Origin of the sequence: Limnohabitans sp. MMS-10A-192, assembly GCF_003063335.1 — a bacterium.
Lineage (GTDB): Bacteria > Pseudomonadota > Gammaproteobacteria > Burkholderiales > Burkholderiaceae_C > Limnohabitans_A.
This window is the reverse complement of sequence record NZ_NERX01000005.1, coordinates 1-57,671: the sequence shown is the minus strand read 5'-3', so window position 1 is coordinate 57,671 and position 57,671 is coordinate 1. Positions and strand designations below refer to the sequence as shown.

52 protein-coding genes are annotated in these 57,671 nt (G+C 58.6%); 9 read left to right on the top strand and 43 right to left on the bottom strand.

Annotation, left to right across the window (positions count from 1 at the left end):
* Window positions 1-12: 12 nt before the first annotated feature.
* On the top strand, window positions 13-1,008 hold the full coding sequence (locus B9Z43_RS11615) for a tripartite tricarboxylate transporter substrate binding protein (protein ID WP_108325742.1): 996 nt from the start codon (window positions 13-15) through the stop codon (window positions 1,006-1,008).
* Between the two features lie 39 nt (window positions 1,009-1,047).
* Here B9Z43_RS11615 and B9Z43_RS11610 read toward each other — a convergent pair whose 3' ends face one another.
* The 5 genes from B9Z43_RS11610 to B9Z43_RS11590 are packed head-to-tail and all read right to left on the bottom strand — an operon-like array spanning window position 1,048 to window position 5,102.
* On the bottom strand, window positions 1,048-1,635 hold the full coding sequence (locus B9Z43_RS11610) for an SCO family protein (protein ID WP_108325740.1): 588 nt from the start codon (window positions 1,633-1,635) through the stop codon (window positions 1,048-1,050).
* A gap of 6 nt (window positions 1,636-1,641) precedes the next feature.
* Window positions 1,642-2,532 (bottom strand): heme o synthase, encoded by an 891-nt coding sequence (cyoE, locus tag B9Z43_RS11605; protein ID WP_108325737.1) that lies wholly within the window; start codon window positions 2,530-2,532, stop codon window positions 1,642-1,644.
* Window positions 2,529-3,692 (bottom strand): heme A synthase, encoded by a 1,164-nt coding sequence (locus B9Z43_RS11600; protein ID WP_108326098.1) that lies wholly within the window; start codon window positions 3,690-3,692, stop codon window positions 2,529-2,531. The genes cyoE and B9Z43_RS11600 overlap by 4 nt, the downstream gene beginning before the upstream one ends.
* Window positions 3,693-3,697: 5 nt before the next feature.
* Window positions 3,698-4,411, bottom strand: a complete 714-nt coding sequence (locus tag B9Z43_RS11595; protein WP_108325735.1) for a hypothetical protein — start codon at window positions 4,409-4,411, stop codon at window positions 3,698-3,700.
* Entirely contained in the window at window positions 4,362-5,102 is a 741-nt protein-coding gene (locus B9Z43_RS11590) for an SURF1 family protein (protein WP_108326095.1), read from the bottom strand. Before B9Z43_RS11590 ends, B9Z43_RS11595 begins: the two co-directional genes overlap by 50 nt.
* Before the next feature lie 15 nt (window positions 5,103-5,117).
* On the opposite strand from B9Z43_RS11590, the gene B9Z43_RS11585 reads away from it, so the two are divergent.
* The gene (locus tag B9Z43_RS11585) at window positions 5,118-5,351 is read left to right on the top strand and encodes a twin transmembrane helix small protein (RefSeq protein ID WP_199222303.1); all 234 of its coding nucleotides are present in this window, start codon (window positions 5,118-5,120) and stop codon (window positions 5,349-5,351) included.
* 63 nt (window positions 5,352-5,414) lie between these two features.
* Here the strand turns inward: B9Z43_RS11585 and B9Z43_RS11580 are convergent, their stop codons facing one another.
* From B9Z43_RS11580 to B9Z43_RS11550, 8 genes are all read right to left on the bottom strand, one after another.
* Window positions 5,415-6,296 carry a cytochrome c oxidase subunit 3 gene (locus B9Z43_RS11580; RefSeq protein ID WP_108325731.1) on the bottom strand — a complete coding sequence of 294 codons (882 nt, stop codon included), beginning with the start codon at window positions 6,294-6,296 and terminating at the stop codon, window positions 5,415-5,417.
* A 39-nt stretch (window positions 6,297-6,335) separates the two neighbouring features.
* A complete protein-coding gene (locus tag B9Z43_RS11575; protein WP_108325729.1) occupies window positions 6,336-6,548 on the bottom strand; it encodes a DUF2970 domain-containing protein in 213 nt (70 codons plus the stop codon).
* Entirely contained in the window at window positions 6,545-7,156 is a 612-nt protein-coding gene (locus tag B9Z43_RS11570) for a cytochrome c oxidase assembly protein (RefSeq protein ID WP_108325727.1), read from the bottom strand. The genes B9Z43_RS11575 and B9Z43_RS11570 overlap by 4 nt, the downstream gene beginning before the upstream one ends.
* Window positions 7,157-7,165: 9 nt before the next feature.
* Entirely contained in the window at window positions 7,166-7,282 is a 117-nt protein-coding gene (locus tag B9Z43_RS17410; RefSeq protein WP_369910224.1) for a cytochrome oxidase small assembly protein, read from the bottom strand.
* Between the two features lie 7 nt (window positions 7,283-7,289).
* Window positions 7,290-8,906: a cytochrome c oxidase subunit I gene (gene ctaD / locus B9Z43_RS11565; RefSeq protein WP_108325724.1), complete on the bottom strand. Its 1,617-nt coding sequence runs from the start codon at window positions 8,904-8,906 to the stop codon at window positions 7,290-7,292.
* Between the two features lie 32 nt (window positions 8,907-8,938).
* Window positions 8,939-10,111: a cytochrome c oxidase subunit II gene (gene coxB / locus B9Z43_RS11560; protein ID WP_108325722.1), complete on the bottom strand. Its 1,173-nt coding sequence runs from the start codon at window positions 10,109-10,111 to the stop codon at window positions 8,939-8,941.
* A 78-nt stretch (window positions 10,112-10,189) separates the two neighbouring features.
* A complete protein-coding gene (locus tag B9Z43_RS11555; protein ID WP_108325720.1) occupies window positions 10,190-10,666 on the bottom strand; it encodes a DUF2244 domain-containing protein in 477 nt (158 codons plus the stop codon).
* A gap of 119 nt (window positions 10,667-10,785) precedes the next feature.
* Entirely contained in the window at window positions 10,786-11,679 is an 894-nt protein-coding gene (locus B9Z43_RS11550) for a biotin synthase (protein ID WP_108326092.1), read from the bottom strand.
* A 117-nt stretch (window positions 11,680-11,796) separates the two neighbouring features.
* Here B9Z43_RS11550 and B9Z43_RS11545 point away from each other — a divergent pair, with 117 nt between their 5' ends.
* Window positions 11,797-12,528 carry a ComF family protein gene (locus B9Z43_RS11545; RefSeq protein WP_233250108.1) on the top strand — a complete coding sequence of 244 codons (732 nt, stop codon included), beginning with the start codon at window positions 11,797-11,799 and terminating at the stop codon, window positions 12,526-12,528.
* A 34-nt stretch (window positions 12,529-12,562) separates the two neighbouring features.
* Window positions 12,563-13,057, top strand: coding sequence for a tRNA (uridine(34)/cytosine(34)/5-carboxymethylaminomethyluridine(34)-2'-O)-methyltransferase TrmL (trmL, locus tag B9Z43_RS11540; protein WP_108325715.1), 495 nt, complete (start codon window positions 12,563-12,565; stop codon window positions 13,055-13,057).
* On the opposite strand, the gene B9Z43_RS11535 is transcribed toward trmL, so the two are convergent.
* A complete protein-coding gene (locus tag B9Z43_RS11535; protein WP_108326090.1) occupies window positions 13,048-13,500 on the bottom strand; it encodes a MaoC family dehydratase in 453 nt (150 codons plus the stop codon). The two genes, trmL and B9Z43_RS11535, sit on opposite strands and share 10 nt — an antisense overlap.
* Before the next feature lie 756 nt (window positions 13,501-14,256).
* Here B9Z43_RS11535 and B9Z43_RS11525 point away from each other — a divergent pair.
* The gene (locus tag B9Z43_RS11525) at window positions 14,257-16,809 is read left to right on the top strand and encodes a cation-translocating P-type ATPase (RefSeq protein ID WP_108326087.1); all 2,553 of its coding nucleotides are present in this window, start codon (window positions 14,257-14,259) and stop codon (window positions 16,807-16,809) included.
* A 54-nt stretch (window positions 16,810-16,863) separates the two neighbouring features.
* On the opposite strand, the gene B9Z43_RS11520 is transcribed toward B9Z43_RS11525, so the two are convergent.
* Entirely contained in the window at window positions 16,864-17,748 is an 885-nt protein-coding gene (locus tag B9Z43_RS11520) for a sterol desaturase family protein (protein ID WP_108325713.1), read from the bottom strand.
* A 160-nt stretch (window positions 17,749-17,908) separates the two neighbouring features.
* Window positions 17,909-19,006 carry a magnesium transporter CorA family protein gene (locus B9Z43_RS11515; RefSeq protein ID WP_108325710.1) on the bottom strand — a complete coding sequence of 366 codons (1,098 nt, stop codon included), beginning with the start codon at window positions 19,004-19,006 and terminating at the stop codon, window positions 17,909-17,911.
* Window positions 19,007-19,166: 160 nt separating this feature from the next.
* Here B9Z43_RS11515 and ppk2 point away from each other — a divergent pair, with 160 nt between their 5' ends.
* Window positions 19,167-20,075, top strand: a complete 909-nt coding sequence (gene ppk2, locus B9Z43_RS11510) for a polyphosphate kinase 2 (protein WP_108325707.1) — start codon at window positions 19,167-19,169, stop codon at window positions 20,073-20,075.
* 19 nt (window positions 20,076-20,094) lie between these two features.
* Here ppk2 and asd read toward each other — a convergent pair whose 3' ends face one another.
* On the bottom strand, window positions 20,095-20,970 hold the full coding sequence (gene asd, locus B9Z43_RS11505) for an archaetidylserine decarboxylase (RefSeq protein ID WP_108325705.1): 876 nt from the start codon (window positions 20,968-20,970) through the stop codon (window positions 20,095-20,097).
* Window positions 20,971-21,026: 56 nt separating this feature from the next.
* Here asd and B9Z43_RS11500 point away from each other — a divergent pair, with 56 nt between their 5' ends.
* Window positions 21,027-22,658, top strand: coding sequence for an aminotransferase class III-fold pyridoxal phosphate-dependent enzyme (locus tag B9Z43_RS11500; protein WP_108325703.1), 1,632 nt, complete (start codon window positions 21,027-21,029; stop codon window positions 22,656-22,658).
* Window positions 22,659-22,724: 66 nt separating this feature from the next.
* Here the strand turns inward: B9Z43_RS11500 and B9Z43_RS11495 are convergent, their stop codons facing one another.
* Window positions 22,725-23,333, bottom strand: a complete 609-nt coding sequence (locus B9Z43_RS11495) for a hypothetical protein (protein WP_108325701.1) — start codon at window positions 23,331-23,333, stop codon at window positions 22,725-22,727.
* 151 nt (window positions 23,334-23,484) lie between these two features.
* Here B9Z43_RS11495 and B9Z43_RS11490 point away from each other — a divergent pair, with 151 nt between their 5' ends.
* Window positions 23,485-24,699 (top strand): glycosyltransferase family 1 protein, encoded by a 1,215-nt coding sequence (locus B9Z43_RS11490; RefSeq protein ID WP_108326085.1) that lies wholly within the window; start codon window positions 23,485-23,487, stop codon window positions 24,697-24,699.
* Between the two features lie 13 nt (window positions 24,700-24,712).
* On the opposite strand, the gene B9Z43_RS11485 is transcribed toward B9Z43_RS11490, so the two are convergent.
* From B9Z43_RS11485 to B9Z43_RS11390, 21 genes are all read right to left on the bottom strand, one after another.
* Window positions 24,713-25,171 carry a hypothetical protein gene (locus B9Z43_RS11485; protein WP_108325699.1) on the bottom strand — a complete coding sequence of 153 codons (459 nt, stop codon included), beginning with the start codon at window positions 25,169-25,171 and terminating at the stop codon, window positions 24,713-24,715.
* On the bottom strand, window positions 25,168-25,566 hold the full coding sequence (locus B9Z43_RS11480; protein ID WP_108325697.1) for a type II secretion system protein: 399 nt from the start codon (window positions 25,564-25,566) through the stop codon (window positions 25,168-25,170). Before B9Z43_RS11480 ends, B9Z43_RS11485 begins: the two co-directional genes overlap by 4 nt.
* A 3-nt stretch (window positions 25,567-25,569) precedes the next feature.
* Window positions 25,570-26,052 carry a type II secretion system protein gene (locus tag B9Z43_RS11475; RefSeq protein ID WP_108325695.1) on the bottom strand — a complete coding sequence of 161 codons (483 nt, stop codon included), beginning with the start codon at window positions 26,050-26,052 and terminating at the stop codon, window positions 25,570-25,572.
* Window positions 26,042-28,003 carry a secretin N-terminal domain-containing protein gene (locus B9Z43_RS11470; RefSeq protein WP_108325692.1) on the bottom strand — a complete coding sequence of 654 codons (1,962 nt, stop codon included), beginning with the start codon at window positions 28,001-28,003 and terminating at the stop codon, window positions 26,042-26,044. Before B9Z43_RS11470 ends, B9Z43_RS11475 begins: the two co-directional genes overlap by 11 nt.
* Window positions 28,000-28,536: a hypothetical protein gene (locus B9Z43_RS11465; protein WP_108325689.1), complete on the bottom strand. Its 537-nt coding sequence runs from the start codon at window positions 28,534-28,536 to the stop codon at window positions 28,000-28,002. The genes B9Z43_RS11470 and B9Z43_RS11465 overlap by 4 nt, the downstream gene beginning before the upstream one ends.
* Window positions 28,533-29,126 carry a hypothetical protein gene (locus B9Z43_RS11460; RefSeq protein WP_108325687.1) on the bottom strand — a complete coding sequence of 198 codons (594 nt, stop codon included), beginning with the start codon at window positions 29,124-29,126 and terminating at the stop codon, window positions 28,533-28,535. The genes B9Z43_RS11465 and B9Z43_RS11460 overlap by 4 nt, the downstream gene beginning before the upstream one ends.
* Complete coding sequence (locus B9Z43_RS11455; RefSeq protein WP_108325685.1) at window positions 29,123-29,674, bottom strand: PilN domain-containing protein; 552 nt, start codon at window positions 29,672-29,674, stop codon at window positions 29,123-29,125. Before B9Z43_RS11455 ends, B9Z43_RS11460 begins: the two co-directional genes overlap by 4 nt.
* Window positions 29,671-30,438, bottom strand: a complete 768-nt coding sequence (locus tag B9Z43_RS11450; protein ID WP_108325683.1) for a hypothetical protein — start codon at window positions 30,436-30,438, stop codon at window positions 29,671-29,673. The genes B9Z43_RS11455 and B9Z43_RS11450 overlap by 4 nt, the downstream gene beginning before the upstream one ends.
* Window position 30,439: 1 nt before the next feature.
* On the bottom strand, window positions 30,440-32,125 hold the full coding sequence (locus B9Z43_RS11445; RefSeq protein ID WP_108325680.1) for a GspE/PulE family protein: 1,686 nt from the start codon (window positions 32,123-32,125) through the stop codon (window positions 30,440-30,442).
* On the bottom strand, window positions 32,125-33,324 hold the full coding sequence (locus B9Z43_RS11440) for a type II secretion system F family protein (RefSeq protein WP_108325678.1): 1,200 nt from the start codon (window positions 33,322-33,324) through the stop codon (window positions 32,125-32,127). Before B9Z43_RS11440 ends, B9Z43_RS11445 begins: the two co-directional genes overlap by 1 nt.
* 8 nt (window positions 33,325-33,332) lie before the next feature.
* Complete coding sequence (gspG, locus tag B9Z43_RS11435; protein ID WP_108325676.1) at window positions 33,333-33,791, bottom strand: type II secretion system major pseudopilin GspG; 459 nt, start codon at window positions 33,789-33,791, stop codon at window positions 33,333-33,335.
* A gap of 392 nt (window positions 33,792-34,183) precedes the next feature.
* Window positions 34,184-34,789 carry a hypothetical protein gene (locus tag B9Z43_RS11430; RefSeq protein WP_108325674.1) on the bottom strand — a complete coding sequence of 202 codons (606 nt, stop codon included), beginning with the start codon at window positions 34,787-34,789 and terminating at the stop codon, window positions 34,184-34,186.
* Between the two features lie 11 nt (window positions 34,790-34,800).
* Entirely contained in the window at window positions 34,801-36,438 is a 1,638-nt protein-coding gene (locus B9Z43_RS11425) for a putative porin (protein WP_158270110.1), read from the bottom strand.
* A 38-nt stretch (window positions 36,439-36,476) separates the two neighbouring features.
* The gene (locus B9Z43_RS11420) at window positions 36,477-37,127 is read right to left on the bottom strand and encodes a TonB C-terminal domain-containing protein (RefSeq protein ID WP_108325670.1); all 651 of its coding nucleotides are present in this window, start codon (window positions 37,125-37,127) and stop codon (window positions 36,477-36,479) included.
* A gap of 1 nt (window position 37,128) precedes the next feature.
* Window positions 37,129-37,533 (bottom strand): biopolymer transporter ExbD, encoded by a 405-nt coding sequence (locus B9Z43_RS11415; protein ID WP_108325668.1) that lies wholly within the window; start codon window positions 37,531-37,533, stop codon window positions 37,129-37,131.
* Window positions 37,534-37,546: 13 nt separating this feature from the next.
* A complete protein-coding gene (locus B9Z43_RS11410; protein WP_108325666.1) occupies window positions 37,547-37,948 on the bottom strand; it encodes a biopolymer transporter ExbD in 402 nt (133 codons plus the stop codon).
* Window positions 37,949-37,962: 14 nt separating this feature from the next.
* On the bottom strand, window positions 37,963-39,681 hold the full coding sequence (locus B9Z43_RS11405) for a DUF2341 domain-containing protein (protein WP_108325664.1): 1,719 nt from the start codon (window positions 39,679-39,681) through the stop codon (window positions 37,963-37,965).
* Window positions 39,682-39,728: 47 nt separating this feature from the next.
* Window positions 39,729-49,910, bottom strand: a complete 10,182-nt coding sequence (locus B9Z43_RS11400) for a filamentous haemagglutinin family protein (protein WP_108325662.1) — start codon at window positions 49,908-49,910, stop codon at window positions 39,729-39,731.
* A gap of 3 nt (window positions 49,911-49,913) precedes the next feature.
* A complete protein-coding gene (locus tag B9Z43_RS11395) occupies window positions 49,914-51,518 on the bottom strand; it encodes a ShlB/FhaC/HecB family hemolysin secretion/activation protein (RefSeq protein ID WP_158270109.1) in 1,605 nt (534 codons plus the stop codon).
* 62 nt (window positions 51,519-51,580) lie between these two features.
* The gene (locus B9Z43_RS17405; RefSeq protein ID WP_233253960.1) at window positions 51,581-51,748 is read right to left on the bottom strand and encodes a hypothetical protein; all 168 of its coding nucleotides are present in this window, start codon (window positions 51,746-51,748) and stop codon (window positions 51,581-51,583) included.
* Complete coding sequence (locus B9Z43_RS11390; protein ID WP_146183941.1) at window positions 51,703-53,190, bottom strand: hypothetical protein; 1,488 nt, start codon at window positions 53,188-53,190, stop codon at window positions 51,703-51,705. The genes B9Z43_RS17405 and B9Z43_RS11390 overlap by 46 nt, the downstream gene beginning before the upstream one ends.
* A 452-nt stretch (window positions 53,191-53,642) precedes the next feature.
* On the opposite strand from B9Z43_RS11390, the gene B9Z43_RS11385 reads away from it, so the two are divergent.
* Window positions 53,643-54,089 (top strand): transposase, encoded by a 447-nt coding sequence (locus tag B9Z43_RS11385; protein WP_108325655.1) that lies wholly within the window; start codon window positions 53,643-53,645, stop codon window positions 54,087-54,089.
* A 214-nt stretch (window positions 54,090-54,303) separates the two neighbouring features.
* Here the strand turns inward: B9Z43_RS11385 and B9Z43_RS11380 are convergent, their stop codons facing one another.
* From B9Z43_RS11380 to B9Z43_RS11365, 4 genes are all read right to left on the bottom strand, one after another.
* The gene (locus B9Z43_RS11380) at window positions 54,304-55,047 is read right to left on the bottom strand and encodes a LuxR C-terminal-related transcriptional regulator (protein WP_108325653.1); all 744 of its coding nucleotides are present in this window, start codon (window positions 55,045-55,047) and stop codon (window positions 54,304-54,306) included.
* A gap of 3 nt (window positions 55,048-55,050) precedes the next feature.
* The gene (locus B9Z43_RS11375; protein WP_158270108.1) at window positions 55,051-55,764 is read right to left on the bottom strand and encodes a response regulator; all 714 of its coding nucleotides are present in this window, start codon (window positions 55,762-55,764) and stop codon (window positions 55,051-55,053) included.
* A 283-nt stretch (window positions 55,765-56,047) separates the two neighbouring features.
* Complete coding sequence (locus B9Z43_RS11370) at window positions 56,048-57,259, bottom strand: HlyD family type I secretion periplasmic adaptor subunit (protein ID WP_108325649.1); 1,212 nt, start codon at window positions 57,257-57,259, stop codon at window positions 56,048-56,050.
* Window positions 57,256-57,671: ATP-binding cassette domain-containing protein (locus B9Z43_RS11365; protein ID WP_146183940.1), on the bottom strand; the 416-nt coding region annotated here is incomplete at its 5' end. The genes B9Z43_RS11365 and B9Z43_RS11370, both read right to left, overlap by 4 nt.

Below are 57,671 nucleotides of genomic sequence, written 5' to 3'. Positions count from 1 at the left end.
GGAGATCCCCTGATGCGCTTGCACACCCTGCCCTTTCTTTCCCGCCGTTCCTTGTTGAGCGCTGCGGCCCTGGCCTTCGGTCTGGTCACTGCCGTGGCGCAGGCCGCTGGCGAGTGGCCCAGCCAGCCCCTCAAGCTGGTGGTTGGCTTTCCGGCTGGCTCCAGCCCCGATTTGACAGCGCGCGCACTGGCCGAACCCTTGGGCAAGGCCTTGGGGCAAACCGTGATCGTTGAAAACAAGGTGGGCGCAGGCGGCAACATCGCTGCCGACTTTGTGGCGAAGTCCACCGATGGGCACACCGTGGGTTTGATGATCAACGGCAACATGACGATTGCCCGCATCCTCAATCCCAAAGTGCCTTACGACCCTTTGAAGGATCTTGCACCGGTGAGCCTGATCGGCACCGCCCCCCTGCTGCTGGCTGCACCGGCCAATGCCCCAGGCAGCACACCCGCCCAATGGCTGGCAGATGCCCGCCAAGCTGGCAACAAGCTGAGCTATGGCTCTCCAGGCGTGGGCACCGTGGCGCATCTGGGCATGGAGTTGCTCAAGGCGCAAACGGGCATTGACCCGGTGCATGTGCCCTACCCTGGTAACCCACAAATCATGAACGCCATGATGGGTGGTCAAGTCCAGTTATCGCTGCTGCCACCCGCCATGGCCCTGACACAGGTGCGCGCCGGCAAGCTGCGCGCCATCGGAACCACCAGCACCGGCCGCAGCACGCTGGCACCCGATGTGAGCAGCCTCGCCGAGATCGGTGTCAAGAATTACCAGCTGGAGATCTGGAACGCCGTGGCTGCGCCAGCGTCAATGCCGTCTGCCGTGCTGAACAAACTGTCGGCGACCGTGAGCGAGATCGTGCGTTCACCCGAGATGCGTGCGCGTTTGTTCCAGCAAGGCTGGCAGGTGGTGGGTTCATCGCCCGAGGGTTTGCGCAACCGCATTCAGGCCGATACCAAGGCACTGGGCGACATCATCGTGCGCCAGAAAATTCAGATCAATTGATCCGATCCGGGGCGCCAGCGCCCCGACAGTCACCTGACGTCACTTGAGCAAGATCTTGACGTCTTCGGCCAAGGCCGCTGCGCCGCTGCCATAACGGTTGTACAAGCGGACCCGACCTTGCGGGTCGAAGGTGAAGCTGCCTGCAGAGTGGTCCATGGTGTAACTGGTGGGCGTTTTGCCTTCGACCTTCTTGTAGTAAATCTTGAAGTCTTTGGTGACCTTGGGCAATTGCTCCAAGGTTGGACGCAAAGCCACAAAATTCGGATCAAAGTTGGCCATGTAGGCCTTGAGCAGCTCGGCCGTGTCGCGCTCAGGGTCCACCGTGATGAACACGCCTTGCAGCCGCTCACCGTCCTTGCCCAGCAGGCGTTTGACCTCGGCCAGCTCCTGCATGGAGGTCGGACACACATCGGGGCATTGGGTGTAACCAAAAAACACAATCACGGCCTTGCCAGCAAAGTCCTTGAGCGTGCGGACCTGACCATTGTGGTCTGCCAGTTCCCAGCCTTGGGCATAGTCAGCGCCTGTGATGTCCACGCCGCGGAACGCAGGCTTGTCCTGGCCGCAACCGCTCAGAGCCAGCACAGCTGTGAGCGCGAATCCGCCGAGCAATTGACGTTTGTTCATGGGTACTCAGAAAAGGTAGTGGTCCACCAAGAGCGCCGCGAACAAGGCGCTGAGGTGAATCAAGGAGAAGCGGAAAGTCTTGCGGGCCAATTCGTCAGAATAAGCACGGAACAAGGCCACGGCATACGCGATGAAGCCGATGCTCAAGACCACCGCCACGATCAGGTAGAGCCAGGAACTCATGCCGTACACAAAAGGCATCAGGCATGCGGCCATCAAAACCACCGTGTACAAGAGGATCTGCAAACGGGTGAATTCGTTACCGTGCGTCACGGGCAGCATGGGCAGGCCCGACTTGCGGTAGTCCTCGACGCGGTAAAGCGCCAGCGCCCAAAAGTGCGGCGGGGTCCACAAAAAGATGATCAAAAACAAGATCAGCGCTTCCGGGCCCACATCGCCGGTCATGGCGGCCCAGCCCAGCACCGGCGGCATGGCGCCGCTGGCGCCACCGATCACGATGTTTTGCGGCGTGAGCGGTTTCAGGATCACGGTGTAGATGATGGCGTAGCCCACAAAGGTGGCAAAGGTCAGCCACATGGTCAACGGGTTGACCATCAGGTACAAAATGGCCGAGCCCACCGCACACAGGGCAGCAGAAAACAACAAGGCCTGACGGTCGCTCAGCTCGCCTTTGGCGGTGGGACGCCAAGCGGTGCGCTTCATTTTCGCATCGATGGTTTTTTCAACCAGGCAGTTGAAAGCCGCCGCCGCTGCGGCCACCAACCAGATGCCTAGGCAAGCCCAAAAACCCAACAACACCTCCGGTAAACGTGGCACGCCAGGCACGGCCAGCACCATGCCGATCAGTGCACAAAAAACGATCAGTTGAATGACACGGGGTTTGGTCAGCGCGTTGTATTGGCGCCAGACGGAGGGAGAAGCAGTCGCAGCAGTCATGCAGCAGGCCTTGTGTCAAAAGAAGAACGCTCACCTGCGTCGGTGCGCGGTGAACTCACAGAAATATCTGAACGGCTGATGCCCAGCGCCCAGGTCAACACCAACACCAGGGCCGATGCCCCGCCGGTGTGCAACACCGCGGCCACCAAAGGCCAGTCCAACACCACATTGCTCAGGCCCGTGGCCAACTGCAATGCGGACAAAATCAACAAGGCTTGCGCCAAGCGCTGCATGCCTGCAACCCGACGCAGACGCCAGCCCACACTGATGAGCACCGCCAACACAAGCCAAGCTGCACTGCGGTGGATGAAGTGGATGGTGGTCAAAGCCGCAAAAGGCAAGACCTGCCCCTCCACGGTGTGGCCCAGATCGCGCCACAGCGCGAAGCCCTGCCAATTGAGCGCGGGCACCCAAGTGCCGTTGCAAGACGGAAAGCCTGTGCACGCAAGCACCGCGTAGTTGGTGCTCACCCAGCCGCCCAAAGCAATTTGCAGCCAAAGCAAGCCAAAGGCCAGCCACAGCCCACGGCGCAGTGCAGGTGACACCGCAAGGCTTTGCCAACCGTCATACCGCAGCGCCTGAGCGGCCAGCAAAGCCAGCAAGCCGATGCCAAACAGCAAATGCAAAGTCACGATGGCGGGAAACAGTTTCATGGTGACCGTCAAGGCACCGAAAGCGCCTTGCAGGCAGACCCACAGCAAAGTGAACGTAGGCCAACCGGGGTTCACGGCTTGCGCTGGGTCTCGACGGCGCTGGCGCCAGGTCATCACCGCCAAGCTCAGGATCAAAACCCCCACACCTGTGGCCAGGTAGCGGTGCACCATCTCGACCCATGCCTTGCCATGCGTGACAGGGCCTGTGGGCATGGCCGATTGCGCCGCCTCGATGTGCAGCTGCGCACCCACCGGCGTGGCACTGCCATAGCAGCCTGGCCAATCGGGGCAGCCCAGGCCCGAGTCGGTCAGGCGGGTGAAGGCACCAAACAAGATCAGATCGAAGGTCAGGAACAGGGTCAGCATGGTCAGGGCTTGCAGGCGCCGCCCTGCAGACGCATGGCGATGGCGCAAAACCCACCACGCCAAGGGCAGCACAGCCAATGCCAGTCCGACACCCATCACTTGCAAGATGGGGTTGAGGTTGTACAGGTCCACCGTGCTCATGTGCATCACCGGCCAGCTTGATCCCAGAAGGCTGAGGCACGCATCAAACGGTCCAAATCCTTCTTGGCTTTGGAGGCGCCCGCCACATCCATGTGCGCTGGAAAGCGCATCATGAAATGACCCATGGGGTCGATCACATACAAATGGTCTTCTACCGAACGACCTTCAGCGGGACTCAGCCAAGTTTTCACAACATCTGGCATTACGCGAAGCACGTGGGCCTGGTTCAAGGCGGGCAGCAAAGTAGCGTCCACCGGCGCGTCATCTGTGAGTACCCAGACACGCTCTAGCCTGTCCTTTTCCTTGCCCATGATTTCGCGCAATTGCCGCTGAAAATAGAGGTTCTGTTTGCAGGCCTCTGCACAAATTGCAGAACTCACCGAGACCAGCAACCACTGGCCTTTCAAGGTGGACAAAGTGACTTCTTGCCCTTGCAGATTGAGCGCACGAGCGGTCGGCAGGTCAACCTGTGGCGTGATCAACTCGCCGTAATGCCGACGGGCCTCGGGTCGGACCACGTAATAAGTGAAATACGAAGCGATGACAGGCGCAGCACAGGCCAACAAAAGTGCCAGCATTTTCCAGCGGCCTGAATGGGTGCGCTGCGCATCTGCTTGCGCGACATCAGCTGGCAGCGGCAAAGCATGCACGGTCATGCCCAAAGGTACATCAGACAATTCGTTTTTTTCTACGTGCTTGGACAATTTGAAACCAGACATAAAGTGATGCGATCAGGGCGCAAAGCCCGAACCATTGAAAAGCATATCCTTGGTGTTTTTCCACACCCGACGCCACCACAGGCCAATCACGCGCAAGCCCCTCGGAAACTGCGCCCGTTTGGATCAGTGTGAAACCCTTCAGATCCAAACCAGTTTGCTGTCGAAAAGCGTCAAAGTCTAGATTTTGCCGTATGGCACCGGCTTCCACCCCGCCGAAATCGTACAGCCGTGACGGCCAAGGGGCCAATATCCCAGTGACTTCGACCGTCCCCTCGGGCGTCTGCGTCAAAGGCAGTGCTTGTCTGTCATTGAAATCCCGTGGTGCCCAACCACGCTGCACCAGAACGACAGTGTCTGCTGAATCGAGCTGCATCGGCGTCATGACGTAAAAGCCAGCACGCCCGTTCATCTGTCGGTTTTCCAGGTACACCGTGTGCGCTTTGAGCCATCGTCCCCTGAGCACCATTGGTCGGTGCATCAGAGCGTTCAACTCTGTGGGCGAGATGGATGCGGAGAGACTGCGTCCATCGAGTACCGTCATGGCGCCGCGCTCGTCTTTGGCGGCCTGCAGCGCCAACTTTTCGGACCCACGGCCGACTTGCCACATACCCAAGGAAAAGGTCAAAGCCATCCCCAACGCGGCAGCGGCAAAAATCAAAATGCTTTGGAAAGACGCTCGGGACAGACTCATCGGATAATGTTGCTCATGAAAATACTGGTTGCACTCGCTTTTTTGGCCATCTTGGCCAGCCTCGTCTCCGCCCTGATCTACATGATGCGCAGCGGCACCCCGCGACAAGAGGGGGAGCCAGCGCGCAAAGGCAGCATGGCCACCGCTTTGGCACTGAGGGTTGGCTTGTCGATTGTGCTCTTTATCTGTGTATTGATTTCATGGAAGATGGGATGGATTCAACCCACGGGCATTCCTGCTGGCGCCTGATACATTGAGGACTCAGCAACAAAAAAGCGCCCTGGGGCGCTTTTTTGTTGAGGCTGGAAGGCCTTACATCCAATAAACCAGGATGTACAGACCCAACCAGACCACGTCCACGAAGTGCCAATACCAAGCAGCGCCCTCGAAACCGAAGTGACGCTCAGGCGTGAAGTGGCCTTTTTGCAAACGCAAGGTAATGAACAAGAGCATCAACATGCCCACGAACACGTGGAAACCGTGGAAACCGGTCAACATGTAGAAGGTTGAGCCGTAAATGCCCGAGGACATCTTCAAATTCATGTCATTCCATGCATGTGCGTACTCATAGCCCTGCACAAACAGGAAAACAATACCCAGCAGCACAGTCATCCACATGAACTTGATGGTTTTACTGCGTTCACCATGTTGCATAGCGTGGTGAGCAATGGTCAAGGTCACGCCTGAGGTCAGCAGCAAAGCCGTGTTGATGGTGGGCAGCCAAAACGGGCCCATCGTTTGGAAGGGCTCGACAATGCCCGCAGGAGAAGTGGTCGCACCTGCAACCATGCTTGGCCAAACCGCTTTGAAGTCTGGCCAGAGCAATGCGTTTTCAAGGCTGCCCAGTGCAGGCACCGAGTGGGAACGAGCCCACCACAAAGCGGTGAAAAACGCACCGAAGAACATCACTTCAGAGAAGATGAACCAGGTCATGCTCCAGCGGTAAGACAGGTCGATCTTGCGACCGTATTGACCACCTTCGCTTTCAGCGATGGATTCTTTGAACCATTGGTACAAAACCGTCAACCACCAAATCAGGCCGAAAAACAGCGCGTACATGCCCCAGCCTGAGCCGTTGATCCATTGGCCTGCGCCCAGGATCACGAAGAACAAACCGATGGCGGCCATCACAGGGTGACGCGACTCATGGGGTACGAAGTAATAAGGCGTAGTGCCGTGTGCGGTGGAACTCATACTGACTCCTGCTCTCTTTTCTAAATCGAATATTGGGGTTTACAGACCCGTGGGTTGAACCACGACCCAATTGACCAAGGCAATCAACCCCAGTACAAACAACAAAGCAGCTGCAATGCCCACACCCATGATGTGAAAGGGATTGAGCTTCTCAATATCTTTTTGGTAATCCGAATTTTTGCGAACACCAATGAATGACCACAACACAGCCTGAACAGTGCGGATCAAGGAGCCCTTGCGCTGTTCGGTCATGAACCCGCTCCCGGCTTTTGATCCAGCACAGCCGCCACAGGCGCAGCCGGCGTCTTACCACCAACTTCAAAGAAGGTGTAGGACAACGTGATCGTGGTCACGTCTTTGGACAACTTGGGGTCGATCACGAAAGCCACAGGCCAACGTTTCTTTTCCCCGGGCTCCAGGGTGTACTGGTTGAAACAGAAACACTCGAGCTTGTTGAAATGGCTGGCGGCCTGATGCGGTGCGTAGCTGGGGATGGCCTGAGCCGCCATCCGGCGATTCTGGACATTCTGGAACTCGTACATCACGGTATTGAGCTCGCCCGGGTGCACCTGGATCGAGCGTTTTTCCGGCTTGAAATCCCAAGGGCCACGTGCATTCGCATCAAATTCGACCGTGATGGTGCGGCTCAAATCAACTTGCGTGTTGGTTGGTAATTTGACCTGAGAACCCGCTGTGCCATTTCCGGGCACCATGCGCTCGGAAAGGGACAGAATGTTGATCCCGGTCATCTCACAAATGTGCTTGTAAATCGGAATCAGTGCGTAGCCGAAGCAGAACATCCCAGCGGTCACAACCACCAGCTTGCCCACCATCTTCAGGTTTTCACTGCGCAGGTTCATCAGATCAACTCAGCGTTGCAACAAGACCAGCTTGGCCACAAAACCGACCAGGATGGCCAATGCCACCGTGGCCAAAATCAGGCCCAGGCGCACATTGCTTTTCTTTTGTTCAGGTGTCATGGCCATGGTCGAATCAACCAATCACGCGGGTCGCTGTGGCGTCCAGCTTGGGAGGATTCTCAAATGTGTGGAATGGGGCAGGCGATGGCACTTCCCACTCCAGGCCTTCTGCTGCTTCCCAGGGTTTCTGAGGCGCTTTCTCGCCTTGACCACGCATGGCAGGCACCACGATGAACAAGAAGAAGTAAACCTGAGCAAAACCGAAGAAGAAGGCACCTACGGATGCGATCATGTTGAAGTCGGTGAACTGCATGGGGTAGTCGGCATAACGACGTGGCATGCCCGCCAGACCCAAGAAGTGCATGGGGAAGAAGGTGACGTTGAAAGAAATCAGCGACCACCAGAAATGCAGTTTGCCGCGGCCTTCGCTGTACATCACACCGGTCCACTTGGGAGCCCAGTAGTAGAAACCAGCAAATAAAGCGAACAAGGAACCGGCCACCAACACATAGTGGAAGTGGGCGACCACGTAGTAGGTGTCCTGCATCTGGATGTCGATGGGTGCTACCGACAAAATCAGACCGGTGAAACCGCCCATGGTGAACACGAAGATGAAACCCACTGCAAACAACATGGGGGTTTCAAAGGTCATGGAACCGCGCCACATGGTGGCGATCCAGTTGAAGATCTTCACAGCCGTAGGCACCGCGATCAACATCGTGGCGTACATGAAGAACAACTGACCGGTCACAGGCATGCCGGTGGTGAACATGTGGTGCGCCCACACGATGAACGACAAAATCGCGATCGAAGAAGTGGCGTAGACCATCGAGGCGTAGCCGAACAGTTTTTTGCGCGAGAAAGCGGGCACGATCTGGCTGATGATGCCGAAGGCCGGCAAGATCATGATGTACACCTCGGGGTGACCGAAGAACCAGAAGATGTGCTGGTACATGACCGGATCACCACCACCAGCGGGGTTGAAGAAGCTGGTACCGAAGTGACGGTCAGTCAAAGTCATGGTGATCGCGCCAGCCAAAACAGGCATCACGGCGATCAGCAAGTAAGCGGTGATCAACCAAGTCCATGCGAACATGGGCATCTTCATCAAGGTCATGCCAGGCGCGCGCATGTTCAGGATGGTCACGATGATGTTGATCGAACCCATGATGGACGAAGCACCCAGGATGTGCATGGCGAAAATACCAGCATCCATGGAAGGACCCATTTGCAGAGTCAGGGGTGCGTACAGGGTCCAGCCAGCAGCAGGCGCGCCGCCAGGCATGAAGAACGAACCCACCAGCATCAACGCTGCGGGGATCATCAGCCAGAAGCTGAAGTTGTTCATGCGGGCAAAGGCCATGTCGGAGGCGCCCACTTGCAAAGGCAGCATCCAGTTCGCAAAGCCCACAAAGGCGGGCATGATCGCGCCGAACACCATGATGATGCCGTGCATGGTGGTGAATTGGTTGAACAACTCAGGGTTGACGATCTGCAGGCCAGGCTGGAACAGCTCGGCGCGGATCAACAAAGCCAACACGCCACCTACCATGAGCATGGCAAAGCTGAACAGGAGGTACAGGGTACCAATGTCTTTGTGGTTGGTCGCGTAGACCCAGCGACGCCAGCCCGCAGGTGCGTGCCCGTGGTCGTCGTGGGCATGATCGTGATGGTCGAGAACGGCACTCATCTTGATTTCCTCTTATTTAATGCGGTACTGACTTACTTGCGTGCGGCCAACACTTCGGCTGGTTGCACGATCTGCCCGGTCTTGTTGGACCAGTTGTTTTTGGTGTACGTGATCACTGCAGCGATCTCGGTATCCGACAATTGCTTCCATGCAGGCATGGTTCCATTGTTTTGACCGTTGAGCAAGACAGCAATTTGTTTGGCCTTATCGGCATCCAGAACAACAGCTGCGCCATCCAATGCCTTGATCGGACCAGCGCCCTTGCCGTTGGCTTGGTGGCAGGCGGCACAGTTGGCGGCATACACTTTTTCGCCACGCTTGGCCAAATCATCCAAGGCCCAGACTTTGGCTGGATCATCGGCTTTGGCCGCTTGTTTTTTCTTCTCGGCATCTACCCAAGCGGTGTAGTCAGCAGCAGACAGCACTTTCACGTGGATGGGCATGTAAGCGTGCTCTTTGCCGCACAACTCAGCGCATTGGCCGTAGAAATCACCCGTCTTTTCGGCACGAAACCAAGTGTCACGCACAAAACCGGGGATCGCGTCTTGCTTGATGCCAAAAGCAGGCACCATGAAGGCGTGAATCACGTCGTTGGCGGTGGTGATGACACGCACTTTTTGACCAACGGGAACAACCAAAGGATTGTCCACTTTGAGCAGGTAGTTATCGCCTTCTGGCTTGCCTGCATTGGACATGGCGCGCTGCGTGGAGTCCAAGGTAGAGATATAGCTCAGACCTTCACCTTGACCCTTGATGTAGTCATAACCCCATTTCCACTGGTAGCCAGTGACTTTCACGGTCAAGTCGGCGTTGGTGGTGTCTTTCTGGGCCACGAGCACTTTGGTCGCAGGCAAGGCCATCAAAATCACGATCAGGAATGGTGCGGCAGTCCACAAAATTTCGACCGTCACAGACTCACTGAACGTCGCAGGCTTGTGGCCCACCGACTTACGATGCTTCCAGATGGAATAGAACATCACCGAGAAAACAGCGATGAATACCACGGTACAGATGATCAACATCATCCAATGCAACCAATGTTGCTCTTCAGCGATTTTGGTCACTGGCGCTGCAAAGTTCAGCTGGTTGACCGCAGGGCCGCCCGGCAAATCATTGACAGCGTGGGCTGCAGTGGCCAGCCATGCGCCCGCGAAGATGCCCGCGCGCGACAGCAGCGAAGCCAATTTGTTGGAAATGATCTTCATAGTTCTCACTAACTTCCAAGTCTCTGTTGAACCCACACCAGTGGCAACCCCAGGCAACCGCCTGAAACGCCACAGGCCTTACGCAGTACGCAAGGCCCTTCTGATTTCTCGCGCCAGCACTTGCCGGAGCTCCGGGCGTACAAAACGCCCCACCTGCACCGAACGACCCTGGCCTGACAACTCGATCAGACTGCGGTCACCCGATTCAGGCTCGACCCTCACCCATTGACGCGCAAACTCTGCCCGCTCGCGGCGGCCTGCGGTTTCCAGCTCAACGACCAAATTAGGCCCTTGCAATGAAATCCACTCACCATCGGTTGCATGACGGGCATAGGCCAAAAAAGCCACTCCCACCAACATGAGCTCCAAACCGGCAAACGTCAGGACCAGCGCAACCCCCTGCACCCAGAAGAATAAGCCAATACCCAACGAAACCGCACACAAGGAACCGTAAAACCACCCCAACTGGGCTGGTGTTACCGAGCAATTGCGCCTGAGCCGCCAATCAATGGAAGGCCCGGACACCTGTGCGAACTGGTAAACCGGATTTGACATGCGTCAACTTTCAATAACCTAACGCGCCCAAGGGCACGCACTTTGGCTAAATAGCCTCGAATTTTAACCGAGTTACAGGAAGGTTTTGATAAAAATCAAAGCCAATGCAAGAAGTCAGATCAGCGCCGGAGCATCTGGCGCATTTGAGCGAGACCGATTTCAGTTTCGGGTGTCACTTTGGCTCGTGGCATGGGCTTGAGCGCATGACCATACACAATCTCAAAGCTCAAAGACAAGCGCCCTGCCTCCTCTGGCTTGGCCAAGGCCATCAATGCATCGAACAGTTGTTGGCGCCAACGTCGACCGCGCAGGCCAGCGAACCGCTGGGTATTCAGATTGCGGCCCAACTCGCGCAACTCGGCCAGCAAACGCTCGGGCGTTTCATAGGTCAAGGTGATGCGTTCCATGTCCATGACGGGCTCGGCAAAGCCTGCCTGCACCAGCATGTCGCCCCAATCGTGCATATCCGTGAATTCGTGTGCAGGCTGGGGCCACCCCTGATGGGCGTACATCGCACGCAATTCGCGCAATGTGTCCGGACCGAAACAGGAAAACATCAAAAAACCATCCACGGCCAAGGCCCTGTGCCAGCTTTGAAGCAGCTCTTGCGGCTGGGCAGACGCATGCAACTGCATGTTGGCCCACACCATCTGAACCGAACCCTCCGGCGGCAGCCCATGGTGAACGCGTGGGCCAGTCCAACGGGCAGCTTGCCACCAAGAAGCCTTCAAGGCAGCTTGCGCGGCATCGGCCTGTGACTTGCAAGCACTCGTCAACCAAACCTCCGCTCGGTTGTAGCGCTGCTGCAAAGCCTGGTGTGCCTGCAGGCCACCGCGCAGCGGCTCCCAGTGCGCCCACTGCTGTGGCTGCAGCTTGATGAAATCCAGGCGCTCCTGCATGCGAGAGGCGACCTCCTCGTGCAGCCAAGGAGAAGCTGCGCTCGCAGCAGGCAGCCCAGCCCAGCGAGCTGCTGCAACAGGATCAAGTGAAGGAGGACGTTCGGGTGCAGACATGGGCAAAGCCAACAAGAAATCAAACCTGAAATCACAAAGCCGTGTCAGACAAGGCGCTTGTGAACAGGACGGTGGCCGAAGTATATTGACCAAATGGGATGGAAGCTGTTCAGGGGGATGGCACCGCCGCCAGTCTTCCAAAAGCCCGGTGGGGTTTGGCGCTGGCTGCCCAGCCGATGTGCGGTGTGCCGCAACTGGCCACATGCGCCCTTGTGCGAAGACTGCATCAGCCACTTTGCACAACCCATGCCGCGGTGCAGCACCTGCGCACTGCCACTGCCCGCCAATGCAACAACACAGCTACAACGCTGCGGCGCCTGTTTGCGATCACCGCCTCCACTGGACCTGTGCCTGACCGCAACCGCCTATGCATGGCCATGGACCGATTTGATCGCCCAGCTGAAGTTTCACCAACAAGCCGGTTGGGCCAGGCCCTTGGGGCAGCTGATGATGAGCGCCCCTTGGGTCGAAGACACCCTGACCCAAGCGGACCGGGTGCTGCCCATCCCACTGTCCGCCGAACGTTTGGCAGAACGGGGCTACAACCAATCCCTGCTGCTGGCGCGCCAACTCTCGGCATCCAAAACAGCGCCGGGACTGCTGCTGCGAACACGCCACACCCCCGCACAACGCACCCTGCCCCGAGCAGAAAGGCTGGCCAATTTGACCGGCGCTTTCGCGATCGACCCTTTGAGGATTTCGGAAATTCGCGGTCAAAGACTCGTCTTGGTCGACGATGTCATGACCAGCGGCGCTTCACTGCACACGGCCGCACAAGTTTTGCGCCAAGCCGGCGCTGCCCACATCAGCGCCGTGGTGCTGGCCCGCACCGAGGCCGACGAGGCTTGATGACCGCCCGCGATCAACGGGCACAATACCGGCCATGTTTCATATCGTCCTGGTCGAACCCGAAATCCCGCCCAACACGGGCAACGTCATCCGCCTGGCGGCCAACACCGGCTGCACTCTGCACTTGATTGAGCCACTGGGCTTCTCAATGGACGACAAGCACATGCGCCGGGCAGGCCTGGACTACCACGAGTACGCTGCCTTGCGCCGTCACGAAAATTGGGAAGCTTTCTTGGCCAGCGAGCAACCCGCTGCCGATCGCATGTTTGCGCTGACCACCAAGGGCAGCCGCGTGGCGCACACGGTGGCGTTTCAGCCCGGTGACTGGCTGGTGTTTGGCGCCGAAACGCGCGGCCTGTCACCCGAATTGCGCGAGACTTTCCCGCTGGCCCAGCGCATCAAACTGCCCATGCGCGAAGGCCAGCGCAGCCTGAACCTGTCCAACGCCGTGGCCGTGACGGTGTTTGAGGCCTGGCGGCAAAACGGCTTTGGCGGCGCGCTCTTGGACGCGCCCCAAGCTCAAAGGTAAAGACGCGCCAGCGATTCGGCCACGCACACGGGCTTGTCGCTGCCCTCGCGCTCGATCGTCACATTCCACTGCACCTGCAGTCCGCCCTCAATGGGGGTGGCCGAATGCAAATGCAGGTGGCCCCGCAAACGGCTGCCCACCAGCACGGGCGCCATGAAACGGACCTTGTTCAGGCCATAGTTGACACCCATGCGGGTCTCGGCCACTTCAACGGTCTTGTCAAAAAACTGCGGCAACAAAGACAGCGTCAAAAAGCCATGCGCAATAGGGCCGCCAAACGGGCCTTGCTTGGCACGCTCCACATCGACGTGGATCCATTGGTGGTCTCCGGTCGCATCGGCGAACTGGTTGACTTGTTGCTGGGTGATCTCCACCCATTCGGTGGTGGCCACGTCCTGGCCAACGCAGGCGGCCAGATCGGCCATGGTTTGAAAGGTTTTCATGCCAGCCACTTTAGTCAGGCCTGCGCTTTCAGGCTGTCCAAGCTGTGACAGCGGCTTGGCGCCTGCCGGGGCTTGCAGCTGTTGGAGTTGCTGGCGCAGTTGTTCCAACTGGTCGCGGTAATTTTGGGCATCGCCGTAATCCACAAACCCGCTGTAATGGGGATGCGCCTGCAAAACCCGTCGGGCATGTTTGATGGGGCACCAGTACTGCTCGGTCAAGCCCACCACTTCGCGGGCATAAGCGATCAAGCCGTTGCCATACGAGCAATACGCGCAGTTGATTTTTTCCAGCACGTTCAAATAGGCCAGATGCGTGCGGTCAAACACAAAATAGTCTGAACGCTTGACGCGTGGCATGCGGTACAGCGGAAAGCACACCCACTGGTACAGCGTCACAAAAGCATCGAGCAGCAGCATCGGAAAGAGCACCGGGTAAATGAAGGGCACGCTCAGGACGTGCCGCCAGTCAGCGGTGAGGACATAGCGCAAAACGCCTTCCTTGAAGCGCCTTTGCTGCGCGAGGACTTCGGCTTCAAACCGCACCTTGCGGTTTTCAAAATCCGCTTGCAACTGCTGGCGCCGCTGCTGAAACTCTTGCTCGATCTGCGCCTCCAGCGCCCGGATGCGCTTGACAAATTCACCGATGTTGTCGTCCATGGTCGTCCTTTCAATACCGGTCCGCTGAAGGCATGCATTTTCATGACTTGGGTCAATCCAGGCCACTGCGCCTTGCGGCACATTGGCGGATACCCCGCCATGACACAGAACCACCTTAACACCCTTGAGGGCCTGAGCACAACGCAAGCGGCCACGCGCCTGGCCGAAGACGGTCCCAACGACATCACGCAAGCGCCTCGCCGCTCTTTGCCAAAGCGCTTGCTGGACATGCTGCGCCAACCCATGTTCACTCTGCTGGTGGCCGCCGCTGTGCTCTACATGGTGCTGGGTGACTTGACAGAAGGCCTCACGCTGGCCGTGTTTGTGCTCGCGGTGCTGGTCCTGACTTTTTACCAAGAAGGCAAGTCCGAAGCCGCCATCCAGGCGCTGCGCGACTTGACGCAAGCGCAGGCCCAAGTGATCCGCTCGGGCCAAAAACTGCAAGTGCCTGCGCGCGAGGTGGTCACGGGCGACTTGCTGGTCTTGTCCGAAGGCGACCGCGTGGCCGCCGATGGGCAACTGCTCAGCGCCAACAACTTGCAAATCGACGAATCGCTGTTGACCGGCGAATCGGTGCCCGTCAACAAATCCACCGACGCACAGGACAAGGCGGTCCATGCAGGCAGCTTCGTCGTGCGCGGTCAAGGCATGGCCCGGGTCACTGCCACCGGCCAGCGCAGCCAGATCGGGCGCATCGGCCAATCGCTCAATCAGCTGACATCGGGCACCACACCCCTGCAGGCGCAAACCGCGCAGCTGGTGCAAAGGCTGGCGGTCATCGTGCTTTTCCTGTGCATTGCCATGGTGCTCACGCTGGGCTTGCGCTCGGGCCAGTGGATACCGGCTTTGCTGTCGGGCATTGCCCTGGCCATGGCCATCTTGCCCGAAGAATACCCGGTGGTGCTCACCATCTTTCCGGCGCTGGGCGCACACCGCCTGACGCGTGAAGGCGTGCTGACCCGGCGCATCAATGCCATCGAAACACTGGGGGCCACCACGGTGCTGTGCACCGACAAAACAGGCACGCTGACCCAAAACCGCATGACCGTGACAGCGCTGGCGGTCGGGCCGGCCAACGCACCACTGATCACGTCCTTGGCCCTACCGGCGTCTTCATTGCCTGAGGCTTTTCATGCGCTTTTGGAGCACGCGATTTTGGCCAGCGCACCAGAGCCCTTTGACCCGATGGAGATGGCCTTTCACACCTCAGGGCAAAACCATCTGGCGCAAACCCCGCACCTGCACGGCGACGACTGGCGACTGGTGCAAAGCTACGCCCTGAGCCCGCAACTCAAAGCCATGTCACACGTCTGGCAATTCGACGATGGTCTGGACCGCGTGGTGTCCGCCAAAGGCGCGCCCGAAGCCGTGATGGACCTGTGCCACCTGAGCGAGGCCGATCGGCAAGCCTGGTCCCACACCATCGACCGCATGGCCGCACAAGGCCTGCGCGTCTTGGCCGTGGCACAAAGCCAATTTGAAGGCAATGACTGGCCCGAAACAGCCCACGCCTTCGCCTTTGAATGGTTGGGCCTGATTGGCCTGACCGACCCCTTGCGGCCCGAGATCCCGCAAGCCATGGCCGAATGCCAGTCTGCTGGCATTCGCGTCATCATGATCACGGGCGACTACCCCGCCACCGCACAAGTGATCGCACAGCAAGCCGGTTTGCCGCCCGGCCAGACCTTGACCGGCGATGCACTCGATCAGCTCAGCGACGAAGCCCTGCATGCCTTGCTGCCCCAGGTCAGCGTGTGCGCCCGCATCTCGCCGCATCAAAAGCTGCGCATCGTGCAAGCCCTGCAAGCACACGGCGAAGTGGTGACCATGACCGGTGATGGGGTCAACGATGCCCCTGCCCTGCAGGCGGCGCATGTGGGCGTGGCCATGGGCCTGCGCGGCACCGATGTGGCCCGCGAAGCCGCCGACCTGGTGCTGGTGGACGACAACTTTGCATCGATCGTGCGGGGCATCCGCGTGGGGCGCCGCATCTTTGGCAACCTGCAAAAGTCCATGCGCTACATCTTTGCCATCCACATCCCGATCGCCGGCATCGCGCTCACCCCCATGGTGATGGCTTGGCCCGCCCTGATGCTGCCGCTGCATGTGGCTTTGCTGGAGTTGATCATCGATCCGGCCTGCTCCATCGCCTTTGAAAATGAACCCGCCGATGCGGACGTGATGCAGCGCCCACCCCGCGACACCCGCGCCGCGCTGTTTGGCGCGAAAGACATCGCTTTGGCTTCGGCGCAAGGCCTGCTGGTCCTGGCTTGCGTGGGTTTGAGCTACGCCTGGGCCAAGGGCTGGCTCCACGGCGGGGCCACACCCGCATGGAGCGAAGCACAAACCCGCGCCATGGTCTTCGTCACCCTGGTCTTGGGCTATGCCGCGCTGATCATGGTCAACCGCGCACCACCGGGCCAATTTTTGGCCAGCCTGCGCGTGCCCAATCCAACGGCCTGGGGTGTGATCTTGCTGGCCTGGGGGTTGGTGGTGTTGGGCATGCAGTGGCCGTGGTTGGCCATGGCCCTCAAGTTTGAGCCCTTGTCGGTTTGGCCGTGGGCCATCGCACTGGGCTCGGGAGGGCTCAGCCTCTTGGCGATCGTGAGCCTGCATTGGCTCTTGGCCCAGCACCGGGCCCGTCGGGCTTGAATGGAAAACGCCCTGACCAGGGAAGCTGGTCAGGGCGTCATGGATGCAGAACGCTCAGTGGCTTTTCGCCGTTACGTCGGGTTCAGCGTAAATGGTGCCGCCAAACTTCAAAGCCGAATGTTCACGCTTGGACTGGAGCAAGGGGTAAAACATCTGGTGGTACCAGCGCTCCTGGCCAAACAACTTGTCATCGATCAAACCCACCTTGGCGGGGTATTGGCGTGTGATGTGGGCGCTGCCAAACAAGATGTCCCAAAAGAACAGCAGGTTGCCAAAGTTGCCTTTGTAGTGACCGATGCCATCGTTGTTGGTGATGGCGTGGTGCGCCCAATGCGTGGCCGGTGTCGAGATGGTGCGCTCCAACACCCACATGAGCGGACGCAAAGCACGGATGCGGTACAGCGGCTCGTCCCAACGCCATGCACAGTGGGCACCCAGAATCACAAACAACTTGACCGCGATGTACAGGGCATAGACCATGCCGCCAAAACCCAGGAACAGCAATGCACCGGCAAACCAGAGCCCGGGCATCATCAGGTAATAAAAGAAGTTGTTGCGGAAGGTCACGCGGATGCTCATGTACTCGGCCGAGTGGTGCGCGCGGTGCAGGGGCCACAAAAATGGCGAGTGCGACAGGCGGTGCCACCAATACTGCGTCATGTCGTCAAAGATCAAGAGCACACCCACCATGCCCCACCAGGGCATGTCGGCCAAGACACCTTTGAATTCAGGAAAAAATGCATGTCCGAGCTTGGAGGTCACCAAAATGGCCAGCGGCTGCGTGACCGCCAGAACACTCAGGAACATCAGCACTTCAAGCTTGGTGTCATTGGTGGTGGCATTGACGTTGTGCTTGTAGCGTCGGCTCACGAACTCCATCGTGGCAAAGCCCAGGATGGTGCAAATCACCAAGGCGTTCTGAATTTGGGTGGCGGTCATCAACTGTTTCCTTTTGTAGTTTTTCGTTGCCTATCGTCTTAACAAACGGATTTGAAAAAGATAACCAATTAATGCCTAAAGAACCATACGGGTAATCCCAGAGTCTTCCACGTGTCATCCCTTTGTGAAAACCACCAGCAATGATCTGGATCAAACCACTTTATGTGCTCAGATAACGCTTGCGCCAAAACACCCAGGCCAAACCCACGGCCACCGCCAGCATGAACAGCTCCGTCAAGAAAAGGCCCTCCTCGGAATGCAAGATCGGAAAGTTTTCAAAGTTCATGCCAAAAAAGCCCGTGATCAGATTCAAGGGCAAAAAGATCGCGGTGAGCACGGTCAGCGTTCGCATGATTTCATTGGTGCGATTGCTTTGCGCATTGAAATGCATCTGAACGGCTGTCTCTGCACTCTGCTCCAAACGGCCCACATGGTGAACCACCCTCTCAATGTGCTCCAAAACGTCTCGACTACGGACCCGGAGCATTTCAAGGTTTTCATGCGTCGATGTGTCGCTGACCTGCCATGTGTCCAACGCCTCAATCCAGTCCTTGATCGCAGCACGCTGGTCTTCACACACCTCGTCCAGATAGTGCAAAGTCAGTCGAGCATTGAGCAAGTCGCTCCAATTGTTGAAGCGTGCATGGGGATTGATCAATTCGCTTTGCCAGTGGTCCAACTGCCGAGTCAACTCACGTCGTAAATCCAGATAGCCATCCACCACGCTGCTGACCATGCGCAGCATCAGGTCGGCCGGACTGACCGGCAATCGGTGCACCGCTTGGGCCGGGGCCATCTGCGCCGCATTCAGCAAGCGGCTGGCAAACACCGTGCGCACCGCGCAATCGGTCGGGTGCACCGAAATCACAACCCGGTCAAACACCAAGAAAGCCACCGGACTGGTGTCGATCTTTCGCAAGATGCTCGGGCCTGCTTTGCGGTTTTCCTGATGCAAGACCTCGCCAGGCTTGGACAAATCGGTTTCAGAGCGCCCACGCGCCAAACGCCGGAACACCAACAAATCGTAGTCCGAGGTGTAGTCGTAGTGCGATGGCAGTTGGTTGTTCAGCACATCCTGCAGATGCAGCTCATAGACCTCCACCCCACAGGCGTCTTGCAACCACGTTTGAATCTGCGCTTGCAGCAACTCGAATTCACGCCTGGCAAAGGCCATCCAGACAAAACCTTGTACGGGCAAGGTTCCGGGTAAGCGATCTTCTTCGCTGACATGGTGGGTTTGGATGTTAAAAACACGCATCGTTGGCTTTGTGTTGGGCAACGACACGTTGCCCTGATTGCCTGATGCTGCAGCACAGTCATGAAAGTGTCATGACAATTTCGCCTCGATCATTTTTGAATGTCATCAAATTGACACCGTGCCATGACAGAGTGATTTCAATATTTTTGAAGCACTGCGTATGACCAACCCTACAAGCATCAACGAAGCGCAAATGCGCCAATTGCGCGAAGACCTGCTCGACAGCCTGGATGAAGAACTCGAAATGGAGTTGGATGATCGACTGACCAACAACCTGACATCGAGCTCTGAAATGGCCAGCGAACGCGTGCAGTATTTCCGTGAGCTGTTGCGTCTGCAATCGGAATTGGTCATGTTGCAAGACTGGGTCGTCCATACCGGCCACCGCATGGTGATCCTGTTTGAAGGCCGTGATGCCGCCGGCAAAGGCGGCGTGATCAAGCGCATCACCCAGCGCCTGAACCCTCGCGTGTGCCGCGTGGCCGCCCTGCCAGCACCCAACGACCGTGAAAAAACCCAGTGGTACTTCCAGCGCTACATCTCGCATTTGCCCGCCGCCGGTGAAATCGTGCTGTTTGACCGCAGCTGGTACAACCGAGCAGGAGTTGAACGGGTCATGGGGTTTTGCAACGACGAGGAATACGAAGAATTCTTCCGATCCGTGCCCGAGTTCGAGAAGATGCTGGTGCGCAGCGGCATTCAGTTGGTGAAGTATTGGTTTTCCATAACCGACGACGAACAACATGCCCGCTTTTTGGGTCGCATCCACGACCCGCTCAAACAGTGGAAATTGAGCCCCATGGACCTGGAGAGCCGCCGCCGCTGGGAAGACTACACCCGCGCCAAGGAGACCATGATCGAGCGCACCCACATTCCCGAAGCCCCATGGTGGGTGGTGCAAGCCGTGGACAAGAAAAAAGCCCGGCTCAACTGCATCGACCACCTGCTGGGCCAAGTGCCTTATCACGAGATCGAACACACCCAAGTCAATTTGCCCGGACGCGTGCGCAACCCGGACTACATCCGTCACCCGGTCCCGCAAGACATGATCGTTCCAGAGAAATACTGACACCAACGCCCTTCTGCGGTCATACCCTCTTCAACAAGGCCTGCCCCATGCGGATGGGCTGACCGGTGACCACTGCGTCCACCCACTCAAAACCCGGTGGCACAAACAACAAAATGGTCGAGCCGTGCTCGAACCAACCCATCTCCTGCCCTTTGCTGTAATGCACATCGCAAGAGATTTCGTTGGGGCCTTTGTAACGCAGGTTGAGCAAAACATCGAGCGCATGAAAGCGCATGCTGGCCACCAGCACCGCCGCCACGGGCACCAACAACATCGGCGTGCCATCGCTCAATTTCATGTGCAACAAGGCCCGCTCGTTTTTGCAAAAAAGCTCGCGCACACGCTTCAACGCAATCGGGTTGACGTTCCATGTGTCACCCGAGATGTACGTCACATGCTCCAACTGCGCATCCATCGGCGCATGAAAGCGGTGGTACATGCTGCTTGTCAAGCGCATGGTCACAAACTTGCCCCCTTCCAGCAAGTCTGGCCACTTATGCCCCATCGCTGATTCGCCAAGCAAAGAAGGCAAGCTGTACGGAAAGCCTTTGGCCTGGAAAACCAGCCCTTGGCGAATTTCACCGCAAGCGCCAATGATGGCGTCACAGGGCGACGTCAGCACCGACACATCCGGGTCCACCGGACGCGCTCCGGGCTTTAACTCGCGGGTGAAACACGCATGCAGACTGGCAAATTCTTTTTGCCGCGCCTCTCTCAAGTCCAAATCGGTGAACAAGCGCCACACCGCGATGGACGCTTTGGCAATCCACGGGTTTCGAATTTGGCTCCACCACCCCATGAGCCGCGTCAAGGTGATGCGCGGAATGCGGTTGGTCAACAAAAAGTTCAGGTCTTCTTGCAACAGCCATTTTTGGAAATGTTTTTGAATCTTCATACGTTTGTCACTCAAATTGAATAAAAAGAAATTTCATTGACACAAGGACATCAACCGTGAACTCCACATGGATCAGTTTGGGCGCTTTGGCAGCTTTGGCGCCAGCCATTCGGCAACGTATCCAGTTGTCGCGCGCCAAGCACCGCTCTTTGGCTGGGCACTCGCGCATGGCCAAACGCTTGGCACGCTGGTTGCCAGGCTACAGCTTTGATGAAAACCAATTTTTTGGCTGCGACGGTGCCCCCGCATCGGTTCAAGCCACGCGCCGTGCTGCATTTTTTGAGCTCGCTCAAACCCTGCAAACACGCCACCGCTTGAGCATCGAGGCCACCGCGCAAGCCCGTGACAACATCTCCGACATGCAATTCATCGCGGCATACCGGGTGCCGTTTCAGTTCAGCCCACTGGTGCGCGAACATTTGAAAGTCGGCTCCTTTTTGCAATCGGCCCAAGGGGTTCAAGTCACCGATCTGGATGGCGAGGTCTTCTACGACCTCACGGGCTCTTACGGCGTGAACGTGTTTGGTGCTGACTTCTACAAAAGAACCATGGCCGAAGGCCTGGCCAGAACACAGGCCCTTGGCCCTGTTCTGGGCTCGTACCACCCTTGCGTGGCCAGCAATGCCGAGCGGCTCAAAGCCATCTCGGGCATGGACGAAGTGTCTTTCCACATGTCGGGCACCGAAGCCGTCATGCAAGCAGTACGCCTGGCGCGTTACCACACACGGCGCAAAAACATCGTGCGCTTTTGTGGCGCTTACCACGGCTGGTGGGAAGACGTGCAACCCGGCCCCGGCAACCCCATGCCCCCGCGCGAGACCTACACGCTGAGCGACATGAACGAACGCAGCCTCGATGTCTTGCGCACCCGCAAAGACATCGCCTGTGTGCTGGTCAACCCCTTGCAGGCTCTGCACCCCAATGCCAATGCCCCCGGCGATTCGACCCTGGTCGACAGCAGCCGACGCGCTGCTTACGACCGCGAGGCTTACACCGCATGGCTGCACCAACTGCGCCAAGTCTGCACCGAGCGCGGCATCGTGTTGATCTTTGACGAAGTCTTTCTGGGCTTTCGGCTGGCCGCAGGCGGCGCGCAAGCTTACTTTGGCGTGCAAGCCGACATGGTCACCTATGGCAAAACATTGGGCGGCGGCTTCCCGGTGGGAGTGGTCTGTGGCAAACAACGATGGATGCACCGCTTTGATGCCAAGCGCCCTGCAGACATCTGCTTTGCACGCGGCACATTCAATGCCCACCCGGCAGTGATGGGTGCGATGTCGGCATTTCTGGACCAACTGGAAACACCCGAGATCACCCAGCTTTATGAAGGATTGGATGACACCTGGAATGCCCGCGCCAAGCTTTTCAACGAGACCATGCAAGCGCACGCCATCCCCTTGCAGGCGGCCAACATGTCGAGCGTCTGGACGCTGTTTTACACGCAGCCCAGCCGCTACAACTGGATGCTGCAGTACTACCTGAGACTGCATGGTTTGGCGCTGAGTTGGGTGGGCACGGGGCGTTTGATTTTCAGCCTCAACTATGGCGATGCCGACTTTGAAGCGGTGCTGCAAAAGTTTGTTCAGGCCTGTCAGCAGATGCAACAGGATGGCTGGTGGTGGCACACACCAGAGATGAGCAACAAAGCCATTCGCCGACAAATCCTGAAAGAAACCTTGTTCCGTTGAGTTAAAAAAACGTCAGGGCTCTCGCCCTGACGTTTATTGTGGTGTTGTGCTTCATCCAGAGCGACTTCAAAGCGAAGTGCGCATCTCGACATGTTCAAACCGCTGACCTTTGAGCAACTGGAAAGGGGCTTTGTGGTACAGGTAAATGTCATGAAAAGGATCGGTCAAGATCTTGGTCATCCAAACCAGGCCCGTCTGAACATCCTTGATAAAGAACAAATGCGTCGTGCGGAACAACAAGGCCGCCACACCCAAGTACAGCCAGGCATAACCCACCGCATGCAAGAAGCCAGCGAAGTCATCGTGCACAGGCAGCAAGCCCAGCAAACCAGGCTTCAGATAAATGGCCAAGGGCAGCAAGGCCCAGGCGCTGAGCAACACCACCTTGCGACGCAAGTTGTAGCCCACCTTGATCTCTTCTTTGTGATCTTGGGTCGCCTGGTTCACATGGTCATAACCCAATGGTTCAAAGAAAAAGTGGCCCGATTGGCGTGAGGTCATCGAGACCAGCCAAGCGATCAAGGCGGCCACCGCAGGATCGATGAACAACATGCCATAAGCCACCACAAAACTCATGGCGCTGAGCAAGTGCAGCGACTGGTTAATGCGGCAGTGGTGGTAGTAGCGGTGGTCATCCCAGCGCTGCGTCCGCAGCTCTTTGAAAAAATCTTTCACTGAATCCCCTCAGAGTTATTTAACGAATGGATCATCAATAAAAAATATGAAATTTCAGTGACAAAGTTCACTGACATACCTTCTAAATATTTATCTCAAAAAATTGTCATTTGTCATCATTTTGTTAAATGTCAGGGTCACGATGAAGGCCATGTCACACACCGATCAAGATGCCATCTGGGTTGAAAATTTTGAACCTGCACAACAACCACTACGCATTGCCGTGGTCACTGAAACATGGCCACCCGAAGTCAATGGCGTTGCTCTCACGCTGTCCAAACTGGTTCATCATTTGAGGATCAAGGACCACACGATCCAACTGATACGCCCACGCCAAGACAAATACGACATCGGCGATGACAAGCTTGGCTGGACTGAATTGCTGCTGCGCGGCTTACCAATCCCCAAATACCCACAACTCAAACTCGGCCTGCCCAGCAAAAAAGCTCTGATCAAAGCCTGGATCCAGAAACGACCCGATCTGGTGCACATCGCCACAGAAGGGCCACTGGGCTGGTCAGCATTGCAAGCAGCCACTTTGCTTCGCTTGCCGGTGACCTCCGACTTTCGCACCAACTTTCACAGTTACAGCAAGCACTACGGGGTAGGTTGGCTGAGCAAGCCGATCGTGGCTTATTTGCGCAAGTTTCACAACCGAACCGCCAGGACCATGGTGCCCACACAGTCACTCAGAGTGCAACTGGAAGCCTCTGGCTTCCAAAAGCTCTGTGTCATTGCACGCGGTGTGGATACAAAACTGTTTCATCCGGGACAACGCAGCCAAAGCCTGCGTGACAGCTGGAGCGCGGATGCCAAAGACATCGTATTGCTGTCAGTCGGTCGCTTGGCCGCCGAGAAAAATCTGGACCTGATCGTCAACACCTACACCAGCCTGCTTCAAAGCGGCCGCAAGGTCAAATTGGTGTTCGCAGGTGACGGCCCCTACCGTGCTTACCTGCAGAGCAAATGTCCCGACGCAATTTTCACCGGCATGTGCAGCCATGAAGAACTGGCCACCGTCTATGCCAGCTCAGACCTGTTCTTGTTCCCCAGCTTGACGGAAACCTTTGGCAACGTCACGCTGGAAGCATTGGCCTGTGGTACGCCCGTGCTGGCATTCGATTGCGCAGCAGCAGGTGAATGGGTCATTGAAGGTCAAAACGGATGGCTGATCAATGGCGAGGATGATAAACGCTACGTCCTCAAAGCCCTGGACATCTGCAAAGACAAGAAAACGCTTGAAAAAGCACGGCAATTCACCGCCGCCAGCGTTGCCAATCTCGACTGGCATGCCATAGCCGATCAAGTCGAACACATTTTTCGCGAGACCATCGAAGCCTCGAACATCAAAGCCTACGAGGCATGAATGCAGAGCACGCTCAGGGTGCTTGGCCAAAAATCCAATCGGCATAGCGTGGCAAATCCTTGAACTGAGCGTAGTCAGATCCAAAAAACGTCATCAACGGCTTTTGTTCTGACAAACTGTGAAAGCCCACAATGCCTTTGCCATCTTCAGACCGAACCACGCCCCAGGCCTTGTTGCCGGTCATGGGGTCTACCTCAATCTGTCGCAAATGACGGATCACCAATTTGGGAAAGCGTGGATCGCGCAACAAATCTTCCATTCTGGAGGGCATGGACGGTCGCCCACCTTGTCCCAATCTTGCGTAACTCGCCAATGCAGCATCCATGCGCGAGCCAATCTCCAACAACTGCAACTCAGCCAAACGACGCTGACCAAACAATCCCAACTGCAACTGAGAAGCGGCCACCAAGCTGATGACCGCCAACGCCAGCAGCAGCATCAAAAAAGCGTAACCTCGATTCGTACTTTTCATAATTGATCGAAAGTCACGCCCAAACGGTTTTTACCCGGTGCGGCACTGCGCAAATCAAACACCTTGCCTTTGATGCCCTCTTTGGGAGGCACGATCACCCATGCTGTTCGGCTGTCCAGAATCGGATCGTTGGGTAGATCTTTCAGATACTGACTTTGTACCAATTCATCCAACGAGTCGGGATACCGTCCGACATCCGAGTAAAACTTGTCCAGTGTCTCACGCGTCAAACGCAGGTTTTCCACTAAGATGGTTTCTTTGGCCGTGTCCACGCTCGAAAAAAACCGAGGCACAGCCAAGGTCAACAACATCGAGATGATTGCCAGCACCACCAACAATTCAATCAGCGTGAAGCCATCGGATTTTTTGCGCGGTTTTTTGTTGAAATTTTTCACACATCACCACCATCTGTAGGCAATGCCGTTCAAACCAGTTTTGCTGGACAGCGAATACACATCGTAGACATCGGCACCTTCACGCGGCTCACCCGCTTCGCTTTCATAACTGCGCTTGCCCCAAGTGTCGGCGGCAGGCAACTCGGCATTGGCGTTCATGGGATCGCGGGGTAATTTGCGCAAAAAATACTTTTTGCCTTTGGCTTTCTCATCGCGAAACATCACCCCATCGGCCAGCACATCCAAATTGGGCGGATAGCCAGAAATCTCACCCGCAGGCTCCATGATTTCGCCCGCTTCACTCGATTGTTTGTAGGCATCGATCGCCTGCCGGATCTCCTTGAGCGCAGAACGCAACTCGGCCTCTTTCGATCGCTGAACCGTCACCTGCACCACCGGCACCACCAAAAAAGACAAGGTGGCGATGATGGCCAAGGTCACCAACAATTCAATGAGGGTGAATCCTCGCGCTCTATTAAGGCGCATCGTCCTTGCCCTCGTTGGCGTCTGTAGCCTTCTCACCAATTGGCGACAGCGTCCGACTGCTCGTCCCCACACCGACAGGTGCAGCGGGTACAAGCCTTCTGGGAGCAGCAGGTGGGGCAGAGGTGGATGCCGAAGCGGGTGCAGGTGTTGATGCAGAAGACACCGACGACGACGAGCCCTCCTGCCTCAAGCGCGACTCGGGCCCGCTTGGGAACTCCAACTCCACGTTGTCGCGCAAAATCGAATGGCGCACCAAACGCGGCGTGATGGACAAAATGATCTCTGTCTTCTTGGACTGGTCTCTGCTGGCGCCGAACAATTTTCCAAACACCGGCAACTCACCCGCACCCGGAATTTTCTTGACCGAGTCACGGTCTTCATCGCTGATCAAGCCAGCCAACACCTGCGTTTCGCCATCCTTCAAACGCAATGTGGTGGTGGCATTGCGCGTGCCAAACGAATACGCCACCGTGCCCAATTTGGTGGTCTGCGAGCCCGAAATCGTGCTCACTTCCATCGACACCTTGATGCTGATGTCACTGCCCCGGTAAATCACCGGTTCCACATCCAGCTTCAAACCCACATCCACATAGGTCACGTTCTCGGCAAAACCGCCCGTGGGCGAAGTGGTCACGGTCACCACAGGCACACGGTCACCGATCATGACCTTGGCCTTCTCCTTGTTGACCACCCGGATGCGCGGATTCGCCAATACATTCACGTTGTCGTTTTGCTCACCCAAATTCAAGGTCAGGTTGCCCAATTGCGCACCCGTGGTGTCGCTGTTCAAATTACGCAAACCCCTCAAAGTCAAACTGGTGGCACCCTCACCCGCCAAAGGCGTCAAGCTCAGACTCTCCGGCCAGCCCACGCCCAGTTGCAGCAACTTGCTTCGGCTGACCTCCAAAATCTCCAACTCCAGCATGACCTCCGCTTCTGGCACGTCGTACAAGCGCACCAGCTTCTCGATCACTTTGATGGCAGCGGGCGTATCGCGCACCACCAACAAATTCAGCTTGTCGTCCACCACCGGCTCACGCCCTTTGAACAAGGTCTTGATCGCCGCCGCCACAAACTTCGCATCGGCATAGGCCATCGGGAACATGCGCACCGTCAGCTCTTGATAATCCTTCAACTTGGCCACAGTGGCCGGAAAAATCAACACCGTGTTCGCATTGGACACCTGCATGTCCAGCTGATTGGCCGTCAGCAACAAAGTCAAAGCCGTCTCAACCGTGCCATCGCGCAAAGTGATCGAGGCCTTCAAATCAGGCTTGTTCAGTTCCTTGTCGAAAATGAAGTTCAAACCCGAAGAGCGAGACAAAGCGTCAAAAATTTGACGCAAAGGCGCTTCGCGGAACTCCAAACTGGTGGGTTTGCGAAACGCCGCACCCAACACATCCTCTTGGGCAGTGGGTGCCAGTTTCAAGCTGGCCTCTTGGTGTGCGCTCAGGGCCTCGGTGTGATCGGGCTGTTGAGACAACATGCTTTTGGTCAAAGCCAGCACCTGCGACCAGTCACCGGACTGCTTGGCCAAACGCAAGTTTTGCAACTTCAGCGCCAGTCCTTTTTGAATCGCCACTTGATCCAGCCCCTGCTTGACCACACCGTTGGCCGCATCCATCGCCTGCGCCTGCTTGTAAGCCTGTTCGGCCGCATCCAGACGCCCGGCCTTGTGCATTCGCTCGCCTTGGCGAAGCAAGGCCTGCATGGCGCGCTCTTTGGCCGTGCGGTACACCAGCTTGAACTCGGTGTTGGACGGGTTCTTTTCTACCGCCTCTTGCAATTGGCTCAAGCCCTCTGAAATTTTGTTGTCTTGCAACAATCGCTTGCCTTCGTTGAATTGCCAGTAGCCTGCACAACCCGAAAGGCTCAGAACCCCAAGCAATGCGCCCAACAGCAAGCCCGTGCGCCCATGTCGGCCCAAGGCCACCCCTAAAAATTTGCTCATTTGAATGCTCCAATGTTCACGGTCTGCACCTCGTTCAAAGGCAAATACGTCACGGACAAAAGCGGGGGTTCAATGCGGTCAATGCGGTACTTGCCATCCAGCACCTGGTCTTTTTTCGCGACCCGCGTCTCTTCCCCCAAGGTCAAATACACCCACCATTCCCCCTGCGAGGACTGCTGGCCCAAATACGCATAGGGCCAAGGCGGCGCTTTGGGCGGCTCCACTTTGGTCACCACCTTGGGCGGTGGCGGGTTCCACGATTGCGGATAAAAAATCGGCGGCTCTTTCTCTGCCAATTCAGTGGCCAAAGCCTCATCCACAGATTTGTAAGGTGCTGCCCGTGGCTTGAGCGCGGTCAAAGTCGTCTCGGACCCAGCCCGCTTGTCCGCCACCCGGGCAGAGGCGCCGGCCTTGCTCGCCGGGCGGACCACCGCCTCAGCCACTCCCCCATCTCCCTCTTCATCTGGACCCATCACCGACAAGCCGACCGTCACGCCCAAGGCCAACAGCAAAATCCATGTCCGCAAGTTCATGGCGCGCCCTCCTTGGCCAGCAGCACGCCCTGCGCGGGATAGGCCAGGTGCAAGGTCATCGTCAAGCTCGACTCCAGTTCGCCTGAAGCCACGCCCTCGCGCCGCAAACTCAATTCGTCCAGACTGGCAAAAGGCAGCTCCAACAAGCTTTGCTCGACGAAGGTCCGAATTTGCAAATACGAGCCCACCAAGGGCAAGCGCACACGATAGCGGCACAAACGCGTGGCCGCCTCACAACTGAGCTTGTACTCACCCGTCACTGCCGGCATCTCCAGCGTTTGCGACAAACTCAACAAAGTGCCCACATGCGACTCGACCTCCGCCAGCTCGCCCAGCACCGACTGAAACGCCAAGCTCGGTTCAGCTGCAGGGGCCGCTTCCACATCAGTCGGCACAGGCGCTTGGGCCATTTGTTGGCGCAAAGTCTGCAAGTCCTGGTTTTGCGCAGCCCATTGCCACTGGGCCTTGGGCAGCAAACCCCACCAGACCACCATGGCGGCCACGCACACAGCGCCCATCAAAAGCCACAAGGGGTTGATCGATTGCAATGCGCGCTCCATGACCACGCGCTGAACGGCAGGCGACTTCATCGCGCGCCCGCCTCTGGCTGCCAATAGGCAGAAAACTCGAAGCGGTAAGGCTTGTTCGGATCGGTCTGGCTCATCTGGTGCACGCTCAACTCCACCGAAGTCAACAAAGGCTGCGCCTTCATCTGTGACATGAAGCGCAACATCTCTTGCGCATTTTTGGCCTCCGCCACACCCCTGATGCGGTCATTGGTCGAATCCAAACGCAGCTCCAGCAAAGCCACCCGGCCCTTGCGCGTGGTCTCCAGCGTTTCCAGCAAATCCATCCAAGGCTGGTTCAGCTGCCGAATGACGAGCTGCGAAGCCTTGAACTGCTCTGGCGTCAGCTTGGGCGCCACGGCCACACGCGGGGCCTGGCGCGCCTGCGTCTTGAGCAACTGCGCGCGCTCTTGCTCCAGGCGCAAGCCATCGTGCTCGACCGCCCGCCACTGCCCCCAGCCCACCAGCAGCGCCAAAGCGGCCAGCAAGAGCAGCAGCCACAAACGCCACCCAGCGCGGTACAGCCAAAACACCACACCGCGCTCGGCAAAATCCAAGTCCAGTTGTTTCATGGCTGCACCCTCCACACGCCGAGCACATCCGCCACATCGCCCAGTCGGTGCCATTGCAAACCCTGCGTTTGCGGCAGTGCCCCGGTGCCCATCCATCCCATGCGTTCGGGCATGGCCAGGCCCTGTCGCCTGAACGCCTGCGCAAGCATGTCCTCACACTGGCCAGTCGGCAAACTGTTCAAAGCCAAAGGCCAATGCCTGACCGCACACACCTGACCTTGGCGTGACAAAACCAAATGGCTGCCCTGCGGCTGCACCAGCAAGACCGCTTCGTCCTCGAGCACCTGGCCTGCCACATGGTTCCAAACCACAGCCCACTGCGGCACGCACGAGGCCAAGGCCAAGCGCTGCGCCGACAGCAAATCGCGCAGCGCCTGCACATCCGATTGCAGCACCGCACAAGCCCAATAAGGCGCGTCTTGCAGCGGCGCCATCACCACCTTCAGCGGCTGCGTCAGCTCAAACACCTCTTGCAAACGCATGGCCGTGTAGGCTTGCACATCCTGCCAACGCTCGGCGTTTTGCAAAGGGGCCACTTGCGCGGCATACAACCAGCTGTCGTCCAAGCTCACCCGCACAGGCCGAAACCGCACAGGCGGCGAGGCCAAAAAAGAAGCCAAAGCCGCCAAGCGAACGGCGCCTTGCAAGGGGCTGTCCAAGTCCATCTGCGCCACGCATTGCGCAGGCCCTTTGCCCCAGGCCGGCCGGCGCACCCAGCGAAAGGCGCTGGCCGACAACACCAGTTCCCAGCGGGTTGTGAACATGTCAAGCATTCAAGGTCACCCTGCCCACTTCGGCCAAGGTGGTTTCCCCACGTTGGGCCATGGCCATGGCGGCTTCGCGCAGGGTGCGCGTCCCCGTCCTGCGCGCCTGTTCTTTGATGGCGCGGATCGGTGCGCGGTCAATGATCAACTCGCGGATCTCGTCGGTCAACAACAAGACCTCGGCAATCGCCCGGCGGCCTTTGTAGCCTGTGCCCCGGCAGTCACCGCAACCCGTGCCGGCGCGAAACTGCCAGTTCGGCACATCTTCTGGGGCGATGCGCAACAAATCCAGCTCTTGCGCGCTGGGTACATAGGGCGCTGCGCAGTGCGGGCAATTGCAGCGCAGCAAGCGTTGCGCCCAAATGCCATTGAGCGCCGAGACAAAAGAATACGGGTCAATGCCCATGTGCGTGAAGCGCCCCAGCACATCAAACACGTTGTTGGCGTGTACCGTGGTCAGCACCAGGTGACCGGTCAAAGCCGACTGCACCGCGATCTCGGCCGTCTCGTTGTCGCGGATCTCACCCACCATGATCTTGTCCGGGTCATGCCGCAAGATCGAGCGCAAACCCTTGGCAAAAGTCAGGCCCTTTTTCTCATTCACCGGGATCTGCAAGATGCCTGGCAACTGGTACTCCACCGGGTCTTCGATCGTGATGATCTTGCTCTTGCCGTCGTGAATTTCGGTCAGCGCGCCATACAAGGTGGTGGTTTTGCCCGAGCCCGTCGGCCCCGTCACCAACAACATGCCATAGGGCTCCGAGGCCAAGCGCCGCAAAGTCACCAAAGCCGCCTCGTCAAAACCCAGCGCCTCCAGCGTCAATGCGCCGTACGACTCGATCATGGCCCGTTTGTCCAACACGCGGATCACCGCGTCCTCGCCATGGATGCTGGGCATCACCGACAATCGCATGTCAATGTCTCGCCCGCCTGAATCCACCGTGAAACTGCCGTCTTGCGGAATTCGGCGCTCGGCAATGTCCAGCTCGGCCAGCACTTTCAAGCGCGAGATCACATGCTCTGCAGTCTCCACGCCGGCCACACTCAGCGCATGGTCCAGCACACCGTCAATGCGGAACTTCACCTCCATGCCCCCCGGCGTGGACTCGATGTGGATGTCTGACGCCGTCACCTTCAGCGCGTCGTACAGCACCGAGTTGACCAGCCTCACCGCCGGGCTGGCCGACTCGCTCAAACCCGCCAAAGACAAGACCGCTGCAGGCTTGCTCTCGCGGGCATAACTGCCGCCCTCGATGCCCATGCCATCGGTCGCGCGTGCGCCCTCTTCCTTGCGCGAAAGGTAGGCCAAGATGTCTTCGGGCAAGGCCAAGGCGTAGTGCACCGCCCCGCCCGCGCTGCGCTCCATCCAGCTTTGCAAGGCCAAGTCCAGCGGGTCGCTGATCACCGCCCACAAGCGGCCTTCATCGCGCAAGACAATCCCTTTGCGCTTGATCGCCTTGGTCAAGGGCAACACATCGAACGCATCCGACAGCGCCAACATCTGCGCCGTCTCCATCACCGGATAGTCAAACTGCGCGGCCATCCAGCCTAAGGCCTGCCGTGGCTCCAGCCGAGTTTGCGCCGCCACTTCGTCCACCAGCGCGCGCCCAGCCGCCAAAGCGCTGGCGCGCCAAGCGCTCAAATTCTGCAAGTCCTGCGCTGTCCTGTCGGGAGTTGGCGTGCTCATCAAAAGCTCCCGGCCAAATCAAAAATTGGCATGTACAGCAAGATCACAATCACCCCCACAACCAAACCGATGGCCGTCATCAACAAAGGCTCAAAGCTGCGCATGAAACGGTCAATCCATTGGGTGATTTCTTCGTCGTAAAAAAGCGCCGACTGCGTGAGCATCTTGCCCAAATCGCCGGTGCGCTCGCCCACCATCAGCAAACGTTGCGAGATCGGTGTCGTCAAGGCCACCGACTCAAATGCCGCCGACAAAGACACGCCCGACTCGATGTCGTGCCGCGCCCTCGCCAACTTGTTTTGCACATCCATCGACACCACGCTGGCCACCACCTCCATGGCTTTGACCAAGGCAATACCACCTTGGAGCAACATGCCCATGGTCATGTAAAGGCGGGACAACTCGTAAATGCGCACGCGCTCGCCAATCTGCGGCAGCTTGGCCAAAATCACCACCCAACCGCCGTTTTTCCGAATGCGCTGCCACAGCCAAACCAAGCTGCCCGCCACGCCCGCCAAGGCCAGCAACAACCAAGACGTGTGCTCAGCCGCAAAGCGCCCCCACGACAGCATCAGCGCCGACATGAAGGGCAACTCGCGTCCGGCCCCTTGATACACCTCGGCAAATTTGGGCACCACATAGACCATCAAAAACAAACTCACCAGCAAACCCACGCTGATCAAAATGCCCGGGTAAATCGAGGCGCTGATCACCTTGCTGCGCACCGCCTCCAGCCGCTTTTGGTAGTCCACATAACGCTGCAAAGCCTGCGGCAAATCGCTGGTGCCCTCGGCCGCCCGCACCACCCCGATGTAGAGCACCGGAAACACCGCCTCTTGCGCTTGCAAGGCCACCGAAAAGCGTTTGCCCGTGCGCAAGTCGTGCAGCAATTTCTCAAACACCTGACGCCGCGCTGCGTCGGTTTCTTTCTCGCTCAAGGCCTCGGTCGACTCCACAATGCCCAAGCCAGCATTCAGCAGCGCCAGCAGCTCCTGGCTGAACAGCAACACCGAAAAATCCAGCCGGCCCACGCCCAGCCAGCGCTGCAAGTTCAGGGCCCCGCCACTTTCAGCTTGGATCGAAATTGCCCGCAAACCCAATTGCGTGAGTTGGTCCCGCGCGCGCTCCAAGTCGTGAGCCTCCAACACCTGATCCACAATCAGCTGCTGCGCATTGATCACCCGGGCGCGGAACTTCAAAGCCAGACTCAGTTGGTGATGTCAGCGTCTTCAGACGAGCCGCCGCGCTGCCCATCTTTGCCCAAAGACTGGATCTGAAAATCGCCATTGCCCACCGGGAAGGTGTAGAGGTATTTGCGCCCCCATGGGTCTGGTGGCACACCTTTTTTCAGGTAAGGGCCATTCCAGCCCTTGGCCGAATCGGGCTGCGTGGTCAAAGCGGCCAAGCCTTCGTCGTTGCTAGGGTAGCGCCCGACATCCAGACGAAAGGTGTCCATGGCCTTGGCCAAGGCTTCGATCTGGGCTTTGGCCGTAGTGGCCTCTGATTTGCCCAGTTGCGCAAAATACTTGGGGCCCACATAAGACGCCAACATGCCGATGATGACGATCACCACCAGCAACTCCAGCAAGGTGAAACCCGCTTCGCGTCGGCGAGACTTCAAACCAAGGCCTAGATAACAGGACGGCGCAATGCGATGGGCAAGCATGTGAAATTCGGGCTTTCAACCCGAAGCTGAACAAGCATCCACGGGTATTAAAAAAACGAGCAGTTGGCGCAGACACGCCACGCAATCAAACTGCTCAAAACCCTCAATATATGCACGGACGGTGACAATTTTGTGAAATTTGTCACTTATTGACCCGGCCTTTTGCACTCAGCTGTTTGCACACAATCGCGCACAGGGTGCTGCTCCTGCAACACCATACATGTCCATGTGGGAGATGCGCCCTGCGCGCGATGGTTTTGGGTTTGCTTGCAATCGCGCACGGGGTGCGGCTCCTACAACGCAATGGTGGGAGCCGCGCCCCGCGCGCGATCCGCATCTTTGAGGGAGTCGCGCCCCGCGCGCGATGGGCGTGGAACACGCCCTGCAAACCATCACTGGACCTTATTGCTCACCCGCAAGCCCTGCAGCTTGTCGCGCTCTTGGGCGCTGTCGTTTTCTAACTTCACGGTGCCCAGCTGCGTGAAAACACCACCCCGCAGCAAATAAGCCGACTTGTAGGCCTGCTCGTAGCGTGACAACAAATCGGTGTTGATCTGGTAAAGACTCTGGTTGTAGTTCTCGCACTGCACCAACTGCTTGGACTTGGCCAGCAAGTTGTCCTGCGACACCTGCACATTGCTTTGCTGCTGACGCGCTTGGGCTGCGGCGGCCAGCTGCTGTTCTGCGGCTTGGACTTTGAGCTGCGCCAGCTCATCGCTCAAACGCTGCTTTTCATCTTGCAAAGCCGCCAACTCTTTTTGCACCGACCTCAATTTGGCGGTCGATGCCGACTTCAAGCGCGAGGCATCGTCTTGCGCCTTCTTCAAGTCGTCTTGTACCTGCGTTTTCTCGGCCGTCAAACGGTTTTTCTCTTGCTCCAGCGACTGCGCCTTTTGCTGGGCGCGTTGCAAGGCCTTGGCTGCTTTGTCATCGGCAGCCATGGCCGAAGCCGACAGCAGCATCAAACTGGCCAGGCAAAGGTTCGAAAGTGTGCGCATGTCATATCACCTCAAAAACGGGCGTTCAAGTCCAGCTGCAAAATGTCGCTGGAGAACTTGGTGGTTTTGCCCGGTGCAAAAGGATCGATCTGGTTGGCCGACAACCAACGGGCCGTGACCCAGGTGTTGTTGTACAAACCATAGCTGGTCTGCAAAATCCAGCCCTTGTTGTTGGTGCCACCCAAGCCGAAATCCGAATTGGTGAAGGCATCCAACACAGCATCGCTGCCCAGGTAACGGTAAGCCAGCGAAGCGTTCCACTGGCCCTTTTGGTGGACTTGTGAAGGGCCAAAAGCCGTGCGCAGCATGTAGCCGGAATCTTTGCCATCGACCAATTCGTAACCGGTGCGCTCTTTGATCTTGTTCTTGTCAAATCCGAGGTTCTTCACAAAGTCAGCCGTCAACACCACGGGCTGACCCAGCAAGTGGTTCAGGCTCAAAGATGTGATCAAGTTCAAGATCTTGAATTCCGACGCCAAACCCAAGGTTGTTGCCGTGTCCAGCTGAGAGTTCACGCGGAACAAGGTGTTGCCACGTTGACGCAAAGCACTGCCGTATTCATAACGCGCCGCGTAGTCTGGGCGAGTCAAACGAGCCTCTTCAGTCTCGCGTGATGCGGTGATACCTTGGTAGCTGTAAAGAGCCAATCCCATCTTGAACTCATCGCGGTTGGCCATTTTGAAAGCATTGCCCAACTGCAAACCCACCATGCTGCGCGAATTGCTCGTGCCTGGCTTGTTCTCGGTCAGCGGGAAGTAGCCAGCCGACGCAAAACCCTCGCCGCCGCTCCACTTTTGCTTGCCTGCCACGGTAAATCCCTCAAAGCCCAAGTCATCGGCATACACCAAGTCGGTGGAATAAAAGGGATTGGCCATGCGACCGGCGGTCACGCCCCAAGCGGCATCGGGTTTGACCTGCACATAGGCACGGTCCAGCACCACCGCGTATTTGTTAAACGACTGCCCCATAGTCTGGTTGGTCGATGTGGGGCTGCCGGTGCTGCTGCCCGTAGTCAAACGCACACCCGCAATGACCTGCTCGGACACCTTGGCGCCCACACCCAATCGGGCACGCACACGGGAACGGTCGAAATTTTCTTGGGTATTGGTATTGGGCAAACCACCGGTGTTGTTCAGCGCCAAGTCGGCAGCGCGTGTGAAGTCACCACCACGAAAACCATAGCCTGGCTCGGTGTTGTCTTGACCCAAGCTCGCAGACTCAACCCGCGCCCGCAAATCACCCTCGAAAGTAAAGCGCCCCAGCCACTCCGGATAAGCATCAGGTTGACCCCAGCGCTCAGACTTGGCTTGACGCAGCACCTCACCCTTGATCTGCTCGCGCATTTCCTGGCGGACCGACTCAGGCACATAAGGCACACGCACCACACGCTTGCCGTCAGCGGTCGTTTCAGGCTTTGCAGCCGCGGTGGGGGCCGGTGCAGCACCTGCCTGGGCCTGCTTCATCATGGCGGCCGCTTTCTCGCGGGTCAGCAGACCGCTTTCTACCAAGGTGTTGATGAGCGCTTGCGTGGTGGCACGCAACTGCTGCAACTCTTCAGCCGCAGTTTGAGCCTGCACCGCAGGGCTCAATGCTGCACCCAAAGCCATAGCCAACGCCGACACTTTCAAATTCAAAACAGTTTTTTTCATCATCACATTCCTTGTTTCATTCGTAGGGGTTCAGCCACTCATCGGCCTGTAGATATGCGCAAACGAATCGGCTGAGGCATCTTTTCGGGCGGGCCGGCACTGAAAGCCGTGGCCGCCGCAATGGCTTTGTTCAGCAACCCATCAAGTTCTTTGTCGCCAGTACCTTGGATTACATCGAAACGGCCAATGCTGCCGTCGCGGTTGACCCATACCTGCACCTCAGCCTTGTAAGCCATCTCGCGCAAATCCTTGTTGCGCGTCAGCTGCCGTTGCAACTCGCCCTTGATCAAATTGGCGTAATAGCTGAACGCGTTGAAGCCCCCACCCGCAGAGGCGGGCCCTTTGCCCACATTGGACAAGTCTTCGCTGCTGATCTTGCCGGCCGAGAAAGCACTGGGCCCATCGCCCGCAGGACCGTCCATCTTCAAATCGGCAGACGGCGCCGGTGGCGCCATCTTGGGCTGCTCCATCGGAGGCGGCTTGTTCAGATCCTTCGGCGGCTCCGGCTTTTTCTCTTCCTTGGGCGGCGGCGGTGGGGGCGGTGGTGTGGTCGGTATCAAGCTGATCTTGGGCGCCTTGCGCGGTTTGTCATCGATCTTTGAGACAAAGGAATACACCCCCCAGGCCATCAATGCCAGCACGGCAGCACCCGCTGCGATCAAGCCCATGTTGCGACGTGAGATGTTCACCTTAGGTTCCAATCCGGGCCGTCACCAAGCCCACGTTGCTGATCTTCAATTCGGCTGCCAAGTCCACGATCTCCATGACCTTTTCGTAATGCGCCTGCGGATCACCCTTGACCATGATGGGCGCGTCTGGGTCTTTGGCCACCGCTGCTGCCAAGCGTGAGCTGAGCTCGGGCAGCGTGATCGGCGCACCATTGAGCAGCAAACTGCCATTGGGCAAGATCTGAATGATGCGTACCTCTTTTTGCACCGTGCTGGGCTTGTTGCTGGGCTTGGGCAAATTGATCTTCAGCCCCTGCACCGAGGCGGTGGTCATGATGATGAAAATCACCAAGAGCACATACGCCAAATCCAACATCGGCGTGACGTTGATCGTGTCGTAGGGTTTGGTTTCGGTTTGTGCTTTCATGTCTTGCCCTGCTTCATTTCGCGCGGCCCGTGGCCAAACCGATGTCGGTGATGTCCACTTTCTTCAAAATCTCCAGCACCTGCATCACTTTGGCGTATTGCGTGCGGGCATCGCCCTTGACCACGATCGACTGCTCCGGATTACTCCGCTTCATCTCCGTCAGGCGTTGCTCCAATTGCTCGGCAGTCACGGGATACGTGTCCAAGAACATGTCCCCCGCCTGCGAGATGGTCACCGCCTTCACACCCTTTTTGGCCAAGTTGTCGATCACCTTGGTCTTGGGCAAATCCACCTTCACGCCTTGCACCGACGCCGTGGTCATGATGATGAAAATCACCAAGAGCACGTACGCCAGATCCAGCATCGGCGTGACGTTGATGTCGTCGTAGGGCGCGTTTTCTTCTTGAACTTGCACAGCAAACCCTTGTGTCAGTCGTTGTGCAATTCAGCAGAACGGGTCAGGAACTCGTCGGCAAACACCGCCAAGTCCGAGCTGATGTTCTTGATCTTGATGGCAAACCAGTTATAGGCAAACAGCGCTGGAATCGCCACCGCCAAACCCGCCACCGTGGCCACCAGCGCCGCCGCAATACCTGGCGCAATCGCGTTCACGTTCACGTCACCCGCTGCCGCAATGGCCGCAAAGGTGATCATCACGCCCACCACCGTGCCCAGCAAACCCAAGAAAGGGCCACCTGAGATCGCAATCGTCAGCAACACAATGCCGCTGTTCAAGCGTTGGCTCACGCGCAACATCAAGGCGTCCAGCGTCGCGCGGATCGAGTCCACCGCCGCGCTGGTCAACCCATGCGCCTGGCCTTTTTCGTCCTGCATCTTGAAACGAACAGCAATCTCCCCCAAGCCCAATTCAAAGGCCTCCAGCAATGGTGAATTCTTCACAGCCGCCATGTCTTTCAGGGCTGCGCCTTGGGCACTGCCAGGCTGCAACATTTGCACCGCGTGCTCTTTGTAGTAGGCCAAAAACGCGGCATTCGATTTTTCGTAGCGCGACAGCAACACCGTCTTGGAGTACATCACCCAGATGCTCAAGATCAGCATCACACCCAGCAAGGCGATCACCACCCAACCGTCGATCGTCACCGCACCAATCAAGATCGCAAAGTAGGCCACTTCAGCCTCGGCACCCTCGCCCGAATCAAATCCCAACATCAGGCTGTCGGCCACTTGAGTCGAGACAAAGGCCTTGATGTAGGCCGGCGTGCGCGGCACATTGGCCAGCGTCACCGCGTCCAGCTCACCGCGCAAACCATTGCCCAGCACCAGATCGCCTGTGACGTCCGACATGTTCAGCGCCGCCTCCCCCAAGGCATTACCGTCCACAAAGAACTGCACCTTGCCACCGGCATACACCACCGCCAAATGCTGCCAAATGCCTGCCTGCAACTTGCCAGAGGCGGCTGCCGCTGCACCGCCAAAGCGCACCGTCGGCACACCGGCTGCCACGTCGACACTCAAACTGCCCAGGCTCAGCAAGCTGGCCTTGTCCAGGCTGTCAGGCTTGACCCAAGCGGTCATCGTCCAACCGGATGATGGCTTGAGCGCCAAACTCGCCGAGGCAGGCACCACCACACGCGCCGCGCCATTGAAAGCCATGGCGCCGCCAATCGGGCCATTGGCCACCGCCACGCCCGTGGCGTCTTTGGCATGGTTGGCGTTGCCCGTGGCGTCTTTGACACCGCCTTCATCCGAAAAGTTCAACACCAGCACCTGAGACTCGTCGTACACCAACTTGCTCTCATCGCCCGCCTTGGCGCCCTTGTTGCCCCAACGAACCATCAGCGAATCCGACTTCGCTTTGGCTTTCAACTTGGGCAGCTTCACCCACACCACGGCCAACTCGTTGGCCGCATCAAACTTTTCAATGTGGTAGGCCAGTGGCGTCTTGTTGTCGGCCGCAAAAAAGCGCAAATCCGAGCCGTCGGATTTGGCTTCCGAGAAGTTGAAATTGCCGCTGTGCAAGCGCACCAGAACCGGCAACACGCTCACATCTTGGTCAATCTCAACGCCCGTCGTGGTCGTGTCAAAAGACAGTTTCTTACCGTGTTCCCAATCGTCTGCGCTGGCCAACATGGGCAGCAACAATACAGAGGCCAGCAAGGCCGAAATGCCATATTTCAATATTTTCATAACAGTTCACCACCCAAAAGTTTCAATCAATCAATTCATCCTGGCGTTCATTTGCGTGGTGACTTGTCAGTCACCTCACCACTTGAATCACCACTGCTTTTCTTTTTCTTTTTGCCGTCGCCTTCCTCGCCATCCTCATCGGCCGAAGCCTCCGAGCCATAGCCCACCACATCGACCGACAAGGTCAAGCTCTGAGCCGCCGTGGCCGTCGCTGCACGCGAAGCATCTGGCGTGGCGCTGGTATTGCTGGCAGCGGCCGGCGCAGGGGCTGCGCCACTGTCCACCACCACCGCACCCGCCACTCCCCCAGCTGCAGAAATGTTGTTCGAGTTCAACACCACGGCCGCCTCAATCTGCACCTTGCCCGTTGAGCGCACACCCGCATCGCCCGCATCAAAAATACCGCGCGGTGCCAAGGCCACCACGTCACTGGCTGCTTGCTTGTCCGATGTTTGAAGCGTTGCAATGCCCGATCCCGAAATGGAGCCTGAAATATCGATCTTGGTGTTGCCACTGGCATCGGTCGTCAGCAGAGGCGGCGGCGCCGACGAAGCCGTCTTGCTGCCCCGTCCCGCGTCGATGTTGCCGTACTGCGAAATCATGGTGATGTCGCCACCGCCCAGCGTGAAGACGCGGCCTTGGTTGACGATGAAGTCCTGCCCCACCAGCACCCGGATCTCTCCGCCACGCACCGTGAAAATGCCGTTTTCAGACGCCGCCTTGCTCTGCAAATAAAACGGGATGCTCGACAAACCCGCCACCACCGAGCCCTTGGGCGCCATCAAGTCCAAAGCGCCCCCCTGCTCGGTTTTGAACTGGCTGCCGTACACCAAAATGTTGCCGCCCTTGAGCGTGTTGACGGCATAGCGGTCGGCAATCGCTTTGTCAAACGCAGCCAAGCCATCTTTGGCCGCATCGACCACACCGTCCACAAAGGCCGCTGATTTTTTCTCCAGCGCCACCGGTGTGGTCGCTGCATCTGCTTCGGGCAAGCTGGCACCGGCCAGGGCCATGATCGCAGCGCCACCATCTGGCAAATACGCGTTGTCCAGATTTCCGCGCGTCACCACACCTTTGCTGTTGCCCAGATCGATGTCGCGCCCAGCCACCAGGGCCAAAAGGCCCTGACCCGTGACCACATGCTTGACCGGGTTTTCTTTGTCCGGGTCGGTGCTGTCCACCACATCGCGGCCCGCCATCACCCAAGTCTCATCGGTGCTGCGGTTGTGCTGAACCGCAAAACCCAGATTGCGCACATCGCGGCCCGCCAAAATTTCAGCTTTTTTAGGCAAATTCAACAAAGCCGTGCCATAAGACCGGTCTGTCGATGGCGGCGCCTCGGCGAGCACATCGCCCTCCAGCGCCACCAAACGCACCGACTGCGCATCGGCCGCATGCAACTGCCCTGGCGTATGACCGGCCAGAGTGTTGTTGCGTCGGCCTGCCAACAAATTCAGCAGGGGCGCATCCATGGTCATTGGCGCGATGGGCAAAGACACGGCAGCCGGGTCATGGTCCAACATCACCAAGCCACTGTACAAGGGACCATAAGCGGCCAGACTCACCGAGCCTTTGGCCATCAATTCCAGCTGGCCCGCGGCTGCTGCAGCCAAACCCATGCCGTCTTGCACCCGCACATCACCGCCCAAGGCCACCGCCTTGACTTGACCAGGTGCCAACACATACATCGGGTTGAGCAGCTGCCCCACAGCGTCATAACTGGGCAATTCAGCGCTCAAATTGGCCAGCAACAAACCGTTGTTGGTCAGCGTCACACCGCCGCCCACAGCCGTCATGCGCACACCGCTGCTGGCGCCATAGCTCATGAAGGCGCTGGACTGCGTGACCTCCTTCAGGTTCGTGAGGTTCTGCCGCACCAGCGTAGGGTTGTAAACCGCCTCAACGCCCACACTGCGCCCGGCCGTCACATCCGCCGTGCCATCGCCCAAAGCCAGAACCGGCTTGAGTGCGGTGTACACATCCACCGCATCGCCATTGGCATCCAGCTGCTCGGGCGCCATCACATCAAAGCCCTTGAGCGATCCAGCCGCAATGTTTTGCCCAGCACGCAGGGTCAAGCTGCCCTTTTGCGCGTAATACTGACCGCCCAAAATGTCCTGGCCCGCATTCACACGCAAGTTGCCGCCGCCTTGCTCCACAAAACGACTCGCCTGCACCACGCCATCTGACCCTGCAGCCATGTAGGCATTGCTGGCGACACTCGCCAACACATCCTTGACCGAACCACCCGCGCGGATCTGAACATCTCCGCCAGCCAAAGTGGCAATGCCTGTACCCAAATAATCAGGACGCGCCCACCAAGCGGTGTTCGCACCATCAAACACCCGCGTCACACCGTCTTCAGCCAAACGGCTGCTGCCCTGTCGGAACAACCAATCGTTGACCAACTGCGGCACCACAGCGCCTTGCACGTCCTGCCCGGCCTCAATGCGAATCGCCCCACCTTGGCGGCCAAATGCGGCGGGTGTCAGTGTGTTGTCGCCGTACACAGAATTACGTTCGTTCTGTGGCAAGGCAAAGCCACTGCCTGTCAAATCGCCCGCATAACCAGCGGTGTAAACAGCGGCACCATAGCTCCGGTCCAAAGACGCATCGCCGTCCGGGTCGCGCCAAACCGCCGAGCCCAGCACCACGCTGCGGCCTGCAGCCACATCGATGCTGCCCGTGCCCGTGCGCACCAAGGCCACCGGCACATCGCCTTCAAGCACCGGCCGGGCATATTGCAGCGACACATCACCTGCACCCTGCAACGTCTGTGTTGGTTTGGCTGCCGACACATCAGCCCCCCCCACCAAGCGCATATTCCAGGACTTGAGTGAACTGTCCAACGCCCACAGCGGCATGGCAAATCCGTTGTTCACGAAGCCATCGCTGATCGATCCCTGCACATTCAAATGGCCTTGCGCACGCAAAGTCAAGGCACCGGCTTCGCCTTCCATGCGCCAGGTGTTCAGGTCCCAGCCGCGCTCAGACACATTCACCGCTTGCTCGTTGACCGACACCGTCAGATCACCCGCCGACCGAACCTCAATGCCCGGCGTCAAACGCAAACCACTGGGGGCCTGCAAACGCGCCAGAACGCCAGAGCGCCCCCACATGAAGCGCGTGGCGTCCCCAGCCATCTTGCCGGCACTGCCCGCATTCAAATTGCTGTCTGAATCGGCCAACTCGCTGATGCTTTCCGCCTGGTAGGTTTTGACCGCCTCGATCACCGTATCGCGACTGCCCGTCACGGTGGTCTTGAACTGCGCCACCGCCACATCGCTGTCGTTGGCCGTGCGGGGGGCGCGCAAAGTCACCGTACCGTTTTGTCCTGATCCCAAACCCGACACATCCATCTTCGAGCCCGCTTGCATCGAAATACTCGCGCCCTTGTCGGTCGCTGCGGGTGCCAAACCGTCCGCATTGGACACACCCAACACCACCGCACCGCCATCGCCTGCAGAGCCTGCATCGGTCTGCGCTGCTTGGGTCGCATTTGCACGCAACACGGCGGTTGAGGCCAAGGTCAATTGGCCCTGCTTGCCTGACGCCTGCGCCTGACTGGCGTACAAATCAATCCGTCCGCCTTGGGCACCACGGGCATCCAGTTCACCGGCCACCGTCAAATTACCCTGGTCCACCGCGACCGAAATCGCATGCGCCTGCATGCGCCCGCTGGCGCTCAGCGTCACATCGCCCTGGCGCACACGCACCTCGCGCGAGGCGGTCATGCCGGCCGCATTCAATTTGGCGTTCAAGGCATCAAATGCCGCCGCATTCTCGATCTGACCCACATACAGACTGAAGCTGCCCTGCAAAGGCGCACGGGCCAGCCCACTGTCTGCGGCAACTTCGGCCGCGCCTTTCAATTGCCCAAGCAGGTTGAAGGCGCCTTTTTGCGTGTTGGCCGCCGTCACTTGCAAGCTGCCCGCATCGGCGCCTTGAGCGCTCACATCCACCACCGACTGAGCCGACAGCGTCACCGCAGCGGCACCGCCGTCCAGCACCACGCTGCCCGCCGGCGTGTACGCGTGGCCACTGCCAAAGTTCTTGGTCACGCCATGCACATCCAGCTGACCGGTGCCCACCGTGACGCCCGTGGTCGCCTCACCCGATGCCTGCACCACAATGCGGCCCGAGGGGGCAGACACCATCGTGTCAATGCCCACATTGCGCCCCTGCAAAGTCCAGGCGCCGCCCAAGCCCAGCGCCTGGGCAGACGCTGCACGGTCATTGCCCTGCAGCTTCAAATCACCGCCTGCCGTCAGCACGGCCGCCGCGCCATCCAGCGTGGCCAAACGCGAGGCCGACACCGTCACCGCGCCGGCGGACTGCAACTGCCCGTCAGCCGCTGTGGCCACCACATCGCCCTGCGACTGCAGTGACACTTGGTCAAAACCCAACACATCCAGACGGCCCGCGCCCAGCAGCACTTGTTTGGCATTGACCGTCAGACTTCCAGCCATGGGCTTGGGGTCGTGGGCTGCCCCATCGGCAGCACCGGCCAAAGTCACCACGTCGGCGTTCAGCGTCAAACTTTGGCCATGGCCTTCCAGAGCAGGGGCGCTGACCGTCAAATTTTTCAAAGAACCCGTGCCCACCGTCACAGCATCAGAACCATTGCCATACACACCGATGCCGCCATCGCTGCGCAAAGTCAAGCTGTCCAGACGGTTCAGCATGGCCAGGTTGGCGCCTTTCAGGCTGGCCACACCGGCCACATCGGGGGCGCTGTCGCCCAGTGTGATTTGCGGCGCACTCAGGCCCAAATCAGCACCCCGGCTCAAATTCAAACCGCCTTGCAAGCGCATGCCCACCGCCGCTTCCAGCCAGGCCGAACCGGTCGCGCCCAAGCTGGCACCGCTGGCCAGATCCACGCGCCCTTGCGCAGCGGGCAAGCCGGCCTCGCGGGTCACGGTCAGGCCTTTGGCCGCACTCAGCGCCACCAAGGCACCATCTTGTCGGCTATCGGCAGCATCCAACCACAAGGGTTGCACCGGGTGGCTCACCGTGCCGGTGGCTTGTACCTGCGCCAGCCCCGTCACTTCCAGGCTGTTGCGGGCCGCCAGCAACCACTCTGGGCCTTGCAATGCCTGCGCACTGTTGTTCAATCGCAGCGTATCGGCGGTGGCCTGCACATGCACCCCATCGGCTGCCCATGTGCGCTGTCCACCCAAGAGCACACTCTCAGCCCCCAAGCCCATCAACTCGCTGGCCAAGACCTGAACTTTCTGGGACGGGTTGTTGCTCTTGTAGCTGATCACATCAAGGTTGGGTGCAGAGACATCGGCCGTACCGCGCTGGCCTTGGGCCGCGCCCAAGCGGGTCTCGCCTTGCAAGCTCAAAGATGAAGCCATTTGCGCGCTCTGCGCTGCCAAGACCTGAATACTCAAATGACCCGCATCAGCAGGCAAGGCAGGGTCGCTCACGCCTTTGCGCACGGCCTCGGCCTGGAAGTAATCGTCCGCGCTGTACAGCTTGAATTCGCTGCTCTTGGCAATCACCTCGGCTGGCAAAACCCTGAAACCAGAGGTGCGAGTATCCCCACGCCCATCCGTGCTGTTGCTTCGGTAACCCGACACGGTGTAAGACCCGTCCTGGTTTTTCACATTGCTGCCCGCGCTCATGTCACGCAAGCCCGATTGGGCTTGCACCGCAAAACCACCTGGCAACAAAGCGTAGTGACCGGGCAGCAAGGTGTAGGTGCCCGCCGCCAAGCCTGGCACGCCTGAAAAATACACCTGATCACCCACGCGCAAACCAGCCGTGCCCTCGTACACATCGAGCGGTGCCACCGGCGCGCTAAAGCCTGGCAAGACCGCAAAAGACTTTTGCAAAATGTCTTGCGAGCCCCCTGGACCCGGCACAAAGTCATAGGTCTTGACTTGACCACCACCGCTCAAGTCCAGCACCGCCCCGGCCTGCTGCTGCACCACAGGCGCTTGGACTTCGATGGTTTTGCTGGGCAAACGCAACTCGCCCAACGCCGCATTGGGCGCATAGCTGCTGGTCAGTTTCAGCTCTTTGCTGTTGGCCAGGGTGTAAGTCCAATCGGTGCCATTGGTCATGCGACCCAACAGCACAGGCGTGGCCGCGTTACCCGCCACCGAGGTCACACTGCCGGGCGTGAACACCACCGACTCGTTGGCCAACAGCCGGATCTGCCCTTGCGGCGCCAAGAATCGCCCACCCTGCTCAATCTGGTCGGCACGCACGATGACCACACCAGCGGCCGACAAGACCGGGCCAGCACTGCCCGGCTGACCTGAAATACTCACACGGCTGGGCTGCGCATCGGCATGCAGCGCCAGCTCAAACTGCGTCAATGTGCTGGGGTAAATTTGCTGCGCCTTGATGTTCAGGGCATGACCCGTTTCCAGCCGCCCCGTCAAGGCAGCGGCCCCTGGTGCGCTCACATCGTCTGGGCTCAGGCCCACCAAGCGAATGTCGCCCGTGGCCTGCAAATTCACCTGGCCAAAGCCTTGCGTCGCCATTTGGCCTTGCAAGTCCAGCGTGGTGGCCTGCACCGTCAAGCTGGCGGTGCCATCTGCGGCCAAGCCTGCGTTGTCTTGGTAACGCGCATCGTTGTTGCCCAAACTCACATAAGGGGCGGCCAAACGGGCCGACTGCGTGCCTTCAGCGGCCACCAATTGCGGGGCATCCAGGGTCAGCGAAGACGCCAAGGCCACATTCAAACCATCGCCCAGCGCGATCTGGTTTTGGCTTTTCACGGCCAGGCGTGTGACACCGCTTGCAGACAAATCACGCACCGGCACATAGGCCTTGCCATTCAAATCGTCAGGCATGCCAGACAACTGATTGACCAGTTGGACCACCCGATCCGGCTCCCCTTGAGCAAGCTGTGTGGGGCTGTCCAAGGTCACGCTCAGACCAGCGCCTTGGGCCGTGCCACCCGCATGGCCTTGCAGCGTGCTGCCCTGCCAAATACCCTGACTGCTGCGAATGTCCACCGTACCCGCATTGCTGTGTACCACTCGGGGATCGGTCAACACACCCAGGCTTTTGAGCTGCACTGCGCGCTCGGTCTGGCCGCCATTCACAGCCAACACCGAGCCCGTATCCAAGCGCACCGTACCCGTGTTGCCGTTGATGCGGATGCTGCCGCCGTCCAGCACCTCGCCCGTTGCCAAACCTGTGCCTTCCACCCATACACGGGCAGCGGTGCCTGACACGTCGATGCGGGCATCCTTGGAGACATGAATTTGGCTGGGCAACAAGCTCGAGTCCAGCGACAGATTGACCTGACCGGCCGGCACTTGCAAGCGTCCATCCACCGCAACACCATTGGTGGCCGACAGATTCAACACCGAAGGCTTGCTGGCATCGGCACCCGGGTCCAGCGCCAGCAGCGCGCCTGCGCCCACCTGTACGCGACCCAAAGCATTCTCGGCTTCGCTCAGGTTGGCACTGCTGGCCCGCAGGCTCAAGCTGCTGCCTGGCCGCACGGCCACGCCGCTGGCGCCAACCAAAGGCAGTTGTACCAAGCTGGCCACATCGCCCATGGCCGAAGATGATTTTTGCACCGCGTCCAGCGGTAACTGCCATTGCTCAGGACTCATGGCCAGTTGCGTGCCCGGCATCATGGTCAGATTGCCATTGGCCGTCAAACTCACCGCCGCAAAACCGCCTTGCTTGAGGAATTCAGGGCTCAGCACCAGGTCACCCGCTGCCTGGGCACTTTGGGCGGCATCGCCTTTCAGCCCTACCCACACGTTGCGACCGGCCAAAGTCAACCTGCCGCCTGATTTGAGGCCATAGCCCGCGAGCTCAATGCCGTCACCCAACCTCAAAGCCGTGTCCAGCGTGTTCAAGCCCGACCGTGAAGTCAGGCTGATGCTGCCTGCATCGCCCGCCGTCACTTTGCCGTTGGTGCCCATCCAGGCGCCACCCGACACGTCCACCGCTACACCGTCATCCAAACGCACCCGGTTTCCAGACAAAGACAAACTGCCACCCTTGATGGCATAGGACGGCAATGCAGCGCTCAGGCCATCGCCTTGGGCAGCCACCCAGGCCGCGTCATTGACCCAGCGCCCTGCCAAATCAAAATCCACCCCGGGTGCGACGTTGACATTCAAACCCGATACCGTGACCGAACCACCTGCCGAATTGACCGAGCCCCCGAACAGTGCTTGCTGTGAAAATCCGCCCCACTGCACATCGCCCGGCGTGCTCACCTTCACTTGCGTCATGGCGGGCAAGTTCAAATCGGTCTGCACCGCGACCGGCCCTTGCAGACTCAGGTTGAAGCTGCGAAAGCCTTGGTCCTTCGCCAAGCCCTGCACGTCCAGACCGCTCATCCCGTCTGCCTTGTTCAGCAAAAACTGACGGTCATCGCGCCCGGCGACATCCATCACGCCCAGGGTCAGTGCGGCGCCCTTGGGTGCGTCCGATGCAGCCAAATTGCGTTGGTTCACGCCTGGCGACACTTGGCCTTGCAAAGTGCCCTCCAGCGCGAACTTGGGCGCGGAGATCGACACGCTGCCCGCATTCATACCTTGGCGGTAGCCCGCCTCAAAATTGCTGGAGCTGTTGTCCAGATTCACCAAGCTGGCGTAGGCCAAATTGGCAGGGGCCGTCTCAAAGTCATACAGCTTGCCCGCCAAGCTCAGCTTGGTGGTGTTCACATGGCCAGCTTGGTAGTCGAGTGATCCGCCCGACACATTCACCTTGCTGCCCGCCTGCAACTGCACCTGCCCCTCAGCGCTGATGCTGACCGCACCGCCCGTGGCCGTGAACTCGCCCACCGTGACCGCTTGTTGGTCCACATAGCCTTGCACATTGGCCAGCGTGACCGTGCTGGCTTTGCGCAGGTCCAGTTGCACGCTTTGCCCGCGCAAGCTCGAATTGCGCAACAACAAGTTGTCGGCCAGCTCACCACCGCGCAGCTCGGCGGTGATGACGTTGCTTTCCATGGCCTTTTGCACACCGGCGCTGCCCGAGACATCGATCTCGCTGCCCGGCATCAACACAACGCGGCTGGCATTGGCCACAGCCACACTCGAGGCTGGATTGTCTTTGGCCAGCACGCTCACATTGCCCCCGGCGGCCCGCACCAAGCTGCCCGATTCGAGCACGATGCTTTGCCCAGCCAATTGCACCTCAGATGCCTTGTAACCCGCACTCTTGATGGCTGTGGCTGTGTCTTGCACGTCAGGCGTGATCAGGTGCTGGCTGCCTGTGCCCAGCAAAAGTTGCCCACCCGATTGCGCCATGGCCGGCGATTCGGCGCTTTGCTTGATGGCGTTGTCTTGGGCCTTCAAATAAATGGAGCCGTTCAAGCTGACCGAGGTGTTGGCCGAGACCAGACCCAGCTGGTTGACGATGCGGCCCACCATCGTGGCATTGCCGTGCTTGACATCCACACTGCCCAAGGCCTCGTTGCTGGCTGTGGGTTTGAAATCTTGTTGCCCCGCCAACGCGGCCAGGTCTTGGCTGCCCACCTCCACCAACAAACCACGCATGGCTGCGTTGCTGGGCGCCGCCAAAAACACACGTGTTCCCGCTGCCAAGGCCACCTGGCCATCGGGCGCGCTCAGCTTGCCAGCGTTGCTGACCGTGGGGGCCGCCAACAAAATGAAACCATTTTTGGCTGCCGTGATGGCCGCTTGCTGCAGCACACCACCTTCGGCATCGCCCTGCACCACCACCGCACCGGGCAAACGGCCCAATGTGCTGTCGGCTTGCATTTGCGCCTGCACCGAGGGCGACAACAAACCATCCATGAAGCGCTGGTCATCGATCTTCAAGCTGCTGGCCACCAGCGCGTTCACGTCCACCGTGGCGGTTTTGGAAAACACAATGCCATTGGGGTTGTAGATGTACACCTGCCCGTTGGACTTGAGCATGCCGTCGATCGTGGTGCGGTTGTTGATCGCACCGCCAGTCACTTGGTTCAACACCCTGTCGGTGTTGTTGACCATGTTGAAGGTCAAGCGGGCGTCTTTGCCCACATCCAGGCTGTTCCAGTTGAGCACCGTGGCGGGGCCCTTGAGGTTGACCTGCGCGGCTTGGCCGTTGACCACATAGTCTGGCCGCTGGCCCTTTTGCAGCCAGTTGGCCGCCGGCACGGGCAAGGTGCCTGCGGGCAAAGACTGCGCATGGCCTAAAGATGCTGACAAACAACCTGCGGCCATCAAAGCCAAGACGCTGGGGCGCAAAACCAAATGGTGGGCGGCAAAACGGGACATGGCAAAACCGGACATCGCTCAAAACTCCAACAACATGCGGGCATGCAAACGCCGCTGACCACGGCGCGTACCGCCCCCTGCTGCATCACCATCGCGAAGGGCTTGTGCGGCATCCAGGCCCAAGCCCATGCCACGCGGGCCTTGCATGCGCATGCCTGCGCCCACACCCCACAAGGTGGTTTTGGCCCACTGCCCCAATGCAGGATTCAAGGTTTGCAACCAAGTCGCTTCGGTGAAGGCCAGCGCTTGCCAGCGCCAGGCGCTGCCTGCAATCGTTTCGCGTGTCCAAGGGCTGGTCCACTCCACAGAAAGGTGCGTACCCTGGTCGCCCACACGTTCGTTTTCCATATAGCCGCGCACCGAGTCCACACCGCCGGCAAACAACTGCTCGCCGCTCATCAGCGGGCCTGTGGCCAACTGACCATCCCACTTGGTGGCCAGGGTAGATTTACCCAGCGCCGTGCTCCATTGCCAGCCCCAGCGCAGCGCTGCGAAGCTGGCCGATGCGCCCGGGCGCTTGGCATTAAAAGCCGCATCGCTGTTGCCCAGCACGCCGCGCGCACCCAGCAAAGTGCTCACATCCACCACCATGGGCTGCGGCTCGTGCTGCAAACCCACCCAGCGGTAAGACAGGCCCAGCGGCACATAGGTGATGGGTACTTGCGCAGACTCAGTGTCCAGTAGCTTGGTGGTGCCGCGCATCTGCCGGTGGTCCAGGCTGAACGATGCGGTTTGCATCACGCCCGCCGGGCTGGTCAGGGGCAGGCTGTAGCGCAAGCCCACAATGTCGGTATTGCCCACCACGCCCATATCGCCTTGGGTGATGCGCACATTCATGTTGCTGCGCGAGCTGGCCAGATAGGCGCTGAAGGCCTCGCCCTGCACGCCGGTGGGCCAACTGTAATTGGCCGACACGCTGCGAACTTGGCGCGCGTCTTCGGGGGTGGCTTGCAAGTTCAGGCCTACGCTGTGGCCACGGGCCCACAAGTCGTCATAGCGCAAGGCCGCTGCCAAGCGCGTGGGCAAGGTGTTCATGCTCTGGCGGTTGTTCAATTCCACACTGCCGTGCACGGCCGACTGGTCATCCACATCCAGTTGCACATCCACCGTGCCCGGCTCGCGCCCGGCCTTGAGCACGGGCGAGACCTTCACATCGGCCCGGCGGTTGATCTCGGCCAGCTGGGTTTGCAGTTGCGCGAAATTGGGCACACTGCCCACCTTGGCCGCAGGCAACTCGGACGCGATGCGGCTGGGCGCGTTGAACTGGGCCCCCAGCACACGTACATCACCCACAGGCGCTTCCACCACTTGCAAGCGCACCACACCGCCGTCCACTTTTTGTTCAGGGATCAGCACCTGCACCGACAGGTAGCCGGCGTCTTGGTAACGCTGCAACAGGGCTGCACGGGCGGCATCCACATCGCCCAGGGCGCGGGCTTCGCCCAAATAGGGCGTCACAGCTTGTTCGATGGCCAAGTCGGGCAACAAACTGTTGCCCAGCACCTCGTATTCGAGGATGTCAAAGCGCGGCTGCGTTTGTGCACCCGCAGGACTGCCCAAACCCAGAAGCAAGGCCAAAAACAACACGGCCCATGGGCCAGATGAACGAGATTCCCTGAGCATAAAAATTCTTTTGAGAGCGCGCTGTGTTGCCATGACACGATTTGACACACCCACTGTGGCAATCATTTGACAAAACCAATAATTTCTTCAATAACAACAAAAATATCCGCCATGAAAAACAGCCCCGAAGGGCTGTTTGGAAAGTACAGGCCTGCATCAGCACAGGCCCCACTCACCCTTTGAATCAATACTTGTTCAAAGGCAAGTAGTTGTTGCCACCACGTGTCCAAGGGGTGTTCTTGGCTGCGTCGGTAGAGCCGATGTAGGCCATGCCAGTCAGGTCTGCTGCTGGGTCTTTCAAACCATTCACGATGGCAGCATAGATGCCCGAATAGTCACCAGCCAGCTTGACAGACTTGATGGTCTGGAATTCCATGGCAAAGCTATAGCCGTTCTTCAAGGCAGTACGGTACTTGCTGTCCAATGTGCCATCGCCTTTGAAGTCAGGGCTGATGCCGTCCAACTTGACCCAGAAGGCGTTTTGAGCGGCACGGTTGGCACCAAATTTGGTAGCGCTGTTGTCCAAGGAAGCGACGCCAATCGACAGACCAGTTGAATCACCGCGGATTGCAGTGATCAAGTCACCCGTACCAGAGTGGGTCTTGACGAGCACGCCTTCGGTCACACCAGCAGTGTTGGTGATTTCGGAACCGGCCATGTTGAAGGCTGCGATTGACAAAGCTGTGGTCAAGCCGTTGACAGGGGCTTTGCCGACATATGCAGATTGACCAGCAAAGCGGATCTGTGTGGAAGCTTGTGTACCCGAAGAGGCTGGGCGGCGGTGCAAAGTCAAAGTACCGGTCAGGCCCAGGTCGGCAGCAGCAGTCACCTTACCAGTCATCAAAGCGGTGTAATCAACAGTGCTGATATTGGGCTGGCAAGCGGCAGTAGCCGTGTTGTCTTGGCAATCTGCAGCCATGCGACCAGCAGCGATGTCACGTGCTTGCAGTGCTTTGTACATGTTGGTGTTGACCAACACGCCGAAGCCTTGCATGGCAATGGTTTCAGATGGGAAAGCCTTGGGGTCCCACTTGGCAATCATGCCAGGGGTAGCTTCAGAAGGACGAACATCGGAGAAAGCCATGTGAGCGACTTTTTGCTTGTCCACGCCCCAAGCGGTCTTGAAGTCGGCGATGCGTGTAGCAGCCAAAGTCACCACTGGCGCCAAAGCAGACACGGTATTCACAGTCACATCAGCATCGGGCATGGAAGTGCCGGCCTTTTGAGCTGCAGCAGTGTGCAACTGGATGGTCTTGTATTCTTGCTGGTCAACGCCGCCTTCGATAGAACCTGTCTTCAAGCCGGTCAAAAGCTGGTTCACACCGGCCATAGAGCCGTTGGTGCTGTTGTAAATCACCGCAACGCGTTTTCCAGCCCAAGTGGTACCTGTAGCACCGTAGCCGTAGTAAGCCAATGCATTGGAGTTACCGGACAAGTTGATGGTGACAAATGGCTTGCTCTTGTCGAAAATTTTGCCGTCTGTGGTCATGGTGGCGGTCACGGCACCTTTTACAGCAGATGCGCCAGCAGAGTAAAAAGTGATCTCAGGAGCGCAGGTCTTGAGCAAGGTCACGCCGTCAGCAGCAGCTGCTGCAACGTTGCAAGAGGGTGTCACGGCGGCAAAAGCGCTGGCACCACAGAAAGCCACGCAAGCGGCTGCAATCATCTTCATGTTCATATTTACCTCGAAGAAAAGTTGGAAAAATTTTCAGGTCCGCTCAGCCCAAGCCTTGCGGTACGCATGACGCCCATCACCGAAATGGTCAACCTTCATTTCTGTTTTGATGTCACGGCGTAATTGTGTTTTTTGTTTTTTACAGCTTTGCGGTTTTTGAGCCTTATCGACTAGCCCGAGCGGACTATGCAAAGGCGCAGAGATGTCATAAGGGGCGTCTCCGCGTTCATCGCGCGCGGGGCGCGGCTCCCACAGTGGGATGGTGGCTGGGCTTGTGGGAGCAGCACCCTGTGCGCGATTTTCTGGTGGAGCGCATGCCTTATCGCGCGCAGGGCACGGCTCCTACAGGGGTGCGACGTAGGAGCAGCACCCTGTGCGCGATTTGTCCCCCGAGGGATTCACAGCACCTAAGCTTTTGGCTAACCTGCCCCTCGAAGGGAGAGCCAAAAATGGACGACACACAGCCGCATTCACACCGCTTGCGCACGGGCCGCTTTTCGCAGGCGGCGCAGGTGTACTTGGTGACGGTGGTCACCCTCAACCGAAAACCCATCTTTGCTGACTTTGCCGCGGCGCGCGCACTGATCCAGACCCTTAAGACCGAGAGCGATTTACAGCGCGCCACTACGCTGGCCTATGTGGTCATGCCTGATCACCTGCATTGGCTCATGCAACTGCATGAAGGCGCGCAACTGACCCGCTGTGTGCGCGACGTCAAGTCGGTCACCACACATCGGCTGGGCATGCCGCTGTGGCAGAGGGGCTTTCACGACCATGCTGTGCGCCACGAAGAAGACCTGCAGGCCTTGGCCCGGTATGTGGTGGCCAATCCCGTGCGAGCGGGCTTGGTGGCGAGGACGGGTTTATATCCGCATTGGGATGCGGTTTGGGTTTGAGGGTGCATGGTGCCCGCGCAAGCAATCGCGCGCGGGGCGCAGCTCCCACAGGCGATTTTTGTGGGAGCTGCACCCCGTGCGCGATGCTCCCTGTATTTGTGGGAGCCGCACCCTGTGCGCGATTGCTGGTGTTGCAAAAACTCATCGCGCGCAGGGCGCTGCTCCCACATTTGCCTGACTCGCGCGCGGGGCGCTGCTCCTGCAGAAAACGTGCCTACTTTTGCGCCACAGCCTGCACGCGGTTGTTCACCTTCAGGCGTTGAAATATTTTTTGGAGATGGTTTTTGACCGTGAATGGGCTGATGTCCATGATGGCGCCGATTTCGTGGTTGGTCTTGCCCTGGCGCACCCATTGCATGATTTCAATTTGTCTTGCTGTGAGCACTTGCCCCTCGAATGTAGGGTCCTCCAAGAGGTCTTGCGCGGGCGTTTGCCCAGAGGCAACACGGCTCAAAGCGGCTTGAATAGAAGGCACAATCCAACCCCATTGCAAGGACTCCTTGTCTTGCAGTTGTGCACCGAGCAAGGCAAAACTGAGGCGGTGAAATCCCGGCAATGCGCCAGTATCGGCAAACCAGATGCCCCCCAGCTTGAGGGCCACCACGGCCTTGCTCAGTGCTGGCGCAATGGGTTGCTCACTGCGACCTTTGGCGTCGATGTAGAGCTTGCGCATGCCCAGCTTGCGACTTTCCTGAATCAGCAAGGACAACAAGCCGTGGTGCGGGTCAATCAGGGCATTTATCACCTGGCCTTTCAAGGGCTGGCTGTGCAAGCAGTCTGACAACACCCATTGAGACTGGCTGTCGGCCACACTGAACAACATGACGTCGTGCGGCAAATAAGCCCACAAGGGGCCTTGAGACCACATGAACATATCGGACAAGTTCTCGACGCTTTGGCAAGCGGTGATGGCCTCTCCAAAATACTCCAGCGTGCGCTCGGACACCATCAAAGACATGGCTCAGTCCAATGCATCGGCGCCATCGGCCGCAGACGGGTTGTAGCAATACCCCATGGAGCGCACGGTCTCCAAACACGGCGGGTGGCCGGCCTTGTCGAGCTTGCGGCGCAGCCGCGTGACCACCGTGTCGATGTTGCGGTCCGACACATCGCTGTGCGGGCCATGCAAGATGTCCAGCAATTTGTCACGCGTAAACACCTGCTGCGGTTTGGCCATCAATGTTGCCAACAAGGCCAACTCGTCTTTTTGCAAATCGATGCGCACACCCTGCACCGTGGCCACTTGCTTGGCAGGGTAAACCGCCAGGCCATCGATTTCAATGCGCTCATGCGCTGCCGCTTCAGCATTGAAACGGCGGATTTTGGACTTGACACGCGCCAACAATTCGCGCGCATGAAAGGGCTTGCCCACAAAGTCGTCCACGCCAGCTTCAAACGCCTTGAGCTTGTCTTCTTCGCTGCTGCGCGCCGACACCATGATGATGGGTAAGCGGTTTTGCTCGCGGCTGCGCAAGGTTTTGACGAACTCCAGCCCCGACTGGCCCGGCATGTTCCAGTCCACCAGCACCAAGTCGGGCTCAAGACGCTCGAGCATTTTGAGCGCAGCGGCCACATGCTCAGCCTGATAGATGTCATAACCCGCACGAGACAGGTTGACCCGCAGCAACTCTTGGATGCTGGGCTCGTCTTCCACAATCAAAATTTTGCTGGTCATGGGTTCTGGCAAGGGGGTGAGCTGCATAGCCACCCATCAGTGAATCAGTTGAGTGTCAGTTTGAATGATTCATGCGAAAACTAAATGACAAAAACAACAATATCGACATTAAATCTTGTAGGAGCCGCGCCCCGCTCGCGAAATGTATTTCTGGTCCACTATCAATCGTGCCCAGGGTCCTGCTCCCACACAGAGCGCCCCCCGAAAATCGCGCACTGGGTGCTGCTCCTGCACAGTGGCACCCTGTAGGAGCCGCGCCCTGCGCGCGATAGCGAACCGTGCTTCAGCGTTCGCCCAGAGACTGACTGAAGGTTTTGACGATCGGTTTGGTCAGGTACTGGAAGACGGTGCGCTGGCCGGTTTTGACTTCGATGGTGGCGGTCATGCCAGGTTGGATTTCGAGCTTTTCGTTGGGGCGCCCGCTGAACTGGCGGCCGGTGGTGCGCACTTGGGCGCGGTAATAGGGTTGCTCGCCTTGGCGCAGGTCTTCGCTCAGGGTGTCTGCGCTGATGTAGGTGAGCTTGCCTGAGAGTTCGCCGTAGACGGTGTAATCGTAGGCGTCGATCTTGACGCGCACGTCTTGCCCGGGTTTGAGGAAGGCGATGTCGGCGGGCGAGACTTTGGCCTGGATGACGAGGTCGTCTTCGAGCGGGACGATTTGCATGACTTCTTCACCAGGGCGGATCACGCCGCCCAAGGTGGTGATGCGCACGTTTTTGACGACGCCGTGCACGGGGGCACGCAGCTCGGTCAGCTCGAGCTGGCTTTTGCGTTGGGCCATGTTTTGCTGCACGCCGGCCAGGTCTTCTTGGGCTTTGCCCAGCTCGGCTTGGGCGTCCTGGAAGTATTTGTTGCGCTTGTTGGTGGCTTGCGATTTGAGCTCGGCCACTTGGCGTTGCAGGCGCAGGATGTCGGTTTGGCTGACGTCGCCGGTTTTGAGCAGGGGCTGCGTCATGGCCAGTTCTTTTTCAACCAGCGCGATCATGCCGTCCAGGGCCGAGATGTCTTCACGAATGGCCGACTGGCGCTTTTTGAAGAGCATGCTTTGGCTCTCTTTGAACTCGGGGTAGTTTTTGAGTTCGGGCGGGAATTTCAGCTCGGTGCCCAACACTTCGGCTTGCAAGCGCGCCACGGTGGCGGCCAGGCCAGCGGCTTTGGCGCGGGCTTCGAGGTAGCTGGTTTCAAAGCGGACGCGCTCAAACTGGAGCAAGACTTGCCCGGCATCGACGGTGTCGCCTTCTTTGACCAGCAAGTCGGCAATGGTGCCGCCTTCTTGTGACTGGATGATTTGCGTTTTGGAGCTGGCGATGACCGAGCCGGGGGCGCGGGTGATTTGGTCCAGGCTGGCCCACAGTGACCACAGCACAAAGATGAGCAGGGTGAAGAATGTGATCCAGACCGTCAGGCGCAGGCCACCGACCTTGAAGGGCGCTGCGGGCGCAAAGCGCGGGTTGGTGGCAGCGGTGCGGTGTTTGAATACCCAGAACAGGTTCATGCTTTGGCCTCGGCGGGGGCAGATGGGTTGGCTTCGGAGGCGGCGCCACGCAGACGGGCGAGCACGGCATCGCGGGGGCCATCGAGCACGATGCGGCCTTTGTCGAGCACGATCACGCGGTTGACATAGGCCAGCAGTGCGGGTTTGTGGGTGACAACGACCAGCAGCGACTCGGGGGCGAGTTCGTTGAAGAGGTGGTGCATGACACGGTTTTCGAGCTGCGCGTCCATGGAGGCGGTGGGCTCGTCGAGCAGCATGATGCGCGGTTGTTGCAGCAGCATACGCGTGATGCCCACCAGCTGGCGTTGGCCGCCCGAGAGGCCTTTGCCGCCTTCGGAGATTTCCAACTCCATGCCTTTGGGGTGGTTCTGGATGACTTGGTCCAGACCGGTCATGGCGGCGGCGCGCAGGA

Bases quoted from the DNA above. Each gene is read 5' to 3' on its own strand.
- B9Z43_RS11470 (WP_108325692.1), bottom strand. From the start codon at position 28,003: ATGAGCAAATTTTTAGGGGTGGCCTTGGGCCGACATGGGCGCACGGGC.
- B9Z43_RS11415 (WP_108325668.1), bottom strand. From the start codon at position 37,533: ATGAAAGCACAAACCGAAACCAAACCCTACGACACGATCAACGTCACG.
- coxB (WP_108325722.1), bottom strand. From the start codon at position 10,111: ATGAAGATCATTTCCAACAAATTGGCTTCGCTGCTGTCGCGCGCGGGC.
- B9Z43_RS11490 (WP_108326085.1), top strand. From the start codon at position 23,485: ATGTCACACACCGATCAAGATGCCATCTGGGTTGAAAATTTTGAACCT.
- B9Z43_RS11405 (WP_108325664.1), bottom strand. From the start codon at position 39,681: ATGAAAATATTGAAATATGGCATTTCGGCCTTGCTGGCCTCTGTATTG.
- ctaD (WP_108325724.1), bottom strand. From the start codon at position 8,906: ATGAGTGCCGTTCTCGACCATCACGATCATGCCCACGACGACCACGGG.
- B9Z43_RS11475 (WP_108325695.1), bottom strand. From the start codon at position 26,052: ATGCGCCTTAATAGAGCGCGAGGATTCACCCTCATTGAATTGTTGGTG.
- B9Z43_RS11575 (WP_108325729.1), bottom strand. From the start codon at position 6,548: ATGACCGAACAGCGCAAGGGCTCCTTGATCCGCACTGTTCAGGCTGTG.
- B9Z43_RS11465 (WP_108325689.1), bottom strand. From the start codon at position 28,536: ATGAACTTGCGGACATGGATTTTGCTGTTGGCCTTGGGCGTGACGGTC.
- B9Z43_RS11460 (WP_108325687.1), bottom strand. From the start codon at position 29,126: ATGAAGTCGCCTGCCGTTCAGCGCGTGGTCATGGAGCGCGCATTGCAA.
- cyoE (WP_108325737.1), bottom strand. From the start codon at position 2,532: ATGACTGCTGCGACTGCTTCTCCCTCCGTCTGGCGCCAATACAACGCG.
- B9Z43_RS17410 (WP_369910224.1), bottom strand. From the start codon at position 7,282: ATGGCCATGACACCTGAACAAAAGAAAAGCAATGTGCGCCTGGGCCTG.
- B9Z43_RS11590 (WP_108326095.1), bottom strand. From the start codon at position 5,102: ATGAGTCTGTCCCGAGCGTCTTTCCAAAGCATTTTGATTTTTGCCGCT.
- trmL (WP_108325715.1), top strand. From the start codon at position 12,563: ATGTTTCATATCGTCCTGGTCGAACCCGAAATCCCGCCCAACACGGGC.
- B9Z43_RS11610 (WP_108325740.1), bottom strand. From the start codon at position 1,635: ATGAACAAACGTCAATTGCTCGGCGGATTCGCGCTCACAGCTGTGCTG.
- B9Z43_RS11450 (WP_108325683.1), bottom strand. From the start codon at position 30,438: ATGTTCACAACCCGCTGGGAACTGGTGTTGTCGGCCAGCGCCTTTCGC.
- B9Z43_RS11370 (WP_108325649.1), bottom strand. From the start codon at position 57,259: ATGAACCTGTTCTGGGTATTCAAACACCGCACCGCTGCCACCAACCCG.
- B9Z43_RS11535 (WP_108326090.1), bottom strand. From the start codon at position 13,500: ATGAAAACCTTTCAAACCATGGCCGATCTGGCCGCCTGCGTTGGCCAG.
- B9Z43_RS11455 (WP_108325685.1), bottom strand. From the start codon at position 29,674: ATGAAACAACTGGACTTGGATTTTGCCGAGCGCGGTGTGGTGTTTTGG.
- B9Z43_RS11390 (WP_146183941.1), bottom strand. From the start codon at position 53,190: ATGAAGATGATTGCAGCCGCTTGCGTGGCTTTCTGTGGTGCCAGCGCT.
- B9Z43_RS11445 (WP_108325680.1), bottom strand. From the start codon at position 32,125: ATGAGCACGCCAACTCCCGACAGGACAGCGCAGGACTTGCAGAATTTG.
- B9Z43_RS11395 (WP_158270109.1), bottom strand. From the start codon at position 51,518: ATGCTCAGGGAATCTCGTTCATCTGGCCCATGGGCCGTGTTGTTTTTG.
- asd (WP_108325705.1), bottom strand. From the start codon at position 20,970: ATGAAGATTCAAAAACATTTCCAAAAATGGCTGTTGCAAGAAGACCTG.
- B9Z43_RS11385 (WP_108325655.1), top strand. From the start codon at position 53,643: ATGGACGACACACAGCCGCATTCACACCGCTTGCGCACGGGCCGCTTT.
- B9Z43_RS11580 (WP_108325731.1), bottom strand. From the start codon at position 6,296: ATGAGTTCCACCGCACACGGCACTACGCCTTATTACTTCGTACCCCAT.
- B9Z43_RS11485 (WP_108325699.1), bottom strand. From the start codon at position 25,171: ATGAAAAGTACGAATCGAGGTTACGCTTTTTTGATGCTGCTGCTGGCG.
- B9Z43_RS11375 (WP_158270108.1), bottom strand. From the start codon at position 55,764: ATGACCAGCAAAATTTTGATTGTGGAAGACGAGCCCAGCATCCAAGAG.
- B9Z43_RS11430 (WP_108325674.1), bottom strand. From the start codon at position 34,789: ATGCGCACACTTTCGAACCTTTGCCTGGCCAGTTTGATGCTGCTGTCG.
- B9Z43_RS11600 (WP_108326098.1), bottom strand. From the start codon at position 3,692: ATGAGCACGGTGGACCTGTACAACCTCAACCCCATCTTGCAAGTGATG.
- B9Z43_RS11615 (WP_108325742.1), top strand. From the start codon at position 13: ATGCGCTTGCACACCCTGCCCTTTCTTTCCCGCCGTTCCTTGTTGAGC.
- B9Z43_RS11545 (WP_233250108.1), top strand. From the start codon at position 11,797: ATGGCACCGCCGCCAGTCTTCCAAAAGCCCGGTGGGGTTTGGCGCTGG.
- B9Z43_RS11585 (WP_199222303.1), top strand. From the start codon at position 5,118: ATGAAAATACTGGTTGCACTCGCTTTTTTGGCCATCTTGGCCAGCCTC.
- B9Z43_RS11425 (WP_158270110.1), bottom strand. From the start codon at position 36,438: ATGAAAAAAACTGTTTTGAATTTGAAAGTGTCGGCGTTGGCTATGGCT.
- B9Z43_RS11515 (WP_108325710.1), bottom strand. From the start codon at position 19,006: ATGCGTGTTTTTAACATCCAAACCCACCATGTCAGCGAAGAAGATCGC.
- ppk2 (WP_108325707.1), top strand. From the start codon at position 19,167: ATGACCAACCCTACAAGCATCAACGAAGCGCAAATGCGCCAATTGCGC.
- B9Z43_RS11555 (WP_108325720.1), bottom strand. From the start codon at position 10,666: ATGTCAAATCCGGTTTACCAGTTCGCACAGGTGTCCGGGCCTTCCATT.
- B9Z43_RS11550 (WP_108326092.1), bottom strand. From the start codon at position 11,679: ATGTCTGCACCCGAACGTCCTCCTTCACTTGATCCTGTTGCAGCAGCT.
- B9Z43_RS11595 (WP_108325735.1), bottom strand. From the start codon at position 4,411: ATGTCTGGTTTCAAATTGTCCAAGCACGTAGAAAAAAACGAATTGTCT.
- B9Z43_RS11520 (WP_108325713.1), bottom strand. From the start codon at position 17,748: ATGACCGCCACCCAAATTCAGAACGCCTTGGTGATTTGCACCATCCTG.
- B9Z43_RS11400 (WP_108325662.1), bottom strand. From the start codon at position 49,910: ATGTCCGGTTTTGCCATGTCCCGTTTTGCCGCCCACCATTTGGTTTTG.
- B9Z43_RS11525 (WP_108326087.1), top strand. From the start codon at position 14,257: ATGACACAGAACCACCTTAACACCCTTGAGGGCCTGAGCACAACGCAA.
- B9Z43_RS11380 (WP_108325653.1), bottom strand. From the start codon at position 55,047: ATGTCTTTGATGGTGTCCGAGCGCACGCTGGAGTATTTTGGAGAGGCC.
- B9Z43_RS11570 (WP_108325727.1), bottom strand. From the start codon at position 7,156: ATGAACCTGCGCAGTGAAAACCTGAAGATGGTGGGCAAGCTGGTGGTT.
- gspG (WP_108325676.1), bottom strand. From the start codon at position 33,791: ATGCTTGCCCATCGCATTGCGCCGTCCTGTTATCTAGGCCTTGGTTTG.